Origin of the sequence: Microbacterium sp. NPDC060132, from assembly GCF_042729675.1 — a bacterium.
Lineage (GTDB): Bacteria > Actinomycetota > Actinomycetes > Actinomycetales > Microbacteriaceae > Microbacterium > Microbacterium sufflavum.
On sequence record NZ_JBHWXU010000001.1, the window covers coordinates 1,109,317 to 1,166,987 of the forward strand.

Genomic DNA, 57,671 nt, shown 5'->3' on the forward strand with positions numbered 1-57,671 from the left:
GCCGACGCCGCCTTTCTGGTTCGACACGGTGAGCACCCGGGTCTGCCCGGTGAACTCCACGTGAACGGCTTCGAGGGCCCTGCGGCGCGCGGAGAGGTCGGCGAGTTCGCGAGCAAGCGGGGTATCCATCCCGAACGAGTCGTTTGCCGGTGTCTTTTCGGACTGTTTCACGTGAAACATCCACTCCTTTCGGGGCCGCATCCCACTCTAACCGCAGGGACGGACCTCGAACCGCGCACGCCCGTCAGCATCGACGCAGAGCGCACTTCCGTCCGCGGCTCGTACCGGCCCACGACCGGCAGCCGCATCGATTCCGGGAGTTCCTCGTCGCAGCGAGCGAGCGGCGCGCGCTCCCGGTGCCGCATCGATGACCGCTATCGGTTGTCTGAAACAGCTCCCGGGCCTCCTCGCTCGCGCTGGAGATCCCCGACCAGGCGCATCCACGCTCACGTCCACATGAACCGCCGCGTGAGCTGCCCCCTCGACACCTCCTCCCCCGCCCGCGACGGTTCTGGAAGAAGCCCCGACCTGCCCCGGCGAACGCCGCCCCCCATTGGCGCCTTCCACCGTTTCACGTGAAACACCGCGCCTGTTCCGCGGCGTGTTCGGTCCGTCAGCGACCGCGTCGCCTCGCCCCTCATGGCCCCGACCTCGCGGCTCACCCAGCCCTCCCCGCGATCCAGCACACGCGGTCCCGTCTCCGTCCGGGCTTGCCCCCCATCGGGCCAACACCGCACGTCCGCGCATTTCCCTGGTGCGGTCGGTCGTCCACTGCGTCTCGTGAGCCGAAGGACCTCCGTGTTGTCGGGGCCCGCATACCTCCACCCTCGGCGCCCGCCTCCTCCCTGCGCGCGCTTCTTCCCCAGGCTCGCTTCTTCCCTGCGGCCGCTTCGTCCCCACGCCCGCTTCTCCCCCGCGCCCGCTTCTCCCCCACGCCCGCCCCCTCCCTACGCCCGCCCCCTCCCTACGTCCGCCCCCTCCCTACGCCCGCCCCCTCCCCACGCCCGCCTCCTCCCCACGCCCGCCTCCTCCCCACGCCCGCCCCCTCCCCAGACCCGCCTCCTCCTCACGCCCACCTCCTCCCCCGCACAAACACCGCACCTTCCACGGTCGCGCCCGCTCGTCCGTCTTGCGCTCACCGACGACTCGCCACCAGCCCGCGACAGCCGGTCGGAGGCCCCCGCTCCTGACTCGGCAGCTCCGCTCATGGCCGTGCAGTCCCGTCTCCCCGTGCCTCGCCCCACAGCTTCCGGTGCGGAACGGCCCGATTCGGGCAGATGCTCTGCACTCACGGCTCGTGCAGCTGGCCCCTGATGTCCCTCGCGGCACCCGGGCACTCCGCCGACACCGTGCCGCCGGGTGCCACATGCCCTCCACTCCCCTACGCCATCGTCATCCGCACCGCGCACCCACCCCTCACGCAAGCAAGGCCCGCACGACATCCCCAGCTGAGCCTGGCGTCCCTCTCCGACCGACTCTCATGCTTCTCCTCACCCCACAGGACACCCCACAGGACACCCCGCACGACCCCCGCACCGCACCCACACGTCCCCGACTCCATCGTCATCCGCGCCCTGCCCACCCCTTTCACCTGAGCAACCGCACGCGCGGAATGCCCCGACCCTGCAAGCCCGCACCACGTCGTCCCACCCGGTCGCCGCACCTCGCGCTCGTCCCTGCCCTCCCCACCCCCAGCCAGGGAACTGTGGACCCCCAGCTCATCGAAGCCTCAGTACACGGAGCCCTGTGGACATCAGCTCATCGAAGCCTCACCACACGGGTCACTGTCGACCCCAGCTCAGCGAACCCTCAGCACCAGAGGTGCAACCCCCCATCATCTTCCCCTCGTCGGCGCGAAGCCGTCACCCCCGGCGCCCATCACACATTCCCGTTCGATACAGGGACGCCTCAACTCCTCGGCCCGTGACAGCCCCTTTCTGAGGCGCCTCATCTCCCTCATCTGTAGTGCCCCGACTACCGGAGTCCCTGACGCTGCGCGACGTATGCAGCCGCACACTCCCTCACGCCCTACCGACTGCGCCACCGATCGCCCACACATCTCGAGTCCCCGCCCGTTCCGCTGTGTTTACAAGCGCACCACCGCCCCGTGCCCGGCGCATCCGACCTCCCGCCACCCCAAAGCCTTCTCCCCTCCCGGGAGCTGACCACCATGAAGCTCACGCAACATGGCCATCTCCCGCGTCGATGACTCCCGGACTCGGGCTCCTCGTCGTATCCGCTCGGATCATCGGTTGCAGTGTCTTACCGCGGTCAGGCCCGCACCACCCGACATACAGGGCGCTGACGTAAACCTGCGTTCCCCCGACACCGCTCCTTCTGGGGACACCCAGTGAATCCGCGGCCGCGGAAACTCTCACACGACTCGCCGCGGGAGCAGGATGCGCACCACCCCGCAGGCCCCATCGGCACCCGCGGCCAGTCCTTCCCTACGATTGCGACCCACCGTCCCGGAGTTCGTCCGCAGCGCACGAACAGCGGTACTCACCCCCTGTATGCCCTCAGATCTGCTCATCAATCCGCCAGCACCGCGCTGCCCATCGATCTCAACCGAAGGCCGCACTAGGACCACTCGGTCGCGATGCAGGCCACGTCACCGTCACCTGCCCGACCTCGCCGTGTTTCACGTGAAACATAGCCTCCGCCTGAGGTACTGACTTCGATGTTTCACGTGAAACGGGCTGCCCGCGCGCATCGAACCTGTAAGGACGTCGGGCACCGGAAGGGCGCGGGCCTGCAACCTCCGGCTGGTGGCGCGGTCAACCACATCCCCACTTCGCGAGCCCGCGCCCGGTCAATCACCACTGCATCGCACACGATGTCGATCCGCCGTCCAACTGCGCTGGGCGTGTGTGTCTACGAATGCCGCCGTCACACCCCTCACCGACGGCTGACGCTCCGTCGGCGGTCAGGGATCTGTTCGCATGTCGGGCACCACGTTCTAAACGCGAGGGGAGGACACGTGGCCACATAGGATCTCACCCCAAACCGGGCGGGACCCATCGCAGGCATCGCATCGCGCGACCGCGAGTCGCCGACGTCACGCTCGCCCGACCGGACCGACCGTCGCCGTGCTGTCCGTGTTGGACGCGCTCGGTCAGACACGCCGCTCGGCGCGTGACGAAGACACGGCGGCGCCAAGTCATCCCCTCCGGCGAGAGTCGCCCGCTCCCGCACGTCGGATGCAGCCCGCACCCCGGCAACCGCCGAAACTTCCGCGGCATAGTCGTGCCGAGTACGCCTCGTCAGGCCGGATGTTTCACGTGAAACGGCGATGTCACCGCACGCGCGCACGCACGACGCGAGTCGTCTCGGGAAGCACTCCCTCGCCGAGGACTTCTACCCGCACGTCGGAAAGGCGGTACTTCTTGATCTGCTTCTGCGCAGCCTCGATCTCGTTCGCCGCGTTCGCACCCTTGAGCAGGGCGAGCTCCCCTCCGTCACGGACCAGTGGAGCTGTGAGGGGAAGGAGAGTCCGAAGCGCGCTCACGGCGCGAGCGGTCACGACGTCGAATCCATCGCCCGCCTTCACGTCTTCCGCGCGCGACCGCAGCACTGTGACGTTGTCGAGTTCCAGAGCCGCGACCTGCTCGTTCAACCAGGTGATCCGGCGTTCCATCGGCTCGACCAGTGTCCAGGTGACATCCGGTCGCGCGATCGCCAGGACCAGACCAGGGAGCCCGGCGCCCGACCCGATGTCCGCCACGGTGCCATGGAAGAGGGGCGCGGCGATCGCGCTGTTCAGAATGTGACGGGTCCACAACCGCGGGAGTTCGAGGGGTCCGATCAGGCCCCGCTCCTCACCCTCACGAGCAAGAGCGGCCGTGAACTGTCGCGCGATGTCGATACGGTCGCCGAAGAGTTCAGCGGCGACGGCCGGCTCTGCTTCGACCACACCGGTTTCGGGTGCGCCGGGTTCGGTGGACGAGTCCGACGCCGACATCACCGACGACGCAACACGGTGTGGCGGTCCTCGCCCTCACCGTACGACTCGGAGACGAGGCCGCGGTCGGCAGCGATGTCGTGCACCAGCTTCCGCTCGTAGCTCGACATCGAGGGCAGCGACGCCTGCGACGACCCCTCGTCGAGCTTCGCGGCCGCGGCGTCGACCAGCGTTTCGAGCTGCCGACGCCGGGTGTCGCGCGAACCACCGATATCGAGGATCAGCCGGGAGAACGAACCGGTCTTGTTCTGCACCGCCAGTCGAGTGAGCTCCTGCAGCGCCTGGACCGTGTCAGGTGCAGAGAGCACGGACAGTCCATCGCCCTCGGCCTCCACCGACACATAGGCGCGGCCCTGACGCACATCGAGGTTCAGATCGCCGTCGATGTCGGCGATGTCGAGCAGCTCTTCGAGGTAGTCGGCGGCGACGTCGCCCTCGAGCTCCAGCTGCGCCACCGTCGGCTCCGTGCTCCCGGTCACGACCTCGCTCATGAACCGCTTCCCTTCTTCTTCGCCCGCTTCTTACCCACGGGCTGCTGACGCTTCGGTGCCTCTGCCTTGGCCTTCTCGGCCTCCTCGAGCAGACGCTGCTGCTCGGCCTCGTACACCGACATCGGCACCACCTTGCCCGACGAATCGATGGCCTTGCCCTTGCGCGCCAGGCGTTCCTCGCGGGCCTTCGCCGCCTCAGAACCCGGGGTCGGCATCTCACGGATGACGAGGAACTGCTGCCCCATGGTCCACAGGTTGGAGATGAACCAGTACACGACGACGCCGAGCGGGAAGAAGACGCCCGAGAAGATGAAGCCCAGCGGCAGCACGTAGAGCATGATCTTCTGCATCTGGTACGCCTGGCCGGTCTTGGCCTCGGGCGACAGGTTCTTCGAGATGATCTGCAGCTGCGTGAAGAACTGCGACCCGATCATGAGCACCACGAGCGTGACCAGGATGATGATGGCCGTCGTGTTCTGCGCATCGATCGCGTTGCCCAGCGTCTCGTGCAACGAGGCTACGCCGAAGAGCTTCGCGTCGTAGAACTCCTTCGTCAGCTCGGGGCTGAGGAGACCGACACCGCCGATGTTGTCTCGCGCGTGCTTGCTGACATCGCTCAGCACGCTGTAGAGCGAGAAGAAGATCGGCATCTGCACGAGGAGCGGCAGACAGCTCGACATCGGCGTCGTGCCGTGCTTCTTGTACAGCGCCATCGTCTCGCGGCTCATGGCCTCGCGAGAGAGCTGATCCTTCTTCCCGCGATACTTCTCCTGAACTTTTCGCAGTTCAGGAGCAATTTCCATCATCTTTCGCTGGCTCTTGATCTGCTTCACGAAGAGCGGGATCAGCGCCGCGCGCACCACCACGACGAGGCCGACGATCGACAGCACCCACGTGATACCGGAGGCTGCAGGAAGGCCGACGGCCGTGAGCAGCCAGTGCCAGGCGACCAGGATGAGCTCGACGACCCACTTCAGCGGCCAGAGGATCGTGCCGAGCAGGTCGAACCCCCCGGCAGCCGGTTCGGGGCTGGGGGTGGTGCTGGCGAGCAGGAGGTCAAGACCCACCGGTCAGTCCTTTCGGGAGGGAACGACGAAACCATGGGAGGTCAGGTCGTAGCGGAAGTGTTGGTGCGGCGTGACGTCGTCGACGCCTCCGCTGGTCCAGGGATTGCAGCGGAGGATGCGCCACGCGGAGAGCAGGGCTCCGCGCACGGCACCGTGCTGCTGCACCGCACCTACAGCGTAGGCGGAACAGGAGGGGTAGTACGCACAGACATCGCCATAGAGCGGGGAGATGACCTTGCGGTACCCGGACAGGAAGGCGATGACCGCGTTCCGCGGGAGCAGCGGGATGCTGCGCACGATGTCGCGTCCGCGCATCTCCCCGGTCCCGACCGACGAGGCGGGAAGCGCGGTCATGAGGAGACCTCGCTCGGAGCCAGACGCTGCAGGCACCTCTCGACGTCGGTGCGCAGCTCGGCGAACGAGGCCACGGAGGATGCAGGAAGGGCACGGATGACGACATCCGTGCCCTGAGGAACACGCGGGAGCGCCTCCGCGCAGACGGCTTTCAAACGCCGACGCACGGTATTGCGCACCACGGCGGTGCCCACCTGCTTGCTGATGATGAAACCGAACCGCGGCTCACGCCGCTCACCCGTCGACAGGATCGAGGTGATGACGCGCGCCCCGCCACAACGCGATCCGCGTCGAACGACCATCCGGTAGTCGCTCCCGCGGGTCAGACGGAACGGGCGGGCGAGCACGGCTGCTTACGCAGAGAGCTCGGTGCGGCCCTTCGCGCGGCGTGCCGACAGGATGGCACGGCCGGCGCGGGTACGCATGCGAGCACGGAAACCGTGCTTCTTGGCGCGACGACGGTTGTTGGGCTGGAAGGTGCGCTTGCTCATGAGATCACTCCGGGAATGCTGCCACCGGATTCACTTCGACCGGAGACATGGGGAACTGCCCAAAAAGGCATAAGTCAACCGACTAAGGGTACGTCTTGGCGGCGCACAGGGCAAATTAGCGCCCTGCGACGCTCGAGTCCTCTCGCGAACCGCACAGCCATTATCCACAACCCGGACGCGCCCGATGCGCACAACACGCCCCCGTGTTTTCAAGGGCAGGTTGCCGTTCGTGGCCGGTGTGACTACCGTGGCATCCGAAGTTATCCACAGGGGCACGGCACGTCGACCGCGACCCGAACCGTCGTCCGGAGCACCATGTCCTCACCAGCCCAGCCCGACGTCCCGATCTGGACCACGGTGCAGGAGCTGCTGGAAGCCGACGATCGCGTCACTCCTCAGCTGCAGGGGTTCCTGAGCCTCGCCGTCCCGGCGGGAGTGATGGCCGCGACGCTGTATCTCGAGGTGCCGAACGATCTGACCGCCGCGCAGATCAACAAGCGTCTCCGGCTGCCGATCATGGAAGCCCTCGCCCACATCGGCGACGAGGTCACGTCGTACCGGGTCGTGGTGAACCACGAACTGGCCGATCAGCCGACCGCGCCGATCGCCGTCGCCGACTTCGGTCGCCAGGAGCAGCCGCGCGAGTCGCCGATGGAGCAGCCGACGCAGCTGCGCCACGAGTCACGGCTGAACCCGAAGTACACCTTCGACAACTTCGTCATCGGCCAGTCCAACCGCTTCGCCCACGCCGCCGCGGTCGCCGTCGCCGAAGCACCGGCCAAGGCATACAACCCTCTGTTCATCTACGGCGACTCCGGACTCGGCAAGACCCACCTCCTTCACGCGATCGGCGACTACGCCCAGTCCCTCTACGCCGGCGTGAAAGTGCGCTACGTGTCCAGCGAGGAGTTCACGAACGATTTCATCAACTCGATCGCGAACAACCGGGGTGCCGCCTTCCAGGCCCGGTACCGCGATGTCGACATCCTCCTGATCGACGACATCCAGTTCCTCCAGGGCCGTGCCGAGACGCAGGAGGCGTTCTTCCACACGTTCAACACGCTGCACGACCACAACAAGCAGGTCGTGATCACGAGCGACGTGGCACCGAAGCACCTGACCGGTTTCGAAGATCGCATGCGCAGCCGCTTCGAGTGGGGACTGATCACCGACGTCCAGGCGCCCGACCTCGAGACCCGTATCGCGATCCTGCGCAAGAAGGCGCAGAGCGAGGCGCTCCACATCCCCGACGAGGTGCTGGAGTACATCGCCACCGTGGTGTCGTCCAACATCCGTGAGCTCGAGGGTGCGCTGATCCGTGTCTCGGCGTTCGCCAGCCTCAACCGTTCCGCGCTCGACATCTCGCTGGCGCAGACCGTGCTTCGCGACATCATCGACACGGCGGAAGACAACATCATCTCGCCGACCGACATCATCACGGCGACCGCCCAGTACTTCAAGCTCACGGTCGACGACCTCTATGGCTCCAGCCGGTCGCAGCAGATCGCGACCGCCCGGCAAATCGCCATGTATCTGTGCCGTGAGCGCACGAGCCTCTCTCTGCCGAAGATCGGGCAGCTGTTCGGAAACCGGGATCACACCACGGTCATGTATGCGTACAAGAAGATCAGCGAGCTCATGAAGGAGCGCCGCTCGATCTACAACCAGGTCACGGAGATCACCACGCAACTCGGCCGTCGCTGACGGAACCGGAGGAAGGGCGTCGTCCGTCGAGGACGGCGCCCTTCGTCGTTCTTGACAACGGCCGGACGTCTCCGATAAATGCGTCTATGCACATGTGGATAACTTGTGGATGATTCGGGATCGCGGCGCTCAGGATGTGGGCCGAGTGGGGAAACCTGTGGATAACCGTCACGAGCCCTCGAGTCTCCACATCCTCGATAACCCGCGGATTCCTCAGCGTCTCCACAAGTGACAGTCGTGTAGTTCCCTACTCGCGTCTGCTTTCCACCGACTTATCCACAGTATCCACAGCGGTTAACACCGTTAAGGAGTTAAGTCATTCAAGGGGCGATCCGATCACCAGACGGTGGGGACAACCCGACAGGTGCGTCGCCGGTGCTCCGGCGTAGGGATCCGCGGGACTGTAGGGCTAGCATGGGAAGCCCTGCACTGGCAGGACCCGACGACGACCCGTCATGACGACGACAAGGGAGCACCCGTGAGGTTTCAGGTCAACCGCGATGTCTTCAGCGAGGCTGTGTCCTTCGTCGTCAAGCTCCTCCCCCAGCGCAACCCGCAGCCGATCCTGGCCGGTGTGCTGATCGAGGCAGACGGTTCAGGGCTCACCCTTTCGGCCTTCGACTACGAGGCATCCGCCAGGACGACCATCGAGGCCACGGTCGAGACCCCGGGGACGATCCTGGTGCACGGCCGACTTCTGTCCGACATCGCGAGCCGTCTGCCGAACGCACCGATCGAGATCGCCGTCGAGGACGACGGGGGCATCGCGGTCACCTGCGGCTCTGCGCGATTCACGCTCGCGGCCATGCCGGTCGAGGAATACCCCTCGATCCCCGAGGTCTCCGGCTCCTCCGGTGTCGTCCCCGCCGATGACTTCGGCACCGCGATCGCCCAGGTCGGCTTCGCGGCCTCGCGTGACGACGTCACGCCGGTCCTCACCGGCGTGCAGCTCGAGGTGACCGGCCAGACGCTCAGCCTCGTGGCCACCGACCGCTACCGGGTCTCGCTGCGCGATGTGCCGTGGGACGGAGAAGCCGTCGAGGCCACCGCGCTGGTCCCGGCCCGCACCCTGCTCGAGGTCGGGAAGACGTTCGGGCACGCCGGCACGATCCAGATCGCGTTCTCCGGCGCGGGCGACCGCGAGATCATCGCGTTCACCGCGGGCAACAAGACCGTCACCTCGCTGCTCATCAAGGGCAACTTCCCGCCGGTGCGTCGTCTGTTCCCCGAGCAGACGGATCACTACGCGGTCGTGAACACCGCCGACCTGATCGAGGCCGTCCGCCGCGTATCCCTGGTGCTCGACCGCGCCGCCCCGCTGCGCTTCACCTTCTCGGCCGACGGCGTCACGATGGATGCGTCCGGCAGCGAGCACGCACGCGCGTCCGAATCGGTCGACGCCATCCTGTCCGGCGGTGACGAGGTCACGCTCGGCCTCAACCCGCAGTACCTGATCGAGGCGCTCGGCGCGGTGAAGAGCGAGTTCGTGCGGGTCACCTTCACGTCGAGCGACAACGCCAACAAGCTGAGCCCGGTCCTGATCACCAGCCAGACGTCGGTGGATCAGGCGGGCCTGGACTCGTTCAAGTACCTGCTGCAGCCGAACCTGCTCCTGCGCTGAGCGCGTCGCGTCGCCCCGGCGGCGGGGAGGATGTCCGACCCGAAAGGTAGGCTGGCTCCGTGATTGTGGAGCACCTGAACCTGGTCGATTTCCGCAATTACGCGACCGCTGATCTGGCTCTTCATCGCGGCCCCAACGTCCTCGTCGGACGGAACGGACAGGGCAAGACGAACCTCGCGGAGGCCGTCGTCTTCCTGGCCACGCTCGGCTCGCACCGGGTGTCGTCGGATGCGCCGCTGGTGCGAGACGGACAGGACTTCGCGGTCATCCGCGCGCGGCTCTCCCATGGCGAACGGCGTGTGCTGGTCGAGGTGCAGGTGAACCGGCAGGGATCCAACAAAGCCCGTATCAACGGCTCGCCATCGAAGGCGAACGAGCTGCCACGCTACGCCCACGTCGTCCTCTTCGCGCCGGAAGACCTGCAGATCGTCCGCGGTGACCCGTCAGCCAGACGACGATTCGTCGATCAGCTGCTGATCCAGCGCACCCCCCGGATGGCTGCGGTGCTCGGCGACTACGACCGCGTGCTCAAGCAGCGCAACGCCCTGTTGAAGTCAGCCAGGGCGCGGGGCGTCCGCGGCGAGGGCCTGAGCACGCTCGACGTGTGGGATGACAAGCTGGTCGCGCTCGGCGCCGAGATCATCACCGCGCGCCAGCGTCTCGCCGCGGATCTGCAGCAGCCCGTGGCCGAGGCCTACGCTGCGATCGCCGGCGCCGACCACCGGCCCCGGTTGGAGTGGGCGCTGTCCGTGGCCGGTGCCGATCCGGAGGACGACGCCGACGCCGAGGAGCAGGAGGTGTCGTCGGCCGCGGCCGAGCAGCGCATCGACGTCGCCCGCACGGCCGAGCTGTTCCGCGCGTCCCTGACAGCGAAGCGAACCCAGGAGCTCGACCGCGGGCTCACGCTGTCGGGTCCGCACCGCGACGACCTCGTGCTGCGCGTGCGCGACCTCCCGGTCAAGGGGTACGCCTCGCACGGGGAGTCCTGGTCGGTGGCCCTCGCGCTGAGGCTCGCCTCGGCCGAACTGCTGCGCAGCGAGTCACCCGCGGGTGATCCGGTGCTGATCCTCGACGACGTGTTCGCCGAGCTCGACGCGGATCGACGCCAGCGCCTCGCGTCCCTCACCGCGGGCTACGAACAGGTGGTCGTCACCGCGGCCGTGGAGGAGGATATCCCCGAGGTGCTGCACGCACACGTGGTGCGGATCACGGCGGGCACCATCACCGACGAGCGGGAGGCACCGGATGAGTGACGTGGCCGCCGACGCCGTGATCGAAGCTCCCGAGACCGTCGCCACGTACCTGCGTCTGCGCGGTCTGACGCCGAGTGCGAAGAACTGGAAGCGCAAGCGTCGGATCACGGTCGACGACGACAACGCCCCCTTCACACCGGGCCGCGACCCCGGAACGCTCGGCGATGTGCTCGACCGGCTCAGCCGCGACGCAGGGTGGGAGACCACGCTCGCCAGGGAGGACCTCGTCCGGCAATGGGCCGACCTGGCCGGCGCCGACACCGCGAAGCACTCCGAGCCGGTGTCGCTGGAGCGTGGACTGCTGACGGTGAAGTGCGACTCGACTGCCTGGGCGAAGAACCTGCAGTTCATGCGCGCGACGATCCTGACGGAGATCGGGAGACGGTATCCGGAAGCGGGCGTCGAGAACCTCCGCTTCATCGGACCGGACGTCCCCTCCTGGAAATGGGGTCCCAGAGTCGTTCCAGGACGGGGCCCGCGCGATACCTACGGGTAGGGCACCATGCAAGGGGTCTGACACGCTCAGAGGGCCACACGCGGCCGTTGAGCGGCATATCGACTCGAAACCCGGCTAGAATGGGAGTTCGAGCTATCGATCTGGAGAATGCCCTCTGATGACGCCTGAATCCCCTGCTGACGAGACGGAATCGAACACCGGGGGAACCCCCGCACCCGAGGGAACCACCGAGTCGTCCGCCAACCGCCCGAAGCAGCAGCCGGGAGAGTACGGCGCCGACTCGATCCAGATCCTCGAAGGCCTCGAGGCCGTCCGCAAGCGCCCCGGCATGTACATCGGATCGACGGGACCGCGGGGTCTGCACCACCTGGTCTACGAGATCGTCGACAACTCGGTCGACGAGGCCCTCGCCGGCTACGCGGACACGATCCTGGTGACCCTGCTGGCCGACGGGGGCGTCCGCGTCGTCGACAACGGCCGCGGCATCCCCGTGGACCCGCACTCGTCCGACCCGTCGAAGTCCACGGTCGAGGTCGTGCTCACGATCCTCCACGCCGGTGGCAAGTTCGGCGGCGGCGCGTACGCCGTCTCCGGCGGCCTGCACGGCGTCGGCTCCTCGGTGGTGAACGCGCTCTCCACGCGCTTCGACGTCGAGGTGAAGCAGAAGGGCTTCGTCTGGAACCACAGCTTCGCGAACGGCGGTGTCCCCCAGCAGAAGCTGGAGAAGGGTGCCGCGACCGACGAGACCGGCACCAGCATCACCTTCTGGCCGGACGCGGAGATCTTCCAGGAGACGGTCGAGTTCGACTACGACACGCTCCGTACGCGCTTCCAGCAGATGGCGTTCCTCAACAAGGGACTGCGGATCGAGCTGGCCGACGAGCGCCCGGACTCCGCGTACGAGACGGAGGAGGACGGGCAGGCCGTCACCAAGCAGCCGTCCGACGTGTTCTTCTACGAGCGCGGTCTCGTCGACTATGTCGAGTACCTCAACAAGGTGCGCAAGGCCGAGGTCGTGAACGACGAGATCATCGCGTTCGAGTCGGAGGACACCGCGCGCAAGATCTCGCTCGAGGTTGCGATGCAGTGGACCACGTCGTACACCGAGAACGTCTTCACCTACGCGAACACGATCAACACCCACGAGGGCGGCACGCACGAGGAGGGGTTCCGCGCGGCACTGACCACGCTGGTCAACCGCTACGCCCGCGCCAACAACCTGCTCAAGGAGAAGGACGACAACCTCTCCGGCGACGACGTGCGCGAGGGCCTCACGGCCGTGATCTCCATCAAGCTCGGGGAGCCGCAGTTCGAGGGCCAGACCAAGACCAAGCTCGGCAACACGGAGGCGAAGGCCTTCGTGCAGAAGGTCGTCGGCGACCAGCTCGGCGACTGGTTCGAGCGCAACCCGAACCAGGCGAAGAACGTGATCCGCAAGGCCATCGACGCCGCGACCGCCCGACTCGCCGCCCGCAAGGCTCGCGAGACCGCGCGCCGCAAGAGCGTGTTCGAGTCTGCGGCCATGCCCGACAAGCTCAAGGACTGCACGAGCAAGGACCCGTCGATCAGCGAGATCTTCCTCGTGGAGGGTGACTCGGCCGGCGGCTCGGCCGTGCAGGGCCGCGATCCGCACACGCAGGCGATCCTCGCGCTGCGCGGCAAGATCCTCAACGTCGAGCGTGCGCGCCTCGACAAGGCGCTCGGCAACAAGGAAGTCCAGGCGATGATCCAGGCCTTCGGCACGGGCATCGGCGAGGAGTTCGACATCGAGAAGGCGCGGTACCACAAGATCGTGCTCATGGCCGACGCCGACGTCGACGGTCAGCACATCACCACGCTGCTGCTCACGCTGCTGTTCCGCTACATGCGCGGGCTCATCGAGGCGGGCTTCGTGTACCTCGCGATGCCGCCGCTCTACCGCCTCAAGTGGTCGAACGCCCCGCACGAGTACGTGTTCAGCGACGCCGAGCGCGACGCTCTCCTGAAGTACGGGCTCGACAACGGCAAGCGCATCCCGAAGGACGCCGGCATCCAGCGGTACAAGGGTCTCGGCGAGATGAACGCCAAGGAGCTGTGGGAGACCACGATGGACCACACCACGCGCACCCTGCGTCAGGTGACCATCGAAGACGCCGCGGCCGCCGACGAGATCTTCAGCGTGCTGATGGGTGAGGACGTCGAGTCGCGACGCAGCTTCATCCAGCGCAACGCCAAGGACGTCCGCTTCCTCGACATCTGAGCGCGAGCTCGCCTCCTCGCTCGCTCAACGACCGGAAATTGAAGAGAACACATGACTGACGAAGAACGTCCCGACATCAACGAGGGCCACGACCACGGCAAGATCGACCAGGTCGACCTGCAGTCGGAGATGCAGCGCAGCTACCTCGACTACGCGATGGCCGTGATCGTCGGGCGCGCGCTCCCCGACGTGCGTGACGGCCTCAAGCCCGTGCACCGCCGCGTGATCTACGGCATGTACGACGGCGGATTCCGCCCGGACAAGTCGTTCTCGAAGTGTGCCCGCGTGGTCGGCGAGGTCATGGGGCAGTACCACCCGCACGGTGACTCCGCGATCTACGACGCTCTGGTGCGCCTGGTGCAGCCGTGGTCGCTGCGGTACCCGCTCGCGCTCGGCCAGGGGAACTTCGGCTCCCCCGGCAACATGGGCGCGGCGGCCCCCCGATACACCGAGACGAAGATGGCTCCGCTCGCGCTCGAGATGGTGCGCGACATCGAAGAGGAGACCGTCGACTTCACCGACAACTACGACGGTCAGACGCAGGAGCCCACGGTCCTGCCGGCCCGGTTCCCGAACCTGCTCGTCAACGGTTCGGTCGGCATCGCGGTCGGCATGGCCACGAACATCCCGCCGCACAACCTGCGCGAGGTGTCGGACGCGGCGCTGTGGGCCCTCGACAACCCGGACATCTCCCGCGAGGAGCTGCTCGACGGTCTGATCCAGCGGATCCCCGGGCCGGACTTCCCCACCGGCGCGCAGATCCTCGGCACGAAGGGCATCCACGAGGCCTATCGCACGGGTCGCGGCTCGATCACGATGCGCGCGGTCGTGAACGTCGAGGAGATCCAGGGCCGCACGTGCCTCGTGATCACCGAGCTGCCGTATCAGGTGAACCCCGACAACGTCGCGGTGAAGATCGGCGACCTCGCGCGCGACGGGAAGATCACCGGCATCGCGGACATCCGTGACGAGTCCTCCGACCGCACCGGTCAGCGCCTCGTCGTGGTGCTCAAGCGTGACGCGGTCGCGAAGGTCGTGCTCAACAACCTGTACAAGCACACGCAGCTGCAGGAGAACTTCGGCGCGAACATGCTCGCGATCGTCGACGGTGTTCCGCGCACGCTCGCGATCGACGGCTTCGTCACCAACTGGATCGCGCACCAGATCGACGTGATCGTGCGGCGCACCCAGTTCCGCCTCAACGAGGCCGAGAAGCGCATGCACATCCTGCGCGGCTACCTGAAGGCGCTCGATGCCCTCGACGAGGTGATCGCGCTCATCCGCCGATCGCAGACCACGGCCGACGCGAACGAGGGCCTGCAGAAGCTCCTCGACATCGACGAGATCCAGGCCGATGCGATCCTGCAGATGCAGCTGCGTCGCCTCGCGGCCCTCGAGCGCCAGAAGATCATCGACCAGGCCACCGAGCTCGAGGCGCAGATCACGGAGTACAAGGCGATCCTCGCCGACGAGGGCCGGCAGCGCACGATCATCCGCGAGGAGCTCACCGCGATCGTCGACCGCTTCGGCGACGAGCGTCGCACGCACATCCTGCACGGGTTCGACGGCGACGTCTCGATGGAAGACCTCATCGCCGAAGAGGAGATGGTCGTCACCGTCACGCGCGAGGGCTACATCAAGCGCACGCGCAGCGACAACTACCGCTCGCAGCACCGCGGTGGCAAGGGCGTCAAGGGCGCCCAGCTCCGCGCCGACGACATCGTGGAGCACTTCTTCGTCACCACCACGCACCACTGGCTGCTGTTCTTCACGGACAAGGGCCGCGTCTACCGCGCCAAGACGTATGAGGTGCCAGAGGCCGGTCGCGACGCGAAGGGCACCCACGTCGCCAACCTGCTCGCCCTGCAGCCCGACGAGAGCATCGCCCAGGTGCTCGACATCCGCGACTATGAGGTCGCCGACTACCTCGTCCTCGCGACCCGCGACGGTCTGGTGAAGAAGACCCGACTCGACGCGTACGACACGAACCGTCAGGGCGGCGTGATCGCGATCCGACTCAACGAGGAGGACGAGCTCGTCAGCGCGCTGCTCGTCAACGCCGAGGACGACATCCTCCTCATCAGCCGCCGTGGCATGTCGGTGCGGTTCGAGGCGACCGACGAGGCACTGCGCCCCATGGGCCGCGCGACCGCCGGTGTGCGCGGCATGAAGTTCAAGATCGACGGCGACTGCCTGCTGTCCGCCTCGGTCGCGGCCGCCGGGAAGTTCGTCTTCGTGGTCACCGACGGCGGGTACGCGAAACGCACGGCGGTCGAGGAATACCGGGTCCAGGGCCGTGGCGGAACGGGCATCAAGGTCGCGAAACTGAACGACGATCGGGGCACTCTCGCAGGTGGTCTGATCGTCGCGGAGGACGACGAGGTCTTGGTGGTTCTGTCCAGCGGCAAGGTGGTACGCTCTGCCGTGGCCGAGGTCCCCGCGAAGGGTCGAGACACCATGGGAGTGGTGTTCGCCCGCACGACGGAGGCCGACCGCATCCTCGCCATCGCCCGTAACGGTGAGCGCGGTCTCGCAGAAGACGAGGCCGAAGCGGATGTCGACACCGAGGCCCCCCAGACGACAGAGACACCCGAGGATACAGACGCATGAGCACAGTGGCCGACAAGCTGGCGAAGAAGTCGACCCGCAAGACCAGTGGCAAGCAGGTTCGCCTCCGCCTGGTGTACGTCGACTTCTGGTCAGCGGTGAAGCTCTCCTTCCTGGGAGCCGTGGCTCTCGCCGTCGTCACGATGGTCTCCTTCTTCCTCATCTTCCTGGTGCTCCAGGCGACGGGCATCATGTCGACCGCAGACGAGTTCCTCCAGGGCATCACGGACAACGCGTTCGTGCTGTCCGAGGTCGTCGGCCTGCCGCAGGTGATGGCCTTTGCCGCGGTCGTGGCGATCCTGAACCTGATCGTCTTCACGGTGCTCGGCGCCGTGATCGCCGGCATCTACAACCTCGCCGTGAAGGTGACGGGCGGCCTGCTCGTCGGCTTCATGTCGAACTGACGCGAGTCACGACGAAGGGCGGGTGCTGCGGCACCCGCCCTTCGTCGTGTGCACGGCGCGGCGGCTCAGACCACGCCGGTCGTTCCGAGGAGCGTGCCGATCAGCCACGTCGCGAGCAGCGCGAGCGCTCCGCCGATCACGAGCCGCAGTGCCGCTCGGCCCGGCGCGGATCCTCCGATCCTCGCCGAGATCGTGCCCGTCGCGGCCAGGGCGATCAACACCGCGACGAAGGTCACCGGGACTCGCCAGTCGGGCGGGGGCAGCAGGATCGCCAGCAAGGGGAGCAGCGCGCCGAGCGTGAACGCGATCGCGGAGGATAGCGCCGCGTGCCACGGGTTGACCAGGTCGTCCTGATCGATGCCGAGCTCCACCTCGAGGTGTGCCGACAGAGCGTCGTGCGCGGTGAGCTCCTCGGCCACACGGCGCGCGGTGTCCTCCGTGAGCCCCCGGTCGCGGTACAGGGAGGTGAGCTCGGCGAGCTCCGCCTCCGGCATCGTGCGCAGCTCTTCCTTCTCCTTGGCGATGAGCGCGCGCTCGCTGTCGCGCTGGCTGCTCACGGAGACGTACTCGCCCAGAGCCATGGAGATCGCCCCACCCACCAGACCGGCGACGCCCGCGGTGAGGAGCGCGGCGTTATCCGTGGTGGCACCGGCGACGCCCACGACCAGCGATGCCACCGACACGATCCCGTCGTTCGCTCCGAGGACACCGGCGCGCAGCCAGTTGAGGCGTTGACCCACTCCGGTGCCGTGCGGTTCTCCCTCGTGGGCTGTCATGCCACCAGTGAAGCAGACGAGGACAGTGGCGAGGGCGGTCCCGGGTAGGGAAAACCCGAACCGGAGTGTCCGGCTGCCTCGGTGCCCGCGTGCCACCCTCCCCCGTACCGTGGAAACATGACCACTCAGCCTGCGCCTCCGGCCGCCGCTCCGGCGAAGCCACCGCTGCGCCTCTTCCTCACGGTCCTGCATCTGGCGGGCATCGGCGTCCTCGGTGGCGGGATCTTCGCCACCCTCGGCGCACTGCTCGGGACGGGGATCGGCCTCGTGTTCGTCGCCGGCATCGGCATCATCCTGCTCGTCGGTCTCGTCTACGCGCTCTACGGCCTCGGCTGGTTCGAGGTCGCGCGCGTCGCCGGTCTCTACCGCACCCCGCTCGCGCCCCTGCGACTGCAGCCGCGCGATCGTCCCGGCTTCGCCGGCTGGCTCCGCGCCCTCGGGCGACAGGCCGTCGACGGACGCATGTGGCGTGCCGTCGCGAACTTCGCCATCTCGGCAGTGCTGGGCTGGGTCGTGCTCCGCCTGGCCTGGAGCCTCGTGTGGTCGATCATCATCTCCTTCGCCCCCCTGACCTCTGCCGACAGCATCATGGGACCCTTCGGCGGTGCCGGGATCCCCGTCGCCTGGGCTCCGCTCATCGGGATCTTGGGCGTCGCCGCATCGGCGGCCGGCATCATCGGACTCGCGTTCCTGCACCGCACCCTGTCCCTGGCGATCGTCGCCCGCAGTCGGGAGACCGAGCTCACGGAGCGGGTGCGTGCCTCGACGGCGCAGCGGGAGGGAGCCGTGCGTGCGGCCGACGTGGAGCGCACCCGCATCGAGCGGGATCTCCACGACGGCGTGCAGCCGCGTCTCGTCTCGGTCGGCATAACCCTGGGCCTGGCCCAGCAGAAGATCGACACCGATCCCGACGCGGCCAAGGACCTAATCTCGGAGGCGCACACCTCGACGAAGGCGGCGATCACCGAGCTGCGGCAGCTCGCGCGGGGCATCCATGCCTCGGTCCTCGACGACCGCGGGCTGGACGCGGCGCTGTCCGCACTCGCCGGCCGTTCGCACATCCCCGTGCACCTCGACGTGCGGATGGACGGGCGGTGCAGTCGTGAGGCCGAGGCCGCGGTGTACTTCTCGATCGCGGAATCCCTCACCAACGCGGCCAAGCACTCCCGCGCGAGCGAGGCCCGGGTCACCGTGCGACTGCGCGAGGGCAACGTGCTGTGGGCCCGCGTGGAGGACAACGGCATGGGCGGCGCGCAGGTGCTCCCCGGTGGTGGCCTCGACGGCATCGCGAACCGGATCCTCGCCGCCGGCGGAACGTTCCGCCTGGACAGCCCGCTCGGTGGTCCGACCAGCCTGGAGGTGAACGTGCCATGCGCATCCTGATCTGCGAGGACTCGGTCCTGCTGCGGGAGGGGCTCGTGCGTCTGCTGGAAGACGCGGGTCATCAGGTGGTGGCCGCGCTCACCGACACCGACGGTGTGGCGGAGGCCGTGGCATCCGCCGACCCGGAGCTCTGCATCCTGGACGTGCGGCTTCCTCCGACGTTCACCGACGAGGGGATCCGTGCGGCGCTGGCGCTGCGGGCGACGCATCCGTCCCTTCCGATCCTCGTGCTGTCGCAGTACGTGGAGGAGCGCTACGCGTCTGACCTGATCGCGGCGCAGGGAGGGCCCCTGGGTTACCTGCTGAAGGACCGGGTCGCCGACGTCGCGGAGTTCATCGAGTCCGTGCAGCGGATCGCCGACGGAGCGACCGTGCTCGACCCGGAGGTCGTGGCGCAGCTGCTCACGCGACGCAACCGCGACGACCGGATGCTGCGCCTCACGGAACGTGAGCGCACCGTGCTGGCACTGATCGCGGAGGGCAAGTCGAACCAAGCGATCGCCGGACTGCTGTTCGTCTCCGAGGCGAGTGTCGAGAAGCACATCACCTCCATCTTCCAGAAGCTGGGGTTCGAGCAGGACGAGTCGGGAAACCGTCGCGTGCTGGCGGCCCTGGCACACATCGAGAACACGGGCGGCCCCACGCCGCCGACCGGACAGACAGGAATGGCACGATGACCACCGAAGATCAGGGCCCCCAGGGCGGCCACACGCCGCTCACCCCTCCCCCTGCGACGGCACCTCACGCCCCGGCCGAGCCCGCACCGATGGTGTCGGGCGGCTCCGGTACCGAGCCCGGACGTTCCTCGGGCGCCACGGCGATCCTCGTGATCACCGCGGTGGTGGGCGGCCTCGCCCTGCTCGGCGCCGGAGGCACGGCGGCGGCCGCAGCCGCGGGGTCCGTGATGTCATCGAGCCGACCCGACTCGGTCCAGACCGTCGGCGTGGACGGGATCGACGGCGTCGACCTCGATGCCGACGCGAGCAGTGTGCGGGTGGAGTTCGGTGACGTGGACGACGCCGAACTGGCGGTCACGAACGGCCGCGGGCAGGCCTGGACGTTCGAGCGGGAGGGCGACGAACTCGTCGTGAAGAGCCCGCGGGGTGTGTTCGGCTGGTGGTTCGGCAACTGGTTCGGCGACGAGGAGGTCGCGGTGCTGACGTTGCCCGAGAGCCTGCGCGACGCCGGTCTGGATGCGAACCTCACGCTCAACGCGGGCAGCCTGGATGTGACGGGTGACTTCGGTGACCTCGAGCTCGACGTGAACGCGGGGTCGCTCGATGTCGACGGCGCGGCGGAGACGCTCGACGTGCAGATGAACGCCGGGCGCGCCGACATCGTGCTGGACTCCGTGGCCGAGGCCGACCTGGGCATCTCGGCGGGCGATCTCACGGTGGAGCTCACGGGCTCGGCGCCCGCGCGCACATCGGTCGATGCGAGCGCGGGATCGGTCGACCTCACGCTGCCCGACGTGGAGTACAGCCTCACCCAGGACGTGAGCGCCGGCTCGCTCGATGCCACCGTCGATCAGGGGTCGAACGCGCGACACACGATCGACGTCTCCCTCGCGGCGGGGAACGTGACGATCCGACCCGGGCGCTGAGCCGCGGGAGCACGGAGGGGCCGGTACTCGGAGAGTGCCGGCCCCTCGGCGCCGTCGCTCACGGCGCTGGCGAAGTTATCCACAGTTCTCTCCACAGCATGGGGAGAATTACACCGATGTTATTCACAGGCGTTAACAACTCTGTTAACAACTCGGGATCAGGCCAAAAGGAGCAGCGGCGGAACGAACGCCACGATCACGAGCAGGAGAACCACCAGGGCCGAGAGGAAGACGATCTGCCACACGCGCTGCTCACGGCGTTTCGTGCGCGTATAGATGAAGGCCACGATCGCGCCCACGATGGCCCCGCCCAGATGCGCCTGCCAGGAGATACCGCCGGCGAAGAACCCGAAGGCGAAGTTGATCGCGAGGATGACGAGGATCCCGGTCACGTTCGCCCCGATGTGGCGGCCGATGATCAGCAGCGACGCGAGCAGACCGAAGATGGCGCCGGAGGCTCCGACCGTCCATGAGCCCGGCGCGAGGATCGCAACCATGACCGATCCACCGAGTCCGCTGATCAGGTACAGCGCCAGGTAGCGCGCCCGCCCCAGCATGGGTTCGAGGCTCTGGCCGAGCATCCACAGCGCCAGCATGTTGAGCGCGAGGTGCACGAAGCCGCCGTGCACGAACAGCACCGTCAGCAGTCGCCACGGCTCGAACGGCACCGCGAACAGGTTGGGGTAGAGGAACGGTGCGTAGAAGCCCAGCGCCTGTGTGATCGGCTGGTTGAGCCCGGGGATGAGCTGCACGAGGCCGATGAACGACGTGATCGCCAGCAGCACGTAGGTGACGACGGGCTTGCCGTCGCGGGTCATCGCCAGAGCACCGCCGCGGTTCCCCCAGCGTCGGGCGGCCTTCTTCTGGGCGGGAGTGCGGTTCTTGCGTTCGGCCGCCATGCACTCCGGGCAGATCACGCCGACGGCGGCCTGGGTCTGGCACTCGGGGCAGATGGTGCGCAGACACCGCTGGCAGAGCACGAAGCTCTGCCGATCCGGATGCCGGTAGCAGAAGTTGTCGCGATTACGCGTGAACTCGGGCGTCGACATCCGGATCGGCCGTGGCTTCCGTCAGGCGGCGACGATGTCGATCGACTGCAGCACGACCGGCTCGACCGGGCGGTCACCGGCCGCGGTGGGCACGGCGGCGATGGCGTCGACGACCTTCTTCGAGGCGTCGTCGGCGACGGCGCCGAAGATGGTGTGCTTGCCCTGCAGCCACGGGGTCGGGTCGGTCGTGATGAAGAACTGCGAGCCGTTCGTGCCCTCGACCTTGCCGGTGATGGCGTTGCGGCGCAGGCCGGCGTTGGCCATCGCGAGGATGTAGGGCTCGTTGAAGTCGAGCTCCCCGTTGATCTCGTCATCGAAGTTGTAGCCGGGGCCGCCCACACCCTGACCGAGCGGGTCGCCGCCCTGGATCATGAAGTTGGGGATGATGCGGTGGAAGATGACGTCCTTGTAGAGAGGACCCTCGCCCGGCTTGCCGGTGGCGGGGTGCGTCCACTCCTGGGTGCCGTCGGCCAGGCCGACGAAGTTCTTGACCGTCTTGGGAGCGTGGTCGCCGAAGAGGTTGATGACGATGTCACCGTGGTTGGTGTGCAGAGTTGCGACGTGGGAAGCATGAACCATGCCCTCATTCTCGCAGAGCTTCCGATGAGTGGCCCGGGTCTGTACATCCCCTCGGCGGATGATGCAAGGGGCGGGCGATTCCCTCCCCCCATCCAGGGTGTCGTGGCAAGATGGGGAACCCGTACTCCAATGGACAGGAGAGCATCGTGAGCCTCAGCCGCAAGCGGAAGAAGCAGCTTCGTCGTCTTCAGAAGGACGCCAACCAGCTGTGGGAGGACCAGCAGGTGCTCGTCGGCCACGCCGCCGACGTCGCCCGAGAGGCCGGCCGTCAGCTCGGCAACTTCAATCGGGAACAGCTCGTCCCCGCCGTCCAGGACACCTACAACCGTCGTGTCGCCCCCGTGGTCGACCGCGGCGTGAAGGTCGGCAGGCACGTCGTCGACGACAAGGTCGTGCCGATCGTCGGCGGCGTCGTCGGCACCGCGCTCACCGCGTGGGATGTCGCCAACGCGAAGCGTCAGGGCATCGAGTACAAGGCCCGCAAGGCCGTCGCTCCGAAGAAGGGCCCCGGCCTCGGCTCGGTCATCGCGATCGTGCTGGGTGCGGCTGCGGCCGTCGGAGTGCTCTACGCCGCTTGGCAGGCCCTCCGCGCCGACGACGAGCTCTGGGTCGCCGACGACCCGCTGTCGGCTCCCGACGCGTGACCACCCCCGACCCGCACGCGCGGGTGCGGGATGCTGCGGCCGCCCGCGGACTCGACATCGAGATCCGCGAGCGGCCGCAGGCGCGCAGCCTGCACGAGGCCGCGGAGATCCTGGGCATCCCGCCGTCCGGCATCGTGAAGACCCTCGTGGTGAAGCGCTCCGACGACACCTATCTGTTCGCCCTGGTCCCCGGCGGTCGGTCGATCTCGTGGCCCAAGCTGCGTGCCGTGGTCGGCGTCAACAAGCTGCGACTGCCCGAACCCGAGCTCGCCCTCGCGGCCACGGGGTATGAGCGGGGCACGATCGTCCCGATCGGCAGCACGACCGATTGGCCCGTGTACGCCGACGAGTCCATCGTTGGGCAGCGGATCGCCATGGGAGCGGGTGCGCACGGTTACAGCCTGTTCGTGGACGCCGACGACCTGATCGCCGCCTACGGCGCCACCGTCGCCGACATCTCCATTCCCGAGGAGCGCTGACCGCGACCGCTCAGGCGAGTCCCGCCATCCGGATGGCGATGTCGACCAGCTTGACCCGCTGCAGCCCCGCGACGGCCGCGAGCGGAAACCACTCGGCCCTGTCGGTCGAGCCCTCGGTCTCGAAGCGCAGCCGTCCGCCGGTGACCTCGGCGCGGTAGACGATGCGCAGTGTGTGGAGTGGTTCCGCCGCCTTGTGCACCCGCCGCCCTGCCGGGATCACCCGCGAATGGATACCGAGCAGCGCGCCGACCCGCACGGTGTACCCGGTCTCCTCGCGCAACTCCCGGCGGACCGCGTCCTCCGGGGCCTCGCCCGGCTCGAGCCCGCCGCCCGGCATGGTCCACGCCGTGCGACGCCCCTCGATCCAGCGCGCCAGGAGGAGCCGGCCACCCTCATCGGTGACGACCCCGTATGCGGCGACGCGCAGGTCCATGGCTCACACCCTATCCGCCGGGCACGCCACGTTCCGACCACGTGTCGGCCGGCGCACATCGATCACGAATCGAGAAGCGACGGCGCTCGGATGGTTCCTATTCTGTGGAGATCAGCCACACCGAGAGGACGGAAACCATGGCCGCCGACAACGAGAAGAACTTCACCGCCGAGGAGCGCGAGGCCATGCAGGCCGCCGCGAAGGAGGCCCGCACCCGACGGTCGCGTGCCAAGAAGTCGCCCGAGGAGCTGAGGGCGGCCGGCGAAGCCGACATCACGGAGGCCATCGACAAGCTCGACGAGCACGACAGGGCGCTGGCGCGGAAGCTGCACGACCTGGTCTCCGAGGTCGCCCCCGACCTGGTGCCGCGCACGTACTACGGCATGCCCGCGTGGGGTCGAGACGGGAAGGTGCTGTGCTTCTTCCAGCCCGCGAGCAAGTTCAAGGTGCGCTACGGGACGTTCGGGTTCGAGCCGATCTCGAACCTCGACGACGGCACCGTGTGGCCCACGGCGTACGCTGTGATCGACCTGACGCCGAAGGACCGGGAGTTCCTCGCGGACCGGCTGCGCCAGGCCATCAGCTGAAGCGCTCCGAACCCGAGACAGCGACGGCACCCCGGCACTACCGTGGAACCGTGAGCACTCCCCCGTTCCCCGCCTCCGTCTACGCCTCCCGACTCACCCGTGCAGCCGCGCTCGCCGCGGACGCCGGACTCGACGCCGTGGTCGTCGGACCGGGGCCCGACCTCCAGTACCTGCTCGGGGTCGAGGGGGACACGATCGAACGGCTCACGGCGCTGGTGCTCACCCCCGACGCGCGCGCGACCATCGTGGTGCCGCGCATGGAGCTGGCGAAGATCCGCAGCACCGCGGCCGGCGAACTCGGTCTGACCATCGCCGACTGGGTGGACGGGGAGGATCCGTATGCCCTGGTGCTCGCGGCGGCGGGGGAGGTCCAGCGGGTCGGGGTCTCCGACGCGCTGCCCGCGCTCCACGTGGTGCCGATCGCGGAACGCCTGGGGGTGCGGGTGGAGCTCGCGACCCCGGTGCTGCGCGAGGGGCGGATGATCAAGGACGACGCGGAGATCGCGGAGCTCCGGCGTGCGGGTGCCGCCATCGATGCCGTGCACCGCCGCGTGCCCGAGTGGCTGCGCGCCGGACGGACGGAACGCGAGGTGGCGGACGACATCGCCGCCGCGATCGTCGAGGAGGGCCACCGCACGGTCGAGTTCGTGATCGTCGGATCCGGTCCGAACGGGGCCGACCCGCATCATGAGGTCTCCGACCGGGTGATCGAGGAGGGCGACATCGTCGTGGTCGACATCGGCGGTGCGGTGCCCAGCGGCTACAACTCCGACAGCACACGCACCTACGTCGTCGGCGACCCCGGCGCGGAGGAGGCCGAACACATCGCCGTGCTCGTGCGGGCGCAGCAGGCCGCGGTCGATGCTGTGCGTCCCGGGGCGACGGCCGCCGAGGTCGATGCCGCCGCGCGCACGGTGCTCGCCGAGGCCGGACTGGGCGAGGCGTTCCTGCACCGCACGGGCCACGGGATCGGTGTCTCGGTGCACGAGGAGCCCTACATCGCTCCCGGCAACGACCTCGTGCTGCGGCCGGGGATGGCGTTCAGCATCGAGCCGGGCATCTACTTCCCCGGTCGGTGGGGCGCCCGGATCGAGGACATCGTGATCGTGACGGACACCGGAGCGGAGCGGGTGAACCTGGCCCCGCACGCGCTCGTCTCCGCCGCTCGGCAGTGACCTTCGGCTATCAGCGAATACCTAAAGTCATCACGGTGAATTCCTAAAGTCACCTATCGTCGCATTTCCGGCGGGGCTAGCCTGCTGAGTGCTGGAGCCCCGTGCTCCGGCGATTGCTGATTCCATCTGGCGGGGGTTGCCGGAGGGTCGGATGTTCGCCTCAGAACACCACAATTTCATCGCGCCGACTGCAGGACCGAACGAGACGAGACGCCGCTGGGCGATCATCGCCCTGCTCGCGCTGCTCGCCAGCCTCCTCGTGACGGTCGTCGCGCCGCCCAAGCCGGCCGAAGCCCAGTTCCAGTTCTCCTGTACGAGTACGGAGGGCGTCGGGTACTTCGTCAACACGGGCTCCGGCTCCGTCTCGATGATCTACACCGGCACCGACACGAACATCCGGAACATCCCCGTCGGCGGCACCCCCTACGGTGTGACGTCGCTCCCGGACGGCTCGCGGGTCTACGTGGCGAACGGCAACGGGTCCGTGCAGGTGATCGACACCGCGACCCTCGCGGTCACGACGATCAACCACCCGTCGTTCTCCGCGTCGGTCGGCGCGTGGAGCTCCGCCGACGGCTCGCAGGTGTTCATCTCGAACATCGGGTCCAACACCGTCAGCGTGATCGACACCGCGACCAACACCGTGTCCCGCGTGATCACGGTCGGCGCCGCCGGTTCTCGTCCGGGATGGGTCGATGCCTACGGAAACGAGCTGTTCGTCGCCAAGGACGACGGCACCAACGGCGGGATCTCCGTGATCGACATGAGCAGCACCTCGACGACGACGTCCCGCGTCATCGCGGGAGCGGCTCCGGCGCACACGGTCGCCGTCAACGCCACGTACATCGCCGCCGCCAGCGAGACCGTCCTGTCGATCCCGATCCGCAACAGGACCGCGCCGTCGGCCCTCGTGCGCACCATCACGACCACCGAGCAGATCCACGGACTCACGTTCGTCCCCAACACCAACTACCTCGTGGCCAGTGGCGAGGCCGGACACACGTTCGTGTACGACGCGTCGACCGGGGCGCTGCTGCGGACGTTCACCGCGGGCGGCTCGAACATGCGCGTGCCCGTGGCCTCGCCGATCAGCAACGAGGTCTACATCGCCGGATACTCCACGCCCACGGGCACGCTGGACCGGCTCGTGACCACCGGGGCTCCGGCCACCTGGACCTACACCGCCAATCAGACGGCCCTGCAGAACGCTCCCGACGGCCACACCCCCGCGTTCTCCTGCCTGCCGCCGCTCTCGGGTTCCAAGTCCTTCGCCAAGTCGCCGATCGCTCAGGGCGAGACGACCACCCTGACGATCACGATCAACAACACCAACCTCGCCCCCACCACCGGCATCACCGGGGCGGCGCTGACCGACAACCTGCCCTCCAACATCCGCATCGCACCGACGGGCACGGCGACGACGACATGTACCGCCGCAACACTCACGGCGCCTCCCGGCGGGACGACCGTCAGCCTGAGCGGTGCTTCGATCCCCGCGGCCACCGGGCCGAACGGGGCGATCGTGCCGGGAAGCTGCACCATCACCGTGCCGGTGATCGGCGTCACACCCGGCGCCCAGACCAACACGATCGAGCCGGGGGCTCTCTCCGCGAACATCGTGGGCGAGACGGCGAACTCGTTCTCCGCACCGATCGAGGTGCTCCCCCCGGCGATGCAGATCGCGAAGTCGAACGACGACGCCGACGGGATCGTCGACGGCGGACAGACGCTGACCTACTCGATCACGCTGACCAACGCCGGGACGATCCCGCAGACGGGCGTCACCGTCGACGACGTGCTCCCCGCGGGCGTCACCTATGTGCCGGGGTCCACCGTCGCCACGCAGGGCACCACCGTGCGCGACAACGCGCCGGGAGGGACCAACCCCGACCTCGTCGGCGGCGATCCCGTCGCCGGGTCGCTCGTCGGACCGACGGATCCGTTCACGATCCCTCCGGGCGAATCGCTCGTGGTCACCTACCAGGTGACCGTGGACACTCCCGCGCCGGAGACGATCGACTCGTACACCAACACCGCCAGCGCCAGCTCCACCCAGGAGCCGACGCCGATCAGCACGACCGACACCGTGCAGGCCCTGTCCACCCTCGATCTCGTGAAGTCCGCGGGCACGCCGGTCGACGTCAACGGCAACGGGACCACCGACACCGGCGACACCATCGCCTACACCTTCACCGTCACGAACACCGGTAACACCACCATCGCGAACATCGCCGTCACCGACCCGAAGCTCGGCGCGATCACGTGCGACGCCACGACCCTGGCGCCCGACGCCGTGGCCACCTGTACCGCGCCGCCCTACGTCATCACCCAGGCGGAGACCGATGCCGGCGCCGTCGACAACAGCGCCACCGCGGCGGGCACCGACCCCAGCGGCGACCCCATCGCCTCGAACGAGTCGACCACCTCGACACCCACCGAGCAGGCCCCGGCACTGCTGTTCGACAAGACGGCCGCCGCCCCGGTGGATGTGAATGCGAACGGCATCACCGACGCGGGCGACACCATCGCCTACACGTTCAGCGTCGCCAACACGGGCAACGTCACGATGAGTGGCATCACCGTCACCGATCCGAAGATCGGCGCGGTGACCTGCGACGTGACCACCCTGGCTCCCGGTGAGGTCGCGAGCTGCACCGCGCCCGCCTACACGATCACTGCCGCGGATCAGGACGCGGGCGAGGTCGCGAACACCGCGAGTGCCACCGGCACCGATCCCGGCGGCACCGCCGTCCCGTCGAACGACGACAGCACCACCACTCCGGTGGTCGCACCCGCACCGGCCCTCGAGATCGACAAGACCGCGGGAACACCCGTGGACGTCAACGGGAACGGCTCGACGGACGTCGGCGACACCATCGCGTACACGTTCACGGTGACCAACACCGGCAACGTCACCGTGTCGGACATCGCCGTGAACGACCCCAAGGTCGGCACGGTGACCTGCGATGTCACGGCGCTCGGGCCGACGGGAGTCGCGACCTGTACGGCCGCCCCGTACGTGATCACCCAGGCCGACACGGACAACGGCTCGGTGGACAACTCCGCCACCGCGAACGGCACGGATCCGACGGGCGGCCCGGTCGTGACCACCCCCGACACCACGACCACCCCCACCGACCAGGCGCCGGCGCTGTCGTTCGACAAGACCGCGGGGACCCCCGTGGATGTGAACGCCAACGGCATCACGGACGAGGGCGACACCATCGCGTACACCTTCACCGTCACCAACACCGGCAACGTCACGGTGGCGGGCATCGCGGTCACGGATGCCCTCGTCGGCGCCGTCACGTGTGACGTCACCACGCTGGCTCCCGGAGCGGTGGCGAGCTGCACCGCGGCACCGTACACGATCACCGCCGCGGACGAGACGGCGGGTGAGGTGGCGAACAGCGCCTCGGCCGCAGGCACGGACCCGGGCGGTGACGCCGTCCCGTCGAACACCGACACGACGACGACGCCGGTCGTCGCCTCGGCACCGAGTCTCACGATCGACAAGGCAGCGGGTGCTCCGGTCGACGTCAACGGCAACGGGGTGACCGACGCCGGCGACACGATCGCCTACACCTTCACCGTGACCAACACCGGCAACGTGCCGCTCGCCGATGTCGCGGTGGACGACCCGAAGGTCGGCGCGGTCACCTGTGATGCGACCACCCTCGCTCCCGGTGCGGTCGCGAGCTGCACCGCGGCGACGTACACGATCACGCAGGCCGACGTCGACAACGGCTCGGTCGACAACTCCGCCACCGCCACGGGCACCCCGCCCGGAGAACCCGCGATCACCTCCGACCCCGACACCACGAGCACCCCGACCGACCAGACCGCGTCGCTCGTGCTGGACAAGACCGCGGGCACACCGGTCGACGTGAATGCGGACGGCCTGACCGACGAGGGCGACACCATCGCGTACACGTTCACCGTCACGAACACCGGTACCGTCACACTGACCGACGTAGCCGTCGACGACCCGAAGGTGGGCACCGTCACGTGTGACGTCACGACTCTCGCTCCCGGGGCCGTGGCCACCTGCACGGCAGCGCCCTACACGATCACCGCAGCGGACGAGACCGCGGGCGAGGTGGCGAACACCGCGACCGCCGCGGCCACCGACCCCGGCGGCGACCCCGCCCCCACCGCCGACGACAGCACCACGACCCCGGTCGTCGCCTCGGCCGCGGCTCTCACGATCGACAAGGTCGCGGGCGCCCCGGTGGACGTCGACGGCAACGGCATCACGAACGCCGGTGACACGATCGCGTACACGTTCACGGTGACCAACACCGGCAATGTGGCGGTGTCGGAGATCACGGTGGACGACCCGAAGGTCGGCGCAGTGACGTGTGATGTGACCACCCTGGCCCCCGGTGCGGTCGCGAACTGCACCGCGGCGCCGTACGTGATCACCGCTGCCGATGAGACCGCGGGCGAGGTCGCGAATACCGCTACCGCCACGGGGACGGAGCCCGGCGGTGACCCGGTCCCGTCCGACCCGGATTCGACCACGACCCCGTCGGAGGCGTCCGCGCCGGGTTCGACGATCGACAAGACCGCGGGTGGCCCGGTGGACGTCAACGGCAACGGCCTGACCGATGTCGGCGACACGATCGCGTACTCGTTCACGGTCACGAACACCGGCAACGTTCCCCTCGCGGATGTCGGTGTGAACGACCCCAAGGTCGGCACCGTCACCTGCGACGTCACGACGCTCGCTCCCGGTGAGGTCGCGACCTGCACCGCGGCGCCGTACACGATCACGCAGGCCGACGTCGACGCGGGCGGGGTCGAGAACTCCGCGACCGCGACGGGTACACCTCCCGGGGAGGACCCGGTGCCGTCTGAGCCCGACACGATCGTGACGCCGGTCGATCAGGTGCCGTCGCTGCTGTTCGACAAGGTCGCCGGTGCTCCGGTGGATGTGAACGCCAACGGCATCACGGATGCGGGCGACACGATCGACTACACGTTCACGGTCACGAACACGGGTACGGTCACTGCGACGGACATCGCGGTCAGTGACCCGAAGGCCGGTGCCGTGACGTGTGATGTCACCACCCTGGCCCCCGGTGAGGTCGCGAGCTGCTCGGCGGCGACCTACACGGTGACCGCGGCGGATGAGCAGGCCGGTGAGGTGGCGAACACGGCGACCGCGACGGGGACGGATCCGAACGGTGACCCGGTCCCGTCGGACCCGGATTCCACAACGACCCCGTCGGAGGCCTCGGCCCCGGGGGTGACGATCGACAAGACGGCGGGTGACCCGGTGGATGTCAACGGCAACGGCCTGACCGATGTGGGCGACACGATCGCGTACTCGTTCACGATCACGAACACCGGCAACGTCCCGTTGGCCGATGTCGGGGTGAACGACCCGAAGGTCGGCACCGTGACGTGCGATGTCACCACGCTCGCCCCCGGTGAGGTCGCGACCTGCGGGGCGACGTACACGATCACGCAGGCTGATGTGGATGCGGGTTCCGTCGAGAACTCCGCGACCGCGACCGGCACGCCTCCCGGGGAGGATCCGGTCCCCTCGGAGCCCGACACGGTGGTGACGCCGGTCGATCAGGTGCCGTCGCTGCTGTTCGACAAGGTCGCCGGTGCTCCGGTGGATGTGAACGCGAACGGCATCACGGATGAGGGCGACACGATCGACTACACCTTCACCGTGACGAACACGGGGACCGTGACGGCGACCGACATCGCCGTGAGCGACCCGAAGGTCGGGACGGTGACGTGTGATGTCACGACCCTTGCCCCGGGCGAGGTCGCGAGCTGCACCGCGCCGACCTACACGGTCACGGCCGACGATGAGCAGGCGGGTGAGGTGGCGAACACCGCCACCGCGTCGGGGACGGATCCGAACGGCGACCCGGTCCCGTCCAACCCCGACAGCACGACCACCCCGGCCGTCGCGTCCGCCCCGAGTTCGACGATCGACAAGACCGCGGGCGCCCCCGTGGACGTCAATGGCAACGGACTGACCGATGTGGGCGACACGATCGCGTACTCGTTCACGGTCACGAACACCGGCAACGTCCCTCTCGCGGATGTCGGTGTGAACGACCCCAAGGTCGGCACCGTCACCTGCGACGTCACGACGCTCGCTCCCGGTGAGGTCGCGACCTGCACCGCGGCGCCGTACACGATCACGCAGGCCGACGTCGACGCGGGCGGGGTCGAGAACTCCGCGACCGCGACCGGCACGCCTCCCGGAGGAGACCCCGTCCCGTCCGAACCCGACACCGTCGTGACGCCGACTGATCAGGTGCCGTCGATGACCCTCGTGAAGACGGCCGTGATCGACGACGCCGATCGGGACCGCGCCGCCGACGAGGGAGAAGTGATCCACTACGCCTTCACCGTCGCGAACACGGGCAACGTCACGATCGAGAATCTGGGCATCGACGACCCGATGCTGGACGAGCGCGGCGACGCCATCACGTGCCCGCTCGTGCCGCTGGCGCCCGGTGAGCAGGCTCTCTGTACGGCCGACCATGTCGTGACCGCGGCGGAAGCGACCGGTGGCGACCTGACCAACGTCGCTACCGCCACGGGACGTACGGGGACCGATGATCCGATCACGAGCGACCCGTCGACGGTGAGCACGCCCACGGATCCGGAGACACCGGAACCCGCACGACTGCCGACGACGGGTGGTCGGGATCAGACGGCCGCGGCACTGCTCGCGCTCGCCCTGATCCTGGGCGGAGTCACGCTGGTCGTCGTCCGGAGGGGAGCGCGCCGCCGCCCGACGGACATCGGATAGCTCGACCGGGGGGCCGAGCGACGGGGCTCGGTCGGGCGCACCCACATCGTGGGGCGTCCGACCGGGCTCCGGCGGGGCGCGGCCCGGATGAGGCGGAGCACACCGGACCGGGCTCCGGCGGGGCGCGGCCTGGAAGAGTCGGAGCACACCGGCAGCACGACGCGACGGTGGTGAGGATCGATGCCGAAGCACGACCGGAAGGGGGTCGGTGCGCGGGAGGGAGGAGATCCGAGGTGGTGGAGCCTAGGAGATTCGAACTCCTGACATCCTGCTTGCAAAGCAGGCGCTCTACCAACTGAGCTAAGGCCCCGTGAGGGATTTCTTGAATTGAATGGTGGGGCTACCAGGACTTGAACCTGGGACCTCTTCATTATCAGTGAAGCGCTCTAACCGCCTGAGCTATAGCCCCGTCAACCTCCAAGACTTTACCGGAGAATCTCGGAAAATCCGAATCGAGCGCGAGGAGCCTGATGCACACCACCGCCGGCACGACGAAGCCCCCTCGCGCGGCGAGGGGGCTTCGGAAGAGAAGGGGCTGGTCAGCGCCAGCGTGTGGTCATGAGGAACCCGATGAGAGCGATGCCGAGACCGATCGCGAGGTTCCAATTGTCGAGGCCCGGGATCGGGAACTGCATCCCCGAGATGTAGAACACGAGGATCCACGCGAGACCGAGAAGCATGAAGCCGATCATCACCGGCTTGAACCAGACGGCGTTGGGAGCGGCGTCGCCCTCGGCGCGCTCGACGACGGGTTCTTCGGTCTTGCGGTCACGTGCCATGCCGTCATTGTACCCGGGAGACCTCTGCGCCCACGAGAGGCGGTCACAGACGGGTGCCTCCGCACGAGCCCGTGTTCAGTGTCGACGGATAAGATCACGCCATGACTGCATCCGCCGTGCCTGGGGGGCGCCACGGACGTCGGCAGCGGCCCCGGTCGCGCGCCACGTTCGCGAGCGTGCTCGGCGAACTGCTGCTCACCGCCGGGGTCCTCGTCCTCCTCTTCGTCGCATGGCAGATGTGGATCGGCGACATCATCATCGCCGCCCAGAAGAACGACGAGGGTGCGGCGATCTCGCAGCAGCTCGCGGCGGCCGATCCCCCCGCGCTGCCGCCGAAGGTCGAGACCGACGACGGCACCACGGTGTACCAGGCGCCGGTGCCCGCCGCCCCCGCCGACGGGGCGTGGTTCGGGCAGATGCACATCCCGCGCTTCGGCGCCGAGTACAACTTCGGCATCTACGGCGGGACCAGCCGGGCCAGGACGCTCGACCAGAAGGGCATCGGGGTCTACACCGACTCGAAGATGCCCGGCGAGGTCGGCAACTTCTCCCTCGCGGGCCACCGCACCACCTGGGGCAAGCCGTTCAACCAGCTCGACAAGCTGCAACTGAACGACGCGATCGTGGTCGAGACCCCCGACGGCTGGTACACGTACCGCTTCCGCACGCTCGAGTACGTCACGCCCACGCAGACCGACGTGCTGGCCGACGTGCCGCAGATGCCCGCACAGCAGACCGGCGAGCAGTACATCACCCTCACGGCGTGCTCCCCCCTGTACTCGCTCGCCGAGCGGATTGTCGCCTACGGCGTGTTCGAGAGCTTCCAGCCGCGCGCCGAAGGGCCACCGTCCGCACTGACCGACCCGCCTCCCCCGCCCGCCGCTCCGTCGGTGTGACCACGAACGATCAGGAGACACCACCCATGTACGCCGCACTCTGGCGCCTGCTGCCCGGTCCCTGGTGGTTGCGTGTGCTCATCCTGCTGGTCGTGGTCGCCGCCGTGCTCTACGCCCTGTTCTGGTACGTGTTCCCCTGGATCAGCCCGTTCATCTCTCCGGGTGAGGTCGACGTCGAATGACCCGCGTGCTCGTCGTGGACAACCACGACAGCTTCGTGCACACCCTGATCGGCTATCTCCACGAGCTCGGTGCCGATACCACGATCGTCGAGGCGGACGAGGTCGATGCGGCGCGGGTCGAGGGACTGCTCACCGCGCACGACGCGCTGCTCCTGTCGCCGGGGCCGGGCTCGCCCGACGACGCCGGCGTCTCGCTCGATGCGGTACGCCTCGCCGCCCGCTCCGCCGTTCCCACGCTCGGCGTGTGCCTGGGTCACCAGGTGATCGGCGCGGCCCTGGGTGCCCCCGTGACCGGCGCACCGGAGCTCATGCACGGCATGGTGTCGGCGGTCGCGCACGACGGCTCGGCGCTGTTCGACGGCATCCCCTCGCCGTTCGCGGCGGGTCGCTACCACTCCCTCGCCCTCGCGGAGCGCGACCTGTCCGCCGAGCTCGCGGTGACCGCACGGACGGCGGACGGCACGGTGATGGCGCTCGAACACCGCACGCTCCCGTTCCACGGGGTGCAGTTCCACCCGGAGAGCGTGCTCACCGAGGGCGGCTACCGTCTGCTGGCGAACTGGCTGCGACTGTGCGGCGACCCGGACGCCGTGTCGCGGGCAGAACGACTGCACCCGCTCACGCGCTGACCCCGGGGTGTCGAACGGCTGCGCGTCAGGAACCGGTGCAGTAGCGCAGCTCGACCGAGGAGTTGATCGGCACGTCGCCCGGAGCGACCGACATCGAGTGCACGGTGGCCGGGTCGGTGGCGGGGCAGTCGCTCTCCTCGATCGGCACCGGGGTGAGCCCGAGATCCGTGAGCGCCTTCGATGCGGAATCGACCGACCAGCCCACGACATCCGACAGGGTGACCTTGCCGCTGGCGACCTCCAGGTTCACGACCGTGTTCGGCGCCACCTCGGTGTCGGCCTTCTCGCTGGCCGTCATCACGGTGTTCGCCGCGAGGCCCTTGTCGTTGCGCTGGGTGACCGTGCCGAGCTGCAGCCCCGCCTTCTCCAGCGCCTCGGTGGCCGCGGCCAGGGACATGCCCTCGAGCTTCGGCACCACCACGGTCTCCTCGCCGGACGACACGTAGAGCGTGACGGTGGACCCCTGCTCGACCGACACCCCGCTCTCCGGATCCGTGCGGATCACGTTGCCCTCGGCGATGTCGGGACTGGACTCGATGACGATCTTCGACGAGAGGTCGAGCTTGGCCAGGTCGTCCTGCGCACGCTCCGACGCCACATTGGTCAGGTCGGGCACGACCCTCGACGTGCTGGGCACCTCGGACGGCCGCATGCTGATCGTGACCACCCAGAACAGGACCGACGCCAGAAGCACCGCCAGCAGCGCGACGCCCGCCCAGATCCACGCGACCGGCGGGCCCGACTGCGTGCGGGTCATGGTGGTGTCGCTGCTGAGCTGCCGCAGCGACCGCGCCGTCTCCTGCGCCTGACGCGGGTTCGGGCCATACAGCTCGCTGGTGAGCGCGCCGATCTGCTTGCGCGTCGGGGCGGCACCGGTCACGGCCGAGTCGAGGGCCGCGCGGAAGTGCGCCGCGTCGGGGAAGCGCTGGTACGGGTCCTTCGCGAGCGCGCGCAGCACGATCGGGTCGAGCGCCGCCGGGGACTCCTCGTTCACCTCGGACGGAGGGATCGGTGTCTCGCTCACGTGCTGGTACGCCACCGCGACCGGAGACTCGCCGCGGAACGGCTGGCGCCCGGTGAGCAGCTCGTACAGCACCACGCCGGTGGAGTACAGGTCGGCGCGGGCGTCGACCGGCTCGCCCTTGGCCTGCTCCGGCGAGAAGTACGCCGCGGTGCCGATGATCTGCGTGGTCTCCGCGACCGTCGAGGAGGAGTCGGACACCGCGCGGGCGATGCCGAAGTCCATGACCTTGACCTGACCCTTGTCGGTCACCATCACGTTGCCGGGCTTGATGTCGCGGTGCACCACACCCGCGCGGTGCGAGTAGTCCAGCGCCTCGAGGATCCCGTCGACGTAGCGGACGGCGTCGGCCACGGGCACCGGGCCCTCGGCGATGATCTTCTTCAGCAGGGTGCCCTTGACGAGCTCCATCACGATGTACGGCGGCTCATCGGACGAGGGATCGCTCGTCGACGGGTCGCCCGCGTCGTACACCCGCACGATCGACGGGTGGGACATGCGCGACGCCGCCTGCGCCTCCAGCCGGAACCGCGTGCGGAAGCTCGTGTCCCTGGCCAGCTCGGGGTCGAGGATCTTGATCGCGATCTCGCGACCGAGGGTCAGGTCGTACCCGCGGTACACCTTCGCCATTCCGCCGTGCCCGATGAGCTCGTCGACGCGGTACCGGCCCGCGATGACTTGTGGCTCTGTCGACACGGATGACCCCCCTGAAACTACAAAACAGCTGGACTACAGGCTACCCTTCGGCGCCGCCACCACCGTCACCCTCGCCATCGTCCGGGGCCGTGATGGTGACCGACAGCGGGGGCGACGCGTTCGACGTGCGCTGGTCGCCGCCCGAGCACATGGCCTGGTAGGTGACGATGAGCTGCTGGCCCACCGCGTCGCCGACCTTCACCTGCGTGTTGCGCTGCGTCGGCTGGAAGTTCGGGCCGCCCGAGACGAACGAGCCGTTCTGCAGCGACACGACGTAGCCCGACAGGGTGGTGCCGCTCGGGCACGTGAAACCGGTGCCCCAGGCCACCGTGACCGTGCTGCCCGCGACCGGGTCGCCCGTGAGCGTCGGGGTGTCGGTCGGCGTGGGCAGCGGGGTGCGTGCGGCGTACACGGTCAACGCGATCGGCGTCGTGGTCTCGACGTTCCCGGTGGGCTGAACCCGGTACACCTGACCGACCTCCGCGTCGCTCGGGGCGGGGTCGCCGTCGGCGCACGTGACGTTGTTCGTGAAGCCCGCGTCGGCCAGCGTCGCGGTCGCCGTGGCGCAGTCCATGCCGTTGAGGTTCAGCGCAGCCACGTCGACGCGCGTCACCTCGGGCGTCGGGCTCGTGGAGGGCGACGGGGGCGGCGTGGTCTGCGCGGTGGTCGGCGAGTCGGACGGCTTCGGATCTTCCCCCCGGTTGCCGAACATCGCCCACAACGTGCCCACGAGCACGATGATCAGCAGGGCGATCAGGGCGATCAGCGGCCAGGTCCAGGCGCTGCGCTTCTTCTTCTTCTTCTCCTCCTCCGCGACGGCCTCCTCGGTGGGCAGCTGCGCGGTGGTGGGGAGGATGCGCGTGGCACCGTCGTTCGATGCCGTCAGCATGCGCGTGGCGTCGTCGTCGCCGGCGATCCCGCCCGTCGCGATCGCCGGAACAGCGATCGCCGCCGAGTTCAGGTCTCCGCGCCGCAGCGCCTGTGCGGCCCGCGCGACGGTCGCCGCCGAGGACGGGCGGTCGGCGGGCTTCTTGGCGATCATCGCCATCACGAGGTTCTGCACCGGGATCGGCACGGTCGGCGGCAGCGGCGGCGGCTGCTCGTTGATCTGCGCCATCGCGATCGCCACCTGCGACTCGCCCGTGAACGGACGCTTGCCGGCCAGGCACTCGTACGCCACGATGCCCAGCGAGTACGTGTCGGTCGCGGGAGATGCGGGGTGGCCGGACGCCTGCTCGGGCGACAGGTACTGCACGGTTCCCATCACCTGACCGGTCGCCGTCAGCGGCACCTGGTCGGCGATGCGAGCGATGCCGAAGTCGGTGATCTTGACGCGGCCGTCTGGCGTGATCAGCAGGTTGCCCGGCTTGATGTCGCGGTGCACCAGGCCGGCGGCGTGCGCGGCCTGCAGGGCGGACGCCGTCTGCGCCACGATGTCGAGCGTCTTGTCGGCGCTCAGCGCGCCGTCGCGCTCGAGGATCGTGGAGAGGGCCTCACCCGGCACGAGCTCCATGACGAGGTAGGCGCTGCCGTTCTCCTCGCCGTAGTCGAAGACGCTGGCGATGCCCTCGTGGTTGACGAGGGCGGCGTGCCGTGCCTCCGCGCGGAACCGCTCGAGGAACCCCGGGTCCCCCATGTACTCGTCCTTGAGGATCTTGATCGCGACGGTACGCCCGATGACGTGATCCGTCGCCTCCCAGACCTCGCCCATGCCGCCGATCGCGATCCGCGACTGCAGCTCGTAACGACCACCGAACGACACACCCTGCGTCGGCCTCATCTGCCCAGCACCGCCTCTATGACCTTCTTCGCGATCGGAGCGGCGATGGTGTCACCGCTCCCTGATTGTCCCTGCCCGCCGCCGTTCTCGACGACGACCGCCACGGCGACCGATGGGTCGTCCGCCGGGGCGAACCCGGTGAACCACAGCGTATGCGGCCTGTTTCCGTTCTCTGCCGTGCCCGTCTTACCGGCCACGTCGACCCCGTCTATTCTTGCACCCTGGGCCGCGCCGTTTGAGACGCTGGCGACCATGGCGGAGGTGATCTCGTTCGCCACATCGGCCTCCATCGCCCGCCCGAACTCGCTGTTCTGGAAGGCCTTGATCACCGACAGGTCGTTGCCGATCACGGCATCCACCATCTGCGGGTTCATGACCACGCCGTCGTTCGCGATGCCGGCCGACACCATCGCCATCTGCAGCGGTGTCGCGGTGACCTGTCCCTGCCCGAAACCGCTGAGCGCGGTCTGCGCGTCGTCGAGCGCCCGCGGGTAGCTGGACGGGGTCGAGGCGAGCGGCGTGTCGAAGCTCCGGTTGAAGCCGAACTTCTCCGCCATCTCCCGGATCGCGTCGTCGCCGAGCTCCACGGCGAGCTCCGCCATCGGGATGTTGCAGCTGAGGCGGATGGCCTCGGCGATCGTCACGGTCGCACCGGGACCGCACGTGCCGCCCCACGCGTTGGACACGCGGTTGGACGAGCCGGGCAGGGTGTACAGCGCGGGGTTGGGCAGCGTGGACTCCGGCGTCCATTCGCCGCTCGCGTACGCCGCGGCCGCCGTGACGAGTTTGAACGTGGACCCCGGGGGGTTCAGGTCGCCGGCGATCGCGCGGTTCGACAGGGGCTTGCCCGGGTCGGCGACCAGCTGGTCGTAGGTGGCGTTCGCGGCGTTCGCGTCGTGCGTCGCCATCAGGTTCGTGTCGAAGCCGGGGGTCGACACCATCGCGAGGATGCGCCCGGTCTTCGGGTCCATCGCCACGACCGCGCCCTGCAGACCGTCGAGCGCCTCGGCGGCAGCCCGCTGCGCGGCCGTGTTCAGCGACAGCTCGACGCTGTACCCGCGCTGCGGCTGACCCGACAGGATGCGCTCGATCTCGGAGAAGAACGCGTTGGAGCCGGTGCCGGAGAGGTCGGCGTTCATCGCCTTCTCGATGCCGGTGGTCGAGCCGAGCGCGGGGTTGAAGTACCCCGTGACCGTCTCCCACAGCGCCGGATCGGTGTACACGCGCTGGAAGCGGTACTGGTCGTCGCTGGGCGTCGAGCTCGCGATCGCCGCGCCGTCGACGATGATCGCGCCACGCTGGATCTCGAAGCTGTCCAGACGGGTGCGCTTGTTGTGGGGGTTCTGCGCGAGGCTGTCGGACTCGACGACCTGGATCCAGCTGGTCGCGGCGAACAGCGCGATGAACATGAACAGCATGATGATGCTGAGGCGGCGGAGTTCCCTGGTCATGTCAGCCGATCACCACCCGGGGCTGACGGCGCACGCCGTCGGAGATGCGCAGCAGCAGCGCCACGATGAGCCAGTTCGCGACGAGCGAGGAGCCGCCGGCCGCGAGGAACGGCGTGGTCAGACCCGTCAGCGGGATCAGCCGGGTGACACCGCCGACCATGATGAACACCTGCAGCGCGATCGTGAACGACAGTCCCGTCGCCAGCAGCTTGCCGAAGTCGTCCTGACCCGCGAGACCGATCCGCACACCGCGGCTCACGAACACCATGTACAGGCACAGGATCGCGAACAGCCCGATCAGCCCGAGCTCCTCCCCGAGGCTCGTGATGATGTAGTCGCTGTGCGCGAGCGGCGTGATCTCGGGGCGTCCCTGGCCCCATCCGGTTCCGATGAGGCCGCCGCGGGCGAGACCGAAGAGGCCCTGCATCGGCTGGTATCCGGCCACGTCGGGGTCGACCTGCGACGAGTCGAACAGGAAGAGCCAGTTGATGAAGCGGCCGCGCACGTAGCTGAGGATCTGCGTGGCGACGGCGACACCGGCGACCACGAGTCCCAGACCGATCAGCACCCAGCTGGTCTTGCCGGTGGCGACGTACAGCATCGCGACGAACATGCCGAAGATCAGCGTTCCCGTGCCGAGGTCGCGCTGGAACACGATGATCCCCAGCGAGATGGCCCACACGACCAGCACCGGGCCCAGCTCCCGCATGCGCGGCCACGTGATGCCGAGCACGCGCTTGCCGACCGACGTGAGGCTCTCGCGCGTGCGCACGAGGTAGCCGGCGAAGAAGATCGCGAGGCAGATCTTCGCGAGCTCGCCCGGCTGGAACGCGAAGATGCCGCCGAGCGACACCCACACCTGCGCGTTCGCGTCGGCGATGCGCAGCCCGGGGACGAACGGCAGCAGCAGGAGCAGGATGCCCGCGAGGCCGAAGATGTACGTGTACCGGAAGAGCACACGATAGTTGCGCAGCAGGATCACGACCGCGATGGCACCGGCGAGGGAGATCGCCGTCCACGCCAGCTGCTTGGTGGAGTAGGCGTCCCACCCGGTGTTCTTGAACGCGATGTCGATCCGGTAGATCATCGCCACGCCCAGCCCGGTCAGCAGGGTCGCGATCGGCAGCACGAAGGGGTCGGCGTCGGACGCCACGAAGCGCAGCACGATGTGCAGGGCGAACGCCAGCACGGCCAGACCGCCGCCGATCGCCAGGATCATCGGGTCGATCACGCCCAGGGCGCCCAGCTGCACGAGGGTCAGCGCGGCGCCGCTGATGGCGCACGCGAACAGGAGCAGCCAGAACTCCCGGTTGCGCTGCGTCTGCGGCATGCGCAGGCGCCGCAGGGCCTTGATGACGGTGGTGTCGGCCTGCACGTCGGTGCTCATCCGTCACCCCCCGCCGGAGTGTCGCTCGGGGTGGGCGCCGGCGTGGGCAGCGGGGTCTGCTCGATCACGTTCGCCTCGGCGCCCGTGCGCAGCCGGTCGACGATAGCCATCGCGTCGGACAGCGAGCGGGCCGAGATCGTGCGCTCGACCGAGGCCCGCTGATACGGCGGCAGGTCGGCGAGGAGGATGTCGGTGTCCTCCACCGGGGTGGACAGCGTGATCGGGCCGATGTTCTGCTGCACGCCCTGGAAGATCACCACGCTGTCGTCGTCGGCGCCGATGAAGTACCGCGTCTGCGTCCAGCTGTAGGCGGCGAAGGCCGCGAAGGCCAGCATCGCGATCACCACGAGCACTCCGGCGATCCAGCCGAGGCGGCGGCGTTTGGCACGGCGCCGGTCCTCCTCGATCAGCTCCTCCAGGTACTCGGGCGCCGGCTCGAAGTGGCTCGGCTCGTTCGCGGCCTGACGCACCGGGTGCAGCCAGTTGCTGCGCGGTGCGCGCACCGGCGGCACGTACACACCGGACGGGTTGGAGGCGGCGCCGACGATCGTCGCGGTGCCCGAGTGGATGGGATGCTGCCCGCCCACGTCGACCAGCACGATCGTGACGTTGTCGGGCGCGCCCCCGTCGAGCGCCTGCTTGAGGAGGTTGTCGGCCGTGCGGCCCGGGGCGAGCCCCAGCTGCATGGCCTTGAGGATCCGCGCCTCGTCGACCACACCGGACAGCCCGTCGGAGCACAGCAGCCACCGGTCGCCGGGCTGCGTGTGCATGACGAACATGTCGAGCTCGGGGTCGGAGTCCATGTCGCTGAGCACCCGCATGAGCACCGAGCGGCGAGGGTGGTAGCGGGCCTCCTCCGGCGTGATGCGACCGGAGTCGACCAGGCGCTGCACGAACGTGTGGTCGGCCGTGATCTGCGTGAGCGCGTCGTCACGATAGAGATAGATGCGGGAGTCGCCGATGTGCCCGATCACCGCGTACTCGTCGACCATGATGATCGCGCTGAGCGTGGTGCCGAGGCCCGCGAGCTCCGGTCGGTCCTTCGCCGCACGGATCAGGTCGCCCGCGGCGGTCGTCGCGGCGGCCTGCAGCGCGGCCTGCGCATCCTCCGTCGAGGAGTAGGGCTGGTCCAGGGGCTCCAGGCGCTGGATCGCGATGCTCGAGGCGACGTCTCCACCGGCGTGACCGCCCATGCCGTCGGCGACGACGAACAGGTTCGCCCCGGAGTACCCGGAGTCCTGGTTGTTGGAGCGGACCTTCCCGGTGTGGGAGATCGCGACGCTCGAGCCCTCGAAGACCATGCCGGCGTCAGGCCCTCAGCTCGAACGTCGTGGCGCCCACCTTGACGGGGGTGCCGAGGCTGAGGGCGACCGGTCCCCCGGTCACGCGCTGCCCGGCGACGAAGGTGCCGTTCGTGGAGTCGAGGTCCTGGATCGCCCACGTGTCCCCGCGCAGGAGGAGGCGGGCGTGGTGGCTGGAGGTGTAGTCGTCGCGGATGACGAGGGCGGATTCGCTGGAGCGGCCGATCGTCATCGAGTCGGCGCCGAGCGGAAGCTCCAGCCCCGCCTTCGGCCCCGACGTGATGACCAGACGCTTCGCGGTCGCCACGGTCGCGGGGCCGGACGACGGGCGCGACGACGAGGAGGGCTTCGCGGGGGCGGCCGGCGCGGCGGCGACCGGAGCGCCGGCGGCGGCCTCGGCGGGCAGCTTGCGCGCCTTGACCCCGAACAGGTCGGCGCGCAGGGAGTACACGACACCGAACACGAAGAACCACAGCAGGACGAGGAAGCCGATGCGGAGCAGGAGCAGGACGAGTTCACTCATCAGAAGGCTCCGAACGCCCTGGTCGCGTCGTCGCCCGGGCGCGGGGGGCGCGAGGGGGCGGCAACGGGGACGATGCGGAACACCAGGTCGGTGCGGCCGATCGTGATCGTGGTGTCGGAGGGCAGCGCGGCCTCGCGCAGCTTCTGGCCGTTCACCTTCGTGCCGTTCGTGGAGCCCATGTCGCGGAGCATGGCGCGCTCGCCGTCCCACAGGATCTCCGCGTGCTTGCGGCTCGAGCCCGCGTCGGCGATCGTGATGTCGGCGTCGGACCCTCGGCCGATCACCGTGCGAGCCCGGGTGAGCGCGTGGCGGCGGCCGTCGACGTCGACCACGGCCTGCCAGTCGACGCGGCCCTCGACCGTGCCGGAGTTGACGCGCACCGTGCCCGTCGCGACCTTCTCGTCGGCTTCGAGCGTGAGCGACAGCGGCCCGGCGAAGCTGTAGCCCTGGGACTTCGCGTGCGTCGTGAGCAGTGCGTGCAGCTCGTCGGTGAGGGCGCCGCCGAGACCACGCATGCGGTCGGCGTCGTCGGGGCTCAACCGCACCACGTAGTTGTTGGGGGTGAGGATGCGGTCGCGGCTGACGACCGCGGCCTTCGTGTCGGCCTCGCGGCGCAGAGCCGAGGCGATCTCCACCGGCTGTATGCCGCTGCGGAAGGTCTTCGCGAACGCGCTGTTCACTGCGCGCTCGAGACCCTTCTCAAAGCTGTCAAGTAGTCCCACTGGGCTCCTCTGGCATGCCGACCGGTAGGGACATCGTAGCCAGGTGACCTGGGGGAACGCCGCCGCGGCCCCCCGGGGCGTGTGCAACGCGACCGAAAACGCGTGATATCCTCGGGAAGTTGAGTTCTTCGGAACGAGACACTCGCGCGAGTGGCGGAATGGTAGACGCGCTGGCTTCAGGTGCCAGTGTCCGTATGGACGTGGGGGTTCAAGTCCCCCCTCGCGCACAGCGAGTGAAAGAGCCGGTCAGGCATTGTTCTTGACCGGCTCTTTCGACGTTTATGCGAGCTCACCGTGCCTTGTCGGGCGCCACCGACATGGATCCGGTGTGCAACAAGGTTCGTAAGGAACTCGTCGCAGCACCCAAAAAGGGGCCAGCGGTGCCGACCGCGGAAGACACCAATCCTGGGAGAGTCGTCACACGAGGCGAGAAGCTGAGCTACGCGAGACTTCGGCGTGGCCATGCGGGACCGTTCTCTGACCGGGGGGTAAATCGCCATCCGTGTGTGATGACAGATTGGTTATTTCGATGAAGAAGCGCACTGCATCCTTGCTGGCGGGTCTGCTGGCAGTCGGCATCGTGGCCGGAGGAACCGTGTCCGCGAGCGCCCACGACCTGGGCTACGGCTGGGCCGCAAGCTCCAAGGTGGAAGGAGCGGCTGCTGGCGGAGGCAAGCACTGGTACGGCGTGCACGAGAACCTGAACGGGTCGAACCGTGGCAACGACAGCAGCTACTACCACGCCTCCAAGAAGCATCGGTCGAGCGTGAAGAACAGCACGGGTTCCATCGTTCGGTCTTCAGACCAGAACGGCGGAATCTGGGCCCGCGCATGGCAGCCCGGAACCGCGTTCGGCAACGAGGCCTACTGGTTCACGTACTGAGCTGACGCAGCCCGCCACGGTCTCTCAGCCCACCGCCACGACCGTGTCGTGTTCGCTGAACTCACAAGGATCGGACCGACGACATCCACGTCGGTCCGATCCGAACAGTCAGGTAGTCGTGTGAGACTCCTCGCGACTGCGATGTATTGCGGGGGCCGTTCGGCGGCCACCGCATAGCCGAAACCACGACCGGCGCCCAGTAAAGAGGTATGTGATGAGAATGAAGTCCCGCTCGCTTCGGCTCGTGATGACGGCGAGCGTGCTGATGGCGCTCATGACAGGGTGCAGTGCGGGAGAGGCACCCGACTCATCGAGTTCAACCGAGGCGGAAAGCACCGCAGGGGTGCCGGCTTTTCAAGGAAACTTCGCCGCCGAGTACCAAGAGGCGTGGAAGAAGAGCAAGACAGACGACGTAAAGGCGATCCTCGAGGATGAGCAGATCACGGACCAGGAATGGTCGCAGGTACTGAAAACGCTTGAGACGTGCCTCGACGACAACGGCATCTCCCTGACGGAGTACAAGGCCAACGGGAGCTACGAGGTGAACGCTGGTGGGATGGATGGCGAGATCGCCAATCAGAGAATGGGCGGGTGTGAAGAGGAAAGCGGCGAGGCCTGGGTCGGGTACCTCTATCGTTCCCAGACGTCCAACCCGGAGAACGTTCCCGCGACCCAGCTGCTCACCGAGTGCCTGATCCGCAACAAGGCTGTTCCCGCGTCCTACACGGAGGAGCAGTACCTCGAGGACGCCCCGAACCTGGCGTTCCCCTTCACCGATGAACACGGCTTCGCGATCTTCGAAGCGTGCAACGCGGACTTCTCCTTCAACAAATGAGAGGTTCCGTCTCCTCGAGCTTGACGATCGTCGGGTGCACGCTCGTCGTGGGCGCGGCGCTCGGCATCGGCCTGGCCTATTCGCTTCTGACCGCGAACACCCCGGGCACATTGAAGGGTGAGGACGAACTCTCCACCATCGCCGTGACGATGCAGGAGTTCGATGATCCGCGAAGCGTCGAACTCACGGCGGAGATCTTGCCGCCGATGAGTATCGCGGTGAACCGCCCCGGAACCGTGACGTCGTGGGCGTGTACCCGGGGGACGACCTTGAGCTCGGCAACGTCGTCTGTGGCGGTCGATGGCGTCAACCTGCTCAGCCTCTCGACCTCTGTACCCCTGTGGCGGGATCTCGTTCCCGGAGACAAAGGACAGGACGTGCGGGCGCTCGAAGAGGAACTCGTTCGTCTGGGGCAACCTGCCAACGTCGACTCCGCACTCTCGCGCGACGAGATGAGAACGCTGACCACGCTCGCGAAGACCGTCGGCGTCGAGCTCGACGGGGCTCTGACACGAGACCTCGTCGTCTGGCTCCCCTCTCCCGCCGTGACGGTGGAGAAATGCGACGCGCAGTTGAGTGGCTCCGTGGCGCCGGGCGGCTCACTCGCCACGGTCGACTCCGGGGTCGTCATCTCTGCGGTGTCGCTCCCCGAAGGCCGGCTTCCCGGCGCACGGTATCTGGATCTCCTCCCGGAGCCGGTAGCGCTGGGCGATGCGGGCGAACTGCCGCCCGAGGTGACCAGCGACGCCGTCCGCAACACCGATGCTTTCCGGGAAGCGGCAAGCGCATCCCCGGAGGCAACGTCGCTGACCCTCAAAGGCACGGTGGTTCTGCAGACACCTGTTCAGGTCGCGGCCATCCCCGCAACTGCTGTCATGACGGATTCCACGGGCTCCTCCTGCGTGTTCGTCGACAACGATCCGTTGGTCGTCACGGTGGTCGGGTCGGAATTCGGCAACTCCTTCGTCGTCTTCTCGGCAGACGAATCGCCCGCCTCGGTCGATGCGCAACCCGGCAAACGGCCGACATGCGGGTAGAGGTGTCGGACCTGGGACACGCGTACTCGCGTGATGCGTGGCTGTTCCGGGGGCTGTCGTACACGTTCACGCCGGGGCACATCTACGCGCTGACCGGTGCATCCGGGTCGGGGAAGAGCACGCTGATGGCGATCCTCGCGGGGTGGACCGCGCCAGCGGCCGGCCACGTGAGCATGGACGGCGTGGACTCGACCAGTTGGGTCTTCCAGAACCCCTACGGCGTGGCGAAACGAACCGCGATCGACCACGTCGCGTTCCCGTTCATCGCTTCCGGCATGCGCGCCGATGAGGCGGATGAGAGCGCCCTCGAGCTCCTCGGGCGATTCAACTTGCACGATGTCCGCGACAGACAGTTTCGCCACCTCTCGGGTGGCGAGGCGCAACGACTGATGCTGGCGCGGGCGGCCGCCTCATCACCGGACCTTCTCCTCGTCGATGAACCGACCGCGCAGCTGGATCGCGCAACCGCCCATGTCGTAAACGCTGTCCTCTCGAACGTCGCGTCCTCCCGCACCATCGTCATCGTCGCAACACACGATGAGGAGACGCGGGATGCCTGCGACATCAACCTTGACCTCGCCCAGTACTCGCCGAGGGCCTTCGCCGAATGAGAGCACACGCGCTGCTTCGGGAGATCATCCGCAACCTCACCTCAGGCACGTCCCGCCTCGGGGCGCTGTTCTTTATCTCAACTCTGGCCCTGACCGTCGCCGTTCTCTCCGACGTCCTCACCATCTCGCGGACGGTGGACGACGCGATCGAGTATCGCGGCTCCGGCGCGGCCGTGATGACTCTGGCGCTCCCCGGACGTATCAACGGAGCATCCTGCGATGCGCTCGCCGACACCCCGAACGTTCTCGCCGCCGGCGCGATGCGCCCGGAAGGCAAGGTGACAGCCGGAACCCTACCTGGCGAGCCGCTCGACCTGTATACGACGACCCCTGCGTTCGCACGGGTACTTGGAGCGGAGGACGGCGGCTCTGGAGTCTATGTCAGCACGGATGTCGCCTCGAATCTCGGGTCGACTGCTCTGCCTCTGACGGCGGGCGCTCCCACGCCTGTCCGCGGCACCTACCCGTACCCGCCGGACGGTCGCCGCGCGGGCTTCGGCTGGGCGGTGCTGTCGCCGACCAGCGCAAGCGATGGGGCATTCGACGAGTGCTGGGTGCTGTCCTGGCCGCAACGGTCTGACCTCCGACAGCTGCTTCTCACCTCCGTCACGCCTGCGGCAGCTGGCGCCGCGGCCAGCGAGCAACCCATCGTCTCTCAGCTGAACACGAAGTACGGTCTCACGTTCGCTGGGTCCACCGAGTACGAGTCTCGGATCACCCGGTACGCGCCTTACCTTGCAGCGCTGGTCGGCTTCGTCTTGTCGGCCATGGCCGTCTGGTTCCGTCGCGTAGAGATCGCATCCAATCTGCACGCTGGCGCGAGCCGTGGAACTCTCTACCTTCAGCACCTCATCGAGAGCGTGGCCTGGTCGCTGCCCGCTGTCGCGGCGGCATGGATGGCGGGATTCCTTACGGCGACGATCACAGCGCCCACTGAGCTGCCCAGCCTGGCGCTCCGATCCGCGGAGATCGCGCTTTCCTTCTCCGTGGGCACGCTGACGGGAACGGCGTTCGGCTTCTTCCTGGTTCGTGAAGGGCGGCTCGGCCACTATGTGAAGGGCCGTTAGCCGGCGCGAACTCTTCATGCGGAACGCAACGAATGGTCCACTGCGCCGACCGGCTGACCTGAGAGGAGGCGGGGATGGACACACGCACAGTGGGCTTCATCGCCGCCGGGACCGCGCACCCCCTCATCCACGCGAGCCGCGACCTGTTCGACGAGGCCAATCGGGCGGGGCTGGGCGGACAGGACATGATCGCGGTGATCGCCGCCTTCGATGCGCGCGCGGGTGATGCAGCGGGCGACGCACCCGCGAACGCAACACTGAGAGCGTCGCGGACTCGGGCACACGCTCACGAGCGCAGGGCCGCGTTCGGAAGGACCGCCCCGGCTCGCACGGCCCCGGCGATCGCGCCCAGACAGGCGATCGCGACACCGCCGCCCAAGGCGAGGAGCGCGAGTCGCACGTCGAACACCGGCGTCCACTGCCGCGCCAGCGTGACGGCCAGGATCGCCGACATCCCCAGGACCACCCCCACCAGCCCGCCGAGCACGCCGAGCAGCATCGACTCCGCCACCAGCATCGCACTCACGTGCAGCCGTCTGGCCCCCAGCGCTCGCCGCAGTCCGATCTCCGCGCGCCGCTCCGCGACCGAGCTCACCGTCGCCAGCACGATCGACAGCACGCCGCCGACCAGTGCCACGGCCGTGAGCACCGCCAGACTCATGCCGACGCTGGCCTCCACCTTCTCGCGGGTCGCACTCGGCGCCGGCGGCTGCGACACGTCGAAGCGCTCCGGCCGGAACGCATCCAACGCCACCGGGGCCTCCGCCGCGACCTGGCCGGCAGCACCCGCGCGCGTCACGAGGTAGCCCGACACCGAGCCGACGGGGGGTGCCGCGTCGGCCGCCGCGAGGATCATCGCCTTGCCCAGCAGATCCGTGCGCCGTGGCGACGACGACACGACCCCGGCCACCACGAACGTCTCCCCGTCGATGCTCACGGTGGGCGCCCGCTCGACCGGGCCGAGGCCCAGGTTCGCCGCGAGGTGCGTGCCCACCAGCACCTCGCCGGGACCGAGGGCGTCCGCCCCCTCCGCCCAGTCGACCTCGAGCCGCAGCGCGGCGACCGGATCACCGGCCGCCGCGAACACCCCCGTCTCGACCTCAGGCCGCGGCGCACCCACCCGCACCGCGTGGGTGCCGGAGTCTTCCACGACAGCGGCCGAGGTGACCCCGTTCAACTCCGTGAGCTCGGTCGCCGCAGCGTCGAGCGACGTCGTCAGCGTGGGCGACACCCCGTCGCCCGGCGCCTGCACCGCGACCTCCCGTGCGGCGACGGTGTCGAAATCGCTCGACACCTGCACGCTCGCGGACGACGCCAGCCCCAGTGTCGTCAGTGCGAGTGCCAGGGGGACCGCGAGGGCGGCGACCAGGGCCAGGGTGCGACCAGGGCGACTCGTCACGTTGCGCCAGGCGTCGCGAACGAGGTCGCCGAACCGCACGGTCGAGGCGCGGCCCGGGGGATGCGGTCCGCTGACGGGCGGGTGGCGGCGTGCGCCGTCCTCTCCCACGGGTGCACGCCGCGACCCATCGGACACCACCCGCCCGTCCGCCACCCGCACCCGCCGGTCCGCCCGCTCGGCGACCACAGCGGAATGCGTCACCACGATCAGGGTCGTGCCCGACCGCCGCACCTCGTCGAACAGCTCGAGCACCGCGGCACTGTTCTCCGAGTCCAGGTTTCCCGTCGGCTCGTCCGCCAGGAGGATCGGTGTCCGCGCCGCCATCGCCCGCGCGATCGCCACCCGCTGCCGCTGCCCGCCCGACAGCACGCCGGGACGGCTCTGCGCGAACTCCCCGAGCCCGACATCCTGCAGCGCGCGCAGCGCGAGCCCACGCCGCTCGTCGCGGTCCACGGCCCGATAGTGCAGCGGCAGCTCGACGTTCTCGACCACGGTGCGCCGGTCGAGCAGATGGAAGCTCTGGAAGATGTAGCCGAGCAGGTCCGACCGGGCCGCGGCAGCAGCACGATCGGAGAGCCCCGCCACATCGTCCCCGTCGATCAGGTAGCGGCCGGACGACGGACGGTCCAGGAGTCCGACGATTCCCAGCAGCGTCGACTTCCCCCCGCCGGACTCGCCCTCCACGGCCACGTACTCGCCCTGCGCGAAGACGACGTCCACCCCGTCGAGCGCCACGACCGGCGGCGTCGTCGAGAACACCCGCGAGACGCGGTCGAGCGACAGCGTCGGCACTACTGCACCCGCACTTCGTCGCCCGCGTCGAGCTCGCCGTCGTCGACCGCCGTCACCGCACTCGTGCCGTCCAGAGCCCCCCGCTCAGAGACCGCGACCTCGACGAACCCGCCCTCCCTCGCGACGAGCACGTAGCGGCTCTCCCCGCGCGACAGGACGGCGCGGGACGGCACGAGCAGCGACTCCTCCGCCACGATCTCCCGCGTGATGCTGACGAGCCCCTCTGCTCCGGCCTGCTGCGGGCGCTGGCTCGCGTCGGTGTACGCGAACAGCACGTCGAACGAGCTCTCGCCGTCCTCGTTCTCGACCTCGACGATGCGCAGCAGCGTGAGCGCGACCGTGGTCGAGCCCGCGAGCATCGTGGCCGACATCCCCTCCTCGAGTTGAGCGGCGACCGCCGGGACGACCGTCGCCTTGACCACGGTCTCTCCGGACGACGTCACCACGGCCGCCTTCTCGGGCAGCGCGCCGGTCGCCGGGATCGCCAGCACCGCGGCTGGAAGCTGCGGCACCACCAGAAACGCGGCAGCGGGCGCCGACACCACCTTCGTGGACGGAGGAGCCGGCGTCGCCGGGGCCACCGGAGCGGCATCGCCGTCCGTGGCATCCGCCGCCGGGTCGACCAGGGGCACCGCGTAGCCGTTCGCCCGGAACAGTCCGGCCACCGCCTCCGCGGTCGCGCGTCCGAACGCACCGTCCGCCGTGAGCGCATAGCCCGCCGCGATCAGGCCGTTCTGCAGCTGGAGGACGTCGCGCCCCGTGTCGCCCGTCTTCATGTCGCGGAAGAAGGGGAACGACCCGGGCATCGCGAACAGGGGTTGGTTGTTCACCTCCAGCAGCAGCGTCCCCGCCGAGGCCTGCTGCCCCGGTGTGACGGGAGACAGCGTCACGCTCCCGCCGCCGTCCGGCGTCGGCACCGCGGTGGAGATCTCATCGACGTTGGCGACGGTGCCCTGGGCGTTGATCACATCGGCGAGCTGACCGCGGACCACCGTCGCGGTGATGAGGGAGGGATCGGGGGGCTGAGCGGCCGCGTCGATCTGCGCGGGAGACCGGAAGACGAGCGCCGCCGCCCATCCGCCGGCGAACAGGGCACCGGCAACCAGCACGGACGCCGTGATCAGGACGACGCGACGTGACCGGCGGGGGACGGCGGCCTCCTTCACCATCCGGCCGTCACTCCGCCGTCGCGAGCTCGGCGATCGTCGCGTCGATCTCCGCCGACACCGTGGCGACCTTCGCCCGCAGCGACTCGAAGGCCTCCGCGTTCTGCTCGTACGACGCGGCCTCCCGCTCCCACAGCGCGTCGTAGAACGCCTGCTGGAAGCCCGATGACTCCCGGCAATCCACATCCTCCAGCGCGAGCCGCACCTCCTCACGCGTGATGTCGCCCGTGCTCGGGTCGTCTCCGCTGAGGGGGCTCGTGGTGAACCGTTGCCGCACCGAGTCGGACGGCATGTCGATCGGAAGGGCGGGAAGATCCTCCACACCGAGGGGCACCATGCACTCGTTCCACCGATCGGCCGCTTCCCTCACGGCCGGGTCGGCCAGGGCGCCCTCGAACGCCGACCCGACGAACATGGAGGAGAAGTTCATCATGTCGGAGGAGTACCCGGGGATCCGCCCCTGCAGCTCGGCCGAGCACTCGTCGCTCACCGCGGCGGTCGCCGCATCGAGGTCGGCGGTGCGATACGCCTCCCACGGCAGCACCTCGAGGGGCAGCGCCTCCTGCGGGAGGTGGTATCCGTACGTGCTCGCGACCTCCTCGGTCAGCGCGGAACGCGTGGTCTCGCGGCCCTCGTAAGCGCTGTCGAAGTCGACGTACGGCACCGGCAGCGGCGTGCCCTTCTCCTCCAGGCATTCGGCGATCACGAGCGCACCCGCGTAGGCGGCCTTCTTGAGCATCTTGTCGGTCAGGACGTAGGGGTCCAGCGGCAGCGTCCACGCGGAGATGTTCTTCTCCACGCTGCCCGTCGGCGTCTGTTCGGCGGCGGGGGTGTCGGAGACGCAGCCGGTGGCGGCTGCGAGAGTCGCAGCCGCCACCAGCATCGCGCCGCCGAGACGAAGGTGTTTCGACACGGGTGAACGCTCCAGGGGTGAGGGGTCAGATGAACTTCGCCGACGCGGGATCCCACGTGACGCCGTACACGAGGCCCGAGTTGTTCTCGATGTTGCCGTCGCCCTGACGCCGATGTCCTTACCGCGAGCTTTCAGTGTGCGCGCGGATCGGGGCGTGCACGGGAAGCCCTTTTGCACGAGTGCCGTGTTCCTTACACGGCTTCTCCGGAGGGTCGCGACGGCCGCCTCTCAGCGCGCGGCATCCCACATCGTGTACGACACCACGCCGGCCGGCAGACCCTCCAGCGGCGCCACGAGCTCGCTCTCCACACCGACGATCCGGCCCGACTCGACGGAGATGAACGCGGTCTCCACCCGCTCGGGCACCACCGAGGACACCTGCACGCCGATCACGTCGCGCCCCAGGCGGTCGGTCGTCTCGCCCCGCACGGTCACGCCCCCTGCCTCGTCGAGCAGCTCCAGCAGCGCCGCGTGCTGGGCGTCCGTCAGCGTCCAGTACTGCAGCAAGCCGGTGATCGCGGCCAGCAGCTCCCCGGACGACGACGCCGACGTGGCCCCGAATGCACCGAGGGCCGCGTCGAGCTCGGCGCGCGAGCTTCCGGAGAGTCCGGCGACCGCGGTCGGCAGAGCGAACTCCTCCGGTGACAGGGCCACGGTGTCGATGAGCTCGCCGGGCGCGTACGGGCTCGCGGCGATGCCATCCGGACGCTCGCCGTCGGGCCAGTACGGCTCCCCCGCGACGATGGTCGAGACGGTCGGCTGACCGGGACCCCACTCCAGGGTGATCTCCTGGGGCACGACCTCGACGTGCTCGTCCGCCAGGTCGACGCTCCAGTTCCACGACACCGAGTGCACGACCGGGACCTGCGCGACCGCGGCGTCGACCATCAGGGTGCGCTCCGCGTCGGCGAACACCTCCGCCGCGGTACCGGCTGCCGTGTAGTGCAGGGCGGGCGGGGTGAGCGCCACCGCGGGTTGCGTGGGCACCAGCACCGACACCGCGACGACCGTGGCAGCCGCGACGGCCGCTGTCGCCGTGACCACTCCGGCCCACACCAGGGCCGGGCGGCGGCGGCGCCTCTGCGGGCGGTAGTCGCCGCGGATGATGCCCTCGCGGATCGCGATCTCGGCCGCGGTGAGGCCGCTGTCGTCGGTCGTCCGCGGCGCCGGGTTCGCCGCACGGAACAGGCGGTCGAGCTCGGTGTCGGAGATGTTCATCGCGCCCGTCCCGTCTCGAGCTGGGCGCGCAGCTTGGTGCGTGCCCGCGTCAGGGTGGTCCACACGGCTCCGGGGCTGGTGTGCAGCGCCTCGGCCACCTCACCGGCGCTGAGCTCGTCCCAGTACGTGAGCACCACGACCTGCCGCTCCCTGGCGCTCAGCGACCGGAGGGCGCGCCGCAGCGCCAGTGCCTCCATCGGGTCGAGCGGCTCGGCCGGGTTGCTGAGCCCGCGCGTGAGCGCGTCGATGGCCCTGTCGCGGGACCGCGCACGCCGGCTGCGATCGCGCAGCTTGTTGTCGGCGGTGCGCAGGAACCACCGCAATCCCATGGGGCTCGCGGGGTCGAGTTTGCGCCAGGCGATCAGGAACACCTCGGCCGTGAGCTCCTCGACCTCCTCGGCGTCGTCGATGAAGCACTCCAGGTGGCGGTGGATGCGGGGCCAGTACTGGTCGAACAGCTGTCGGTACACCACCGCCTTCGTGCCGGCGCCGTCGTGCTCGGCCGCGCGCGACGTCGGCCGAACGCGGCCGGGCGCCACGCGCAGGAAGCCGGCGGCGTCGCCGGAACCGGGCGCCGCGACAGCGAGCGCGAGCGGGTGCGTGAACGTGAAGCGGAACATGCGCCCCTCCCTCACGCCGCGATCCGGTGTGAACAGGGTAGCGGCATGATCAGAACAGGCAACGGAGGTTCGTGACCGCCCCGACGACGTTCGCCGTGACCCCCGCGCCCGCCGACGCCAGCACCGTGCTCGCGGCATTGCGGGCCTGGACGGTCCCGGAGGAGCGGGCGTTGGCGATCGAGCGCACGGTGCTGAGGCCGGCGGTGCTGACGATCGAGCAGACGCTGAAGCTCAACCGCGTTCCGCCGCGGTTCGGCTCCGAGTAGGCGCAGTACTGTCCGGTCGCACAGCTGCCCACGGCCCGCTGGTATGGCGACGGGACGGTGAGTTGCATGCCGAGATCGGGCCACTCCGCGGTGTACGCGTCCACGGCGACGCCCCCGGGGACGTGCTCGAGCGCGTAGACGACATCCTGGTGGAGACTCTCGTCGGCGTGGGCGGGGGCGAGCGATCCCCCCACGAGCAGCGCCGTCGCGGCGAGGGTGACAAGGAGCTTCGTCTTCATGCGGACCGTCCGGGTGTGGAGGAAGGGGTGTGTCCCTCCAATCTCGGGTGTCGCCGCCGTCCCCGTCGACCGCCGACCGCGCCTTGCCGCTCCGGGGAGTTCCTTACACACTTCTTTCCGGCCGCGACCCCCCCGTCAGCTGAACAGGATGAGGACGTACACGGCGAAGGTCGCGAGGTGTGCGGCGCCGTGCATCGCCGTCACGCGCTTCGCGGAGAAGGTCGTGACCGACAGCAGCAGCGTGACGCCGAGCATCAGCAGGTTCGCGGGGGACTCGGCCAGCACCACCGTCTGCCCCGTGAGCATGCCGATCACCAGCACCGCGGGGATCGTGAGCCCCACGGTCGACACGAGCGCGCCGTGGCAGAGGTTCGTGACGCGCTGCGCCTCACCGTTCAGGGCGGCCCGCACGGCCGTGATCGACTCGGGCAGGAACACGATGCCCGCGATGAGGAGCCCCGCGAGGGCCACGGGCGCCCCGACCCTGGCGAGACCGTCGTCGAGCAGCGCGGCCATGTCGTGCGACAGCAGCACGATCGGCACCACCGTGACCACGAGCAGGAGCAGCCGTGTCACGACCTCGGTGCGATGCGCGGCGAGCACCTCCCGGATGCCGGGGCGCGGCTCCTCCGTACGAGCCGCGGTCCGCAGTCGCTCGTCGACCTCCGTGAAGTCCTCCGCCTGCGCGCCCATCTGCCGGAACAGGAAGAACGCGTACAGCGCGAGCGTCAGCACGATGATCGGGATCTCCTGCCCCACCGTGTACGCGCCGTCGTCGCCGATGAGCCCGGGCAGGGCGATCCCGAGCGCCACGAGCACCACCAGCATCGCCAGGTACGACGACGTGCCGGTGCGGTTGTGCGCCATCCCGCGGTGACGTAGCCCGCCCAGCAGCAGCGCGAGCCCGATCACGAGGTTCAGGATGATCATCGACACGGCCATCACCGAGTCGCGGGCGATCGTGGCGTGCTCGCCGGGACCGAGCATGACCGCGGAGATCAGGATCACCTCGATCAGCACGATCGACAGGGTGAGCACGAGCGAGCCATAGGGGTCGCCCAGGCGGTGCGCGAGGGCCTCCGCCTGCTTCACCACGCCGAACGCGCACACCAGGATCACCGCGACGATGCCGACGAGCGCGATCACCAGCAGCGGACCGGGCACGGGTGGTGCGAGCAACGGGTGGGCGATCAGCAGCGCACCGAACGCACCCCAGCCGAGCGCCACGCGGACCACATCGACGGGGGTGACCAGCTGCCTGATCGACGGTCGGCTCATGGTCGGCTCCTCGCCGGTCGGCCTCTCCCTGGACATGACGACTCCCTCGTGAGTCAGTCGTCGTGTGCGGGTACTGCTCCCTCGTCCGCCGCCCCGGTGACCGGGGACACTCCCAGGGTAGCGGCGGAACCGCAACAGCACCTGTGCACGCGCGACGCGGGTTGGCCGGGCCTCCACGACCTCTGCTACGGTGGCCGCAGGTCCGAGTTCCGGACCTGCGGACGAGGGCGCAGTACCCGCAAAGCGACAAGACTGACCATGAAGGTCGTCTCGTGTCGCTTCTTGCCGGTGGAACCGTCCCCGCCTCCGCTTCGCCGCACACCGCGACCCTCCTGGCGCCGCGCTCTCCCGCCGACGTGCCTCCGGCACACAGCGAAGGGAGACTCCGTGGACGCGCTCTTCGGATCCATCATCGGCGTGATCATCCTCCTCGTCATCCTCGGGATCTCGCGGGCGTTCGCACGCGGATACCGCCACGGGGTGCGCTACGACGATCTGACGGTCGACCGGCTGCACGCCCTGACGGAGGGCGATCTCGCGGCGCTCGAGACGCGCGACGTGGACGCGTGGCTACGCCTGCGCGCCCTGGAGCGGCGCATGAGCGGCCTGCGCCGCCGGGCCGCCGAGCTCCGGGCCGACCGCTGACGCCCGCCCGCCCCCTTCTCCTTCCCCCGCTCCCGCTCACCTGACCACCCGAAGAGGACCCCATGGCCACGACGCGCACTCGCGACCAGGCAGACCACGACACCTCCCGACGACCCCTCGGAGGCCGTTTCGTCGGTTCCGCCGCCAACTACCTCGACGAGCGCACCAGCATCTCTGGACTGATGAAGGAGCTGGGGCGCAAGGTGTTCCCCGACCACTGGTCGTTCATGCTGGGCGAGATCGCCCTGTGGGCGTTCGTCGTGGTGTTCATCACGGGCACGTTCCTCACGTTCTTCTTCCAGGCGTCGATGGTCCCCACGCACTACACCGGTGCGTACGCCCCGATGCGCGGCATGGAGATGACGGCCGCGTTCGACTCGGCCCTGCGGATCTCGTTCGACATCCGCGGTGGGCTGCTCGTGCGGCAGATGCACCACTGGGCGGCGTTGGTGTTCGTCGCCGGGATCGGCCTGCACATGCTGCGGGTGTTCTTCACCGGTGCGTTCCGCAAGCCGCGCGAGCTGAACTGGGTGATCGGCTTCGTGCTGTTCATCCTGGCGATGGCCGAGGGCTTCACCGGTTATTCCCTGCCCGACGACCTGCTCTCGGGCAACGGTCTGCGCATCATCGACGGCATGATCAAGGGCCTGCCCCTGATCGGCACCTGGACCTCGTTCCTCCTCTTCGGCGGCGAGTTCCCCGGCACCGACATCATCGGACGGCTCTACACGCTGCACATCCTGATCCTGCCGATGCTCGTCATCGCGCTGATCGCCCTTCACCTGATCCTGATGATCGTGAACAAGCACACGCAGTTCGCCGGCCCCGGCCGCACGAACGACAACGTCGTGGGCTACCCGATCATGCCGGTCTACGCGGCGAAGATGGGCGGGTTCTTCTTCCTCGTGTTCGGCGTGATCGCGCTGCTGGGCACCTTCTTCCAGATCCTGCCGTTCTGGGTGTACGGGCCGTACGACCCCTCGCCCATCTCGGCGGGCACGCAGCCGGACTGGTACATCGGCTTCGCGGACGGTGCGCTGCGCCTCGCCCCGCCGAACTGGGACGTGGTGCTGTTCGACCGCACCTGGTCGTTCGGCATCATCGTGCCGGTGGCCGTGATGGGGCTGTTCATCCTCACCGTGCTGTTCTATCCGTTCATCGAGGCGTGGGTCACGGGCGACAAGCGCGAGC

At 68.7% G+C, this 57,671-nt stretch carries 51 protein-coding genes, 3 tRNA genes and 1 riboswitch (2 of these 55 only partly in view); of the genes, 26 read left to right on the plus strand and 28 right to left on the minus strand.

Annotation, left to right across the window (positions count from 1 at the left end; all coding sequences use genetic code 11):
• The 7 genes from ACFWCH_RS05550 to rpmH form a co-directional block, all read right to left on the minus strand.
• A protein-coding gene (locus ACFWCH_RS05550) for a ParA family protein (protein ID WP_378803845.1) crosses the window boundary here: on the minus strand, positions 1–180 show its 5' end (the start). The gene continues 744 nt to the left of window position 1, outside the view; 180 of the gene's 924 nt are visible here — the first part of the coding sequence; the start codon lies at positions 178–180; the stop codon falls past the left edge of the window.
• Positions 181–3,295: 3,115 nt separating this feature from the next.
• Entirely contained in the window at positions 3,296–3,961 is a 666-nt protein-coding gene (gene rsmG, locus ACFWCH_RS05555) for a 16S rRNA (guanine(527)-N(7))-methyltransferase RsmG (RefSeq protein ID WP_378803098.1), read from the minus strand.
• Positions 3,961–4,452, minus strand: coding sequence for a protein jag (locus tag ACFWCH_RS05560; protein WP_378803099.1), 492 nt, complete (start codon positions 4,450–4,452; stop codon positions 3,961–3,963). The genes rsmG and ACFWCH_RS05560 overlap by 1 nt, the downstream gene beginning before the upstream one ends.
• A complete protein-coding gene (gene yidC / locus ACFWCH_RS05565; protein WP_136033750.1) occupies positions 4,449–5,519 on the minus strand; it encodes a membrane protein insertase YidC in 1,071 nt (356 codons plus the stop codon). The genes ACFWCH_RS05560 and yidC overlap by 4 nt, the downstream gene beginning before the upstream one ends.
• 3 nt (positions 5,520–5,522) lie before the next feature.
• Complete coding sequence (gene yidD / locus ACFWCH_RS05570) at positions 5,523–5,873, minus strand: membrane protein insertion efficiency factor YidD (RefSeq protein WP_136033749.1); 351 nt, start codon at positions 5,871–5,873, stop codon at positions 5,523–5,525.
• Positions 5,870–6,175: a ribonuclease P protein component gene (gene rnpA / locus ACFWCH_RS05575; RefSeq protein ID WP_240744641.1), complete on the minus strand. Its 306-nt coding sequence runs from the start codon at positions 6,173–6,175 to the stop codon at positions 5,870–5,872. Before rnpA ends, yidD begins: the two co-directional genes overlap by 4 nt.
• 51 nt (positions 6,176–6,226) lie before the next feature.
• The gene (rpmH, locus tag ACFWCH_RS05580; RefSeq protein WP_022879826.1) at positions 6,227–6,364 is read right to left on the minus strand and encodes a 50S ribosomal protein L34; all 138 of its coding nucleotides are present in this window, start codon (positions 6,362–6,364) and stop codon (positions 6,227–6,229) included.
• A gap of 315 nt (positions 6,365–6,679) precedes the next feature.
• Between rpmH and dnaA the strand changes: the two genes are divergently transcribed.
• The 7 genes from dnaA (at position 6,680) to ACFWCH_RS05615 (ending at position 16,649) form a co-directional block, all read left to right on the plus strand.
• On the plus strand, positions 6,680–8,068 hold the full coding sequence (gene dnaA / locus ACFWCH_RS05585) for a chromosomal replication initiator protein DnaA (RefSeq protein ID WP_136033745.1): 1,389 nt from the start codon (positions 6,680–6,682) through the stop codon (positions 8,066–8,068).
• 478 nt (positions 8,069–8,546) lie between these two features.
• Positions 8,547–9,689, plus strand: a complete 1,143-nt coding sequence (gene dnaN / locus ACFWCH_RS05590) for a DNA polymerase III subunit beta (RefSeq protein ID WP_136033743.1) — start codon at positions 8,547–8,549, stop codon at positions 9,687–9,689.
• 59 nt (positions 9,690–9,748) lie between these two features.
• Positions 9,749–10,942 carry a DNA replication/repair protein RecF gene (recF, locus tag ACFWCH_RS05595; protein ID WP_136033741.1) on the plus strand — a complete coding sequence of 398 codons (1,194 nt, stop codon included), beginning with the start codon at positions 9,749–9,751 and terminating at the stop codon, positions 10,940–10,942.
• Entirely contained in the window at positions 10,935–11,438 is a 504-nt protein-coding gene (locus ACFWCH_RS05600) for a DUF721 domain-containing protein (RefSeq protein WP_136033739.1), read from the plus strand. The genes recF and ACFWCH_RS05600 overlap by 8 nt, the downstream gene beginning before the upstream one ends.
• Before the next feature lie 118 nt (positions 11,439–11,556).
• Complete coding sequence (gene gyrB, locus ACFWCH_RS05605) at positions 11,557–13,638, plus strand: DNA topoisomerase (ATP-hydrolyzing) subunit B (RefSeq protein WP_247638037.1); 2,082 nt, start codon at positions 11,557–11,559, stop codon at positions 13,636–13,638.
• 51 nt (positions 13,639–13,689) lie between these two features.
• The gene (gene gyrA / locus ACFWCH_RS05610; RefSeq protein WP_136033736.1) at positions 13,690–16,248 is read left to right on the plus strand and encodes a DNA gyrase subunit A; all 2,559 of its coding nucleotides are present in this window, start codon (positions 13,690–13,692) and stop codon (positions 16,246–16,248) included.
• Complete coding sequence (locus ACFWCH_RS05615) at positions 16,245–16,649, plus strand: DUF3566 domain-containing protein (protein WP_136033734.1); 405 nt, start codon at positions 16,245–16,247, stop codon at positions 16,647–16,649. The genes gyrA and ACFWCH_RS05615 overlap by 4 nt, the downstream gene beginning before the upstream one ends.
• Before the next feature lie 65 nt (positions 16,650–16,714).
• Here the strand turns inward: ACFWCH_RS05615 and ACFWCH_RS05620 are convergent, their stop codons facing one another.
• Positions 16,715–17,425, minus strand: a complete 711-nt coding sequence (locus ACFWCH_RS05620; RefSeq protein WP_136036484.1) for a VIT family protein — start codon at positions 17,423–17,425, stop codon at positions 16,715–16,717.
• 117 nt (positions 17,426–17,542) lie between these two features.
• Here ACFWCH_RS05620 and ACFWCH_RS05625 point away from each other — a divergent pair, with 117 nt between their 5' ends.
• The 3 genes from ACFWCH_RS05625 to ACFWCH_RS05635 are packed head-to-tail and all read left to right on the plus strand — an operon-like array spanning position 17,543 to position 20,411.
• On the plus strand, positions 17,543–18,808 hold the full coding sequence (locus tag ACFWCH_RS05625; protein ID WP_378803100.1) for a histidine kinase: 1,266 nt from the start codon (positions 17,543–17,545) through the stop codon (positions 18,806–18,808).
• The gene (locus tag ACFWCH_RS05630; protein WP_136033727.1) at positions 18,796–19,485 is read left to right on the plus strand and encodes a response regulator transcription factor; all 690 of its coding nucleotides are present in this window, start codon (positions 18,796–18,798) and stop codon (positions 19,483–19,485) included. Before ACFWCH_RS05625 ends, ACFWCH_RS05630 begins: the two co-directional genes overlap by 13 nt.
• Positions 19,482–20,411, plus strand: a complete 930-nt coding sequence (locus ACFWCH_RS05635) for a DUF4097 family beta strand repeat-containing protein (protein ID WP_378803101.1) — start codon at positions 19,482–19,484, stop codon at positions 20,409–20,411. Before ACFWCH_RS05630 ends, ACFWCH_RS05635 begins: the two co-directional genes overlap by 4 nt.
• A 158-nt stretch (positions 20,412–20,569) precedes the next feature.
• Here the strand turns inward: ACFWCH_RS05635 and ACFWCH_RS05640 are convergent, their stop codons facing one another.
• Both ACFWCH_RS05640 and ACFWCH_RS05645 read right to left on the minus strand, forming a co-directional pair.
• Positions 20,570–21,460, minus strand: coding sequence for a rhomboid family intramembrane serine protease (locus tag ACFWCH_RS05640; RefSeq protein WP_378803102.1), 891 nt, complete (start codon positions 21,458–21,460; stop codon positions 20,570–20,572).
• 21 nt (positions 21,461–21,481) lie between these two features.
• The gene (locus ACFWCH_RS05645) at positions 21,482–22,039 is read right to left on the minus strand and encodes a peptidylprolyl isomerase (protein WP_136033721.1); all 558 of its coding nucleotides are present in this window, start codon (positions 22,037–22,039) and stop codon (positions 21,482–21,484) included.
• A 146-nt stretch (positions 22,040–22,185) separates the two neighbouring features.
• On the opposite strand from ACFWCH_RS05645, the gene ACFWCH_RS05650 reads away from it, so the two are divergent.
• Positions 22,186–22,683: a DNA helicase gene (locus ACFWCH_RS05650; protein ID WP_136033719.1), complete on the plus strand. Its 498-nt coding sequence runs from the start codon at positions 22,186–22,188 to the stop codon at positions 22,681–22,683.
• On the plus strand, positions 22,680–23,162 hold the full coding sequence (locus tag ACFWCH_RS05655; RefSeq protein ID WP_206252146.1) for a YbaK/EbsC family protein: 483 nt from the start codon (positions 22,680–22,682) through the stop codon (positions 23,160–23,162). The genes ACFWCH_RS05650 and ACFWCH_RS05655 overlap by 4 nt, the downstream gene beginning before the upstream one ends.
• Before the next feature lie 10 nt (positions 23,163–23,172).
• Here ACFWCH_RS05655 and ACFWCH_RS05660 read toward each other — a convergent pair whose 3' ends face one another.
• Entirely contained in the window at positions 23,173–23,595 is a 423-nt protein-coding gene (locus tag ACFWCH_RS05660) for an NUDIX hydrolase (RefSeq protein WP_136036487.1), read from the minus strand.
• A 137-nt stretch (positions 23,596–23,732) separates the two neighbouring features.
• On the opposite strand from ACFWCH_RS05660, the gene ACFWCH_RS05665 reads away from it, so the two are divergent.
• From ACFWCH_RS05665 to ACFWCH_RS05675, 3 genes are all read left to right on the plus strand, one after another.
• Positions 23,733–24,182, plus strand: coding sequence for an iron chaperone (locus tag ACFWCH_RS05665; RefSeq protein WP_136036488.1), 450 nt, complete (start codon positions 23,733–23,735; stop codon positions 24,180–24,182).
• A gap of 50 nt (positions 24,183–24,232) precedes the next feature.
• The gene (locus tag ACFWCH_RS05670; protein ID WP_378803103.1) at positions 24,233–25,357 is read left to right on the plus strand and encodes a M24 family metallopeptidase; all 1,125 of its coding nucleotides are present in this window, start codon (positions 24,233–24,235) and stop codon (positions 25,355–25,357) included.
• 151 nt (positions 25,358–25,508) lie between these two features.
• Positions 25,509–32,144: a hypothetical protein gene (locus ACFWCH_RS05675; RefSeq protein WP_378803104.1), complete on the plus strand. Its 6,636-nt coding sequence runs from the start codon at positions 25,509–25,511 to the stop codon at positions 32,142–32,144.
• A gap of 234 nt (positions 32,145–32,378) precedes the next feature.
• Here ACFWCH_RS05675 and ACFWCH_RS05680 read toward each other — a convergent pair.
• The 3 genes from ACFWCH_RS05680 to ACFWCH_RS05690 all read right to left on the minus strand — a co-directional run bounded on the left by ACFWCH_RS05680 (position 32,379) and on the right by ACFWCH_RS05690 (position 32,923).
• Positions 32,379–32,454: transfer RNA gene (locus ACFWCH_RS05680), tRNA-Ala, on the minus strand.
• A gap of 22 nt (positions 32,455–32,476) precedes the next feature.
• A tRNA-Ile gene (locus ACFWCH_RS05685) sits at positions 32,477–32,553 on the minus strand.
• 130 nt (positions 32,554–32,683) lie between these two features.
• On the minus strand, positions 32,684–32,923 hold the full coding sequence (locus ACFWCH_RS05690; protein ID WP_136033213.1) for a cell division protein CrgA: 240 nt from the start codon (positions 32,921–32,923) through the stop codon (positions 32,684–32,686).
• A gap of 101 nt (positions 32,924–33,024) precedes the next feature.
• On the opposite strand from ACFWCH_RS05690, the gene ACFWCH_RS05695 reads away from it, so the two are divergent.
• The 3 genes from ACFWCH_RS05695 to ACFWCH_RS05705 are packed head-to-tail and all read left to right on the plus strand — an operon-like array spanning position 33,025 to position 34,630.
• Positions 33,025–33,819, plus strand: a complete 795-nt coding sequence (locus tag ACFWCH_RS05695) for a class E sortase (RefSeq protein ID WP_136035631.1) — start codon at positions 33,025–33,027, stop codon at positions 33,817–33,819.
• Between the two features lie 26 nt (positions 33,820–33,845).
• Positions 33,846–34,001 carry a hypothetical protein gene (locus tag ACFWCH_RS05700; RefSeq protein ID WP_168387293.1) on the plus strand — a complete coding sequence of 52 codons (156 nt, stop codon included), beginning with the start codon at positions 33,846–33,848 and terminating at the stop codon, positions 33,999–34,001.
• Entirely contained in the window at positions 33,998–34,630 is a 633-nt protein-coding gene (locus tag ACFWCH_RS05705) for an aminodeoxychorismate/anthranilate synthase component II (RefSeq protein WP_247638044.1), read from the plus strand. Before ACFWCH_RS05700 ends, ACFWCH_RS05705 begins: the two co-directional genes overlap by 4 nt.
• Positions 34,631–34,655: 25 nt before the next feature.
• Here the strand turns inward: ACFWCH_RS05705 and pknB are convergent, their stop codons facing one another.
• The 7 genes from pknB to ACFWCH_RS05740 are packed head-to-tail and all read right to left on the minus strand — an operon-like array spanning position 34,656 to position 43,511.
• Complete coding sequence (gene pknB / locus ACFWCH_RS05710; protein WP_136035627.1) at positions 34,656–36,347, minus strand: Stk1 family PASTA domain-containing Ser/Thr kinase; 1,692 nt, start codon at positions 36,345–36,347, stop codon at positions 34,656–34,658.
• A gap of 40 nt (positions 36,348–36,387) precedes the next feature.
• Entirely contained in the window at positions 36,388–38,127 is a 1,740-nt protein-coding gene (locus ACFWCH_RS05715) for a serine/threonine-protein kinase (protein WP_136033220.1), read from the minus strand.
• Positions 38,124–39,578, minus strand: coding sequence for a penicillin-binding protein 2 (locus ACFWCH_RS05720; RefSeq protein ID WP_136045795.1), 1,455 nt, complete (start codon positions 39,576–39,578; stop codon positions 38,124–38,126). Before ACFWCH_RS05720 ends, ACFWCH_RS05715 begins: the two co-directional genes overlap by 4 nt.
• A gap of 1 nt (position 39,579) precedes the next feature.
• Entirely contained in the window at positions 39,580–40,965 is a 1,386-nt protein-coding gene (locus tag ACFWCH_RS05725; RefSeq protein WP_136033224.1) for an FtsW/RodA/SpoVE family cell cycle protein, read from the minus strand.
• Positions 40,962–42,266, minus strand: coding sequence for a PP2C family serine/threonine-protein phosphatase (locus ACFWCH_RS05730; protein ID WP_136033227.1), 1,305 nt, complete (start codon positions 42,264–42,266; stop codon positions 40,962–40,964). The genes ACFWCH_RS05725 and ACFWCH_RS05730 overlap by 4 nt, the downstream gene beginning before the upstream one ends.
• A gap of 7 nt (positions 42,267–42,273) precedes the next feature.
• Positions 42,274–42,789 carry an FHA domain-containing protein gene (locus tag ACFWCH_RS05735; RefSeq protein ID WP_136033230.1) on the minus strand — a complete coding sequence of 172 codons (516 nt, stop codon included), beginning with the start codon at positions 42,787–42,789 and terminating at the stop codon, positions 42,274–42,276.
• Positions 42,789–43,511: a DUF3662 and FHA domain-containing protein gene (locus ACFWCH_RS05740; RefSeq protein ID WP_136035625.1), complete on the minus strand. Its 723-nt coding sequence runs from the start codon at positions 43,509–43,511 to the stop codon at positions 42,789–42,791. Before ACFWCH_RS05740 ends, ACFWCH_RS05735 begins: the two co-directional genes overlap by 1 nt.
• A 144-nt stretch (positions 43,512–43,655) precedes the next feature.
• Here ACFWCH_RS05740 and ACFWCH_RS05745 point away from each other — a divergent pair.
• The 6 genes from ACFWCH_RS05745 to ACFWCH_RS05770 all read left to right on the plus strand — a co-directional run bounded on the left by ACFWCH_RS05745 (position 43,656) and on the right by ACFWCH_RS05770 (position 47,944).
• Positions 43,656–43,738, plus strand: a tRNA-Leu gene (locus ACFWCH_RS05745).
• 302 nt (positions 43,739–44,040) lie between these two features.
• On the plus strand, positions 44,041–44,394 hold the full coding sequence (locus ACFWCH_RS05750; RefSeq protein WP_136033263.1) for a lactococcin 972 family bacteriocin: 354 nt from the start codon (positions 44,041–44,043) through the stop codon (positions 44,392–44,394).
• A 214-nt stretch (positions 44,395–44,608) separates the two neighbouring features.
• A complete protein-coding gene (locus ACFWCH_RS05755; RefSeq protein ID WP_136033265.1) occupies positions 44,609–45,229 on the plus strand; it encodes a hypothetical protein in 621 nt (206 codons plus the stop codon).
• A gap of 20 nt (positions 45,230–45,249) precedes the next feature.
• Positions 45,250–46,266, plus strand: coding sequence for a hypothetical protein (locus ACFWCH_RS05760; protein WP_136033267.1), 1,017 nt, complete (start codon positions 45,250–45,252; stop codon positions 46,264–46,266).
• Entirely contained in the window at positions 46,257–46,877 is a 621-nt protein-coding gene (locus ACFWCH_RS05765; protein WP_136033269.1) for an ATP-binding cassette domain-containing protein, read from the plus strand. Before ACFWCH_RS05760 ends, ACFWCH_RS05765 begins: the two co-directional genes overlap by 10 nt.
• Entirely contained in the window at positions 46,874–47,944 is a 1,071-nt protein-coding gene (locus ACFWCH_RS05770) for a hypothetical protein (RefSeq protein WP_136035618.1), read from the plus strand. Before ACFWCH_RS05765 ends, ACFWCH_RS05770 begins: the two co-directional genes overlap by 4 nt.
• A 286-nt stretch (positions 47,945–48,230) precedes the next feature.
• Here the strand turns inward: ACFWCH_RS05770 and ACFWCH_RS05775 are convergent, their stop codons facing one another.
• From ACFWCH_RS05775 to ACFWCH_RS05805, 7 genes are all read right to left on the minus strand, one after another.
• Positions 48,231–50,135, minus strand: coding sequence for an ATP-binding cassette domain-containing protein (locus tag ACFWCH_RS05775; protein WP_378803105.1), 1,905 nt, complete (start codon positions 50,133–50,135; stop codon positions 48,231–48,233).
• Positions 50,135–51,304, minus strand: coding sequence for a peptidoglycan-binding protein (locus ACFWCH_RS05780; protein WP_378803106.1), 1,170 nt, complete (start codon positions 51,302–51,304; stop codon positions 50,135–50,137). The genes ACFWCH_RS05775 and ACFWCH_RS05780 overlap by 1 nt, the downstream gene beginning before the upstream one ends.
• Before the next feature lie 7 nt (positions 51,305–51,311).
• The gene (locus tag ACFWCH_RS05785; protein ID WP_168387128.1) at positions 51,312–52,214 is read right to left on the minus strand and encodes a hypothetical protein; all 903 of its coding nucleotides are present in this window, start codon (positions 52,212–52,214) and stop codon (positions 51,312–51,314) included.
• Between the two features lie 228 nt (positions 52,215–52,442).
• A complete protein-coding gene (locus ACFWCH_RS05790; RefSeq protein WP_378803107.1) occupies positions 52,443–53,432 on the minus strand; it encodes a hypothetical protein in 990 nt (329 codons plus the stop codon).
• On the minus strand, positions 53,429–54,052 hold the full coding sequence (locus ACFWCH_RS05795) for an RNA polymerase sigma factor (RefSeq protein WP_168443064.1): 624 nt from the start codon (positions 54,050–54,052) through the stop codon (positions 53,429–53,431). Before ACFWCH_RS05795 ends, ACFWCH_RS05790 begins: the two co-directional genes overlap by 4 nt.
• A gap of 49 nt (positions 54,053–54,101) precedes the next feature.
• Positions 54,102–54,557, minus strand: a complete 456-nt coding sequence (locus tag ACFWCH_RS05800; protein ID WP_136033282.1) for a peptidase inhibitor family I36 protein — start codon at positions 54,555–54,557, stop codon at positions 54,102–54,104.
• A 135-nt stretch (positions 54,558–54,692) separates the two neighbouring features.
• Positions 54,693–55,835: a calcium:proton antiporter gene (locus ACFWCH_RS05805; RefSeq protein WP_378803108.1), complete on the minus strand. Its 1,143-nt coding sequence runs from the start codon at positions 55,833–55,835 to the stop codon at positions 54,693–54,695.
• A gap of 195 nt (positions 55,836–56,030) precedes the next feature.
• Positions 56,031–56,095, plus strand: a riboswitch (guanidine-III (ykkC-III) riboswitch).
• A gap of 127 nt (positions 56,096–56,222) precedes the next feature.
• Between ACFWCH_RS05805 and ACFWCH_RS05810 the strand changes: the two genes are divergently transcribed.
• Entirely contained in the window at positions 56,223–56,480 is a 258-nt protein-coding gene (locus ACFWCH_RS05810; protein WP_136035609.1) for a hypothetical protein, read from the plus strand.
• Positions 56,481–56,542: 62 nt separating this feature from the next.
• Positions 56,543–57,671: the 5' portion of a cytochrome bc complex cytochrome b subunit gene (locus ACFWCH_RS05815; protein ID WP_378803109.1), read on the plus strand. The gene runs 581 nt beyond the window's last position; the window shows 1,129 of its 1,710 coding nt (coding positions 1–1,129); the start codon lies at positions 56,543–56,545; its stop codon lies beyond the right edge, outside the window.

Coding starts and splice junctions, on each gene's coding strand:
- ACFWCH_RS05635 (WP_378803101.1), top strand. CDS start 19,482: ATGACCACCGAAGATCAGGGCCCCCAGGGCGGCCACACGCCGCTCACC.
- gyrA (WP_136033736.1), top strand. CDS start 13,690: ATGACTGACGAAGAACGTCCCGACATCAACGAGGGCCACGACCACGGC.
- ACFWCH_RS05800 (WP_136033282.1), bottom strand. CDS start 54,557: ATGAAGACGAAGCTCCTTGTCACCCTCGCCGCGACGGCGCTGCTCGTG.
- ACFWCH_RS05795 (WP_168443064.1), bottom strand. CDS start 54,052: ATGTTCCGCTTCACGTTCACGCACCCGCTCGCGCTCGCTGTCGCGGCG.
- ACFWCH_RS05665 (WP_136036488.1), top strand. CDS start 23,733: ATGGCCGCCGACAACGAGAAGAACTTCACCGCCGAGGAGCGCGAGGCC.
- yidD (WP_136033749.1), bottom strand. CDS start 5,873: ATGACCGCGCTTCCCGCCTCGTCGGTCGGGACCGGGGAGATGCGCGGA.
- ACFWCH_RS05805 (WP_378803108.1), bottom strand. CDS start 55,835: ATGAGCCGACCGTCGATCAGGCAGCTGGTCACCCCCGTCGATGTGGTC.
- ACFWCH_RS05695 (WP_136035631.1), top strand. CDS start 33,025: ATGACTGCATCCGCCGTGCCTGGGGGGCGCCACGGACGTCGGCAGCGG.
- ACFWCH_RS05705 (WP_247638044.1), top strand. CDS start 33,998: ATGACCCGCGTGCTCGTCGTGGACAACCACGACAGCTTCGTGCACACC.
- ACFWCH_RS05560 (WP_378803099.1), bottom strand. CDS start 4,452: ATGAGCGAGGTCGTGACCGGGAGCACGGAGCCGACGGTGGCGCAGCTG.
- ACFWCH_RS05720 (WP_136045795.1), bottom strand. CDS start 39,578: ATGACCAGGGAACTCCGCCGCCTCAGCATCATCATGCTGTTCATGTTC.
- ACFWCH_RS05755 (WP_136033265.1), top strand. CDS start 44,609: ATGAGAATGAAGTCCCGCTCGCTTCGGCTCGTGATGACGGCGAGCGTG.
- ACFWCH_RS05660 (WP_136036487.1), bottom strand. CDS start 23,595: ATGGACCTGCGCGTCGCCGCATACGGGGTCGTCACCGATGAGGGTGGC.
- rsmG (WP_378803098.1), bottom strand. CDS start 3,961: ATGTCGGCGTCGGACTCGTCCACCGAACCCGGCGCACCCGAAACCGGT.
- ACFWCH_RS05780 (WP_378803106.1), bottom strand. CDS start 51,304: ATGGTGAAGGAGGCCGCCGTCCCCCGCCGGTCACGTCGCGTCGTCCTG.
- ACFWCH_RS05630 (WP_136033727.1), top strand. CDS start 18,796: ATGCGCATCCTGATCTGCGAGGACTCGGTCCTGCTGCGGGAGGGGCTC.
- ACFWCH_RS05750 (WP_136033263.1), top strand. CDS start 44,041: ATGAAGAAGCGCACTGCATCCTTGCTGGCGGGTCTGCTGGCAGTCGGC.
- rpmH (WP_022879826.1), bottom strand. CDS start 6,364: ATGAGCAAGCGCACCTTCCAGCCCAACAACCGTCGTCGCGCCAAGAAG.
- ACFWCH_RS05725 (WP_136033224.1), bottom strand. CDS start 40,965: ATGAGCACCGACGTGCAGGCCGACACCACCGTCATCAAGGCCCTGCGG.
- ACFWCH_RS05640 (WP_378803102.1), bottom strand. CDS start 21,460: ATGTCGACGCCCGAGTTCACGCGTAATCGCGACAACTTCTGCTACCGG.
- ACFWCH_RS05600 (WP_136033739.1), top strand. CDS start 10,935: ATGAGTGACGTGGCCGCCGACGCCGTGATCGAAGCTCCCGAGACCGTC.
- ACFWCH_RS05765 (WP_136033269.1), top strand. CDS start 46,257: ATGCGGGTAGAGGTGTCGGACCTGGGACACGCGTACTCGCGTGATGCG.
- dnaA (WP_136033745.1), top strand. CDS start 6,680: ATGTCCTCACCAGCCCAGCCCGACGTCCCGATCTGGACCACGGTGCAG.
- ACFWCH_RS05620 (WP_136036484.1), bottom strand. CDS start 17,425: ATGACAGCCCACGAGGGAGAACCGCACGGCACCGGAGTGGGTCAACGC.
- rnpA (WP_240744641.1), bottom strand. CDS start 6,175: ATGGTCGTTCGACGCGGATCGCGTTGTGGCGGGGCGCGCGTCATCACC.
- ACFWCH_RS05690 (WP_136033213.1), bottom strand. CDS start 32,923: ATGGCACGTGACCGCAAGACCGAAGAACCCGTCGTCGAGCGCGCCGAG.
- gyrB (WP_247638037.1), top strand. CDS start 11,557: ATGACGCCTGAATCCCCTGCTGACGAGACGGAATCGAACACCGGGGGA.
- ACFWCH_RS05645 (WP_136033721.1), bottom strand. CDS start 22,039: ATGGTTCATGCTTCCCACGTCGCAACTCTGCACACCAACCACGGTGAC.
- ACFWCH_RS05730 (WP_136033227.1), bottom strand. CDS start 42,266: ATGGTCTTCGAGGGCTCGAGCGTCGCGATCTCCCACACCGGGAAGGTC.
- ACFWCH_RS05735 (WP_136033230.1), bottom strand. CDS start 42,789: ATGAGTGAACTCGTCCTGCTCCTGCTCCGCATCGGCTTCCTCGTCCTG.
- ACFWCH_RS05675 (WP_378803104.1), top strand. CDS start 25,509: ATGTTCGCCTCAGAACACCACAATTTCATCGCGCCGACTGCAGGACCG.
- ACFWCH_RS05700 (WP_168387293.1), top strand. CDS start 33,846: ATGTACGCCGCACTCTGGCGCCTGCTGCCCGGTCCCTGGTGGTTGCGT.
- ACFWCH_RS05770 (WP_136035618.1), top strand. CDS start 46,874: ATGAGAGCACACGCGCTGCTTCGGGAGATCATCCGCAACCTCACCTCA.
- ACFWCH_RS05715 (WP_136033220.1), bottom strand. CDS start 38,127: ATGAGGCCGACGCAGGGTGTGTCGTTCGGTGGTCGTTACGAGCTGCAG.
- ACFWCH_RS05625 (WP_378803100.1), top strand. CDS start 17,543: ATGACCACTCAGCCTGCGCCTCCGGCCGCCGCTCCGGCGAAGCCACCG.
- ACFWCH_RS05615 (WP_136033734.1), top strand. CDS start 16,245: ATGAGCACAGTGGCCGACAAGCTGGCGAAGAAGTCGACCCGCAAGACC.
- ACFWCH_RS05790 (WP_378803107.1), bottom strand. CDS start 53,432: ATGAACATCTCCGACACCGAGCTCGACCGCCTGTTCCGTGCGGCGAAC.